The following is a 57671-nucleotide window of genomic DNA, read 5'->3' on the forward strand; positions in this document are numbered from 1 at the left end:
AATGATATACCAACAAACTTTTAATTTTGAAGATGGAAAATTAATAGGTTCAGAAAAACCAAATATTATTCCATGCTCAATATCGTCATCTAAAAACAGAAATAACTACCAACCTACTCTATTGTTAGGTGATGAAGCTGATAGAGTTATGGATAAAATTAAAGAATATAGCAACAACCTGTAATTAATTTTATAATTATAAAAAAGACCTTTAACTGTTTTAGCTAAAGGTCTTTTTTAATTTGAGCTTTTATCTATTCATATAGAAATGACTTAATAATTACTAAACGAATATGTATTCTCTAACCATTGCTTGCCTCCACAAAACAAATCTCATATGATTAATAGTTGAGATAAGTTTTATTCAGTTTTTTACTATTTTACCATCTTATTAGAAATCTTATTTAAAATAAGATTTAGTACTAGTATGAAAACGAATAGCACAGCGCCAGTAGCAAACAGCATTTCTTGATGTACTCCATAAGCATATCCCATCTCTAAAGCTATGTTTGTCGTAAGGGGCCTAACACTATCTAATACTGAAGAAGGTAAAATCGCTAAATTTCCTGCTACAAGAATAATTGCCATAGTTTCACCTAATGCCCTTCCCAAACCAAGTACTACTGCTGATAATAAACCAGATTTTGCAGCGGGCAATATAACTTTAAAAATCGTTTCTATATGTGAAGCCCCTAATGCTAAAGATCCTTCTTTATACTCCTTAGGAACTGCTCTAATTGCAGTTTCCGATACTGAAACAATAGTTGGCAATACCATAATTGATAATACTATTATCACAGCTAATAAAGTCTGCCCTTTTGGTATATTAAATATATTTTGTATGGCCGGAACAATTACAACTATACCAAATATACCGTACAAAACAGATGGAATTCCAGCTAGTAGTTCAATAGCTGAGGAAACAACTTTAGATACCTTTTTAGGTGCTAATTCAGCTATATAAACTGCAGTTAATATTCCAATTGGAACACCAATAAGTAGAGCCCTCATAGTTCCAAAGAGTGATGCTACTATCATCGGCAGTATCCCAAATTTTTCGGCTGAAGGTATCCACTTACTTCCAAAGATAAATTCAATAAACGAATATCCTTCTATAATAAAAGGTTTTAGACCCATAAAAAATACAAAACCTATTATTAAAAATAAACAAGCGACTCCTAGTAAAGCGCTAAACATAAATATATTTTCAGTAATTTTTTCAACTAAATACTTTTGTCTATTATTCTTATTGCTAATATCGGATTTCTGTTCAATTTTTACCTTTCTTGATTTTATTACCATTAATATTCTTCCTTTCTATATATTAAGGAATATTTATTTAAATACCATTTATTACTTAACACTAACAAATCCGTGTTTCTCTACTATTTTTTGTCCATCTTCACTTAGTATATAATCAATAAATGCTTTACCTTTTTCAGATAAACCGTCAGGTTTATTAACTAATAAGAAAGGTCTTAATATTGGATATTTATTATTTTTCACATTATCAATTGTTGCTTCTACTCCTGAAATAGAAACGCTACTTATATCTTTATCTACATATCCAAGCGAAATATATCCTATTGAATCTTTGTTTCCTGCTACTGTCGTTTTTATATTTCCTGATCCATCACTAATAAGTGAATTACTTGTAAGTTCTTCAGCATCATATCCTACTATAGTTTCAAATCCTTCTCTTGTTCCAGAACCATCTTCTCTTGATACAACGACTATAGGTGAATCTTCTCCTCCAACTTCTTTCCAATTCGTTATTTTTCCAGTATATATATCTTTAATTTGTTCCATAGTTAAATCTTTTACTTTATTTTTTTTATTAGTTATAACAGCAATACCATCTATAGCAATTTGAGTTTCTTCTAACTTAGCTTGTTTTTCTCCATCTTTAAGATCTCTAGAAGTCATTCCAATTTCAGAAGTTCCATCAATTGTGTTTTTAATCCCAGAAGAAGATCCTATTTGTTGCACTTCTAAATTTGTTTCTTTACCTTCACTTTTTTTATATTCTTCAACAAGTGGTTCCATTACAGCTCCAACTGATGTAGATCCTGATATTGTAACACTATCAGAGTTAGATTTTTGCTTGTCCGATCCTTTTCCACAGCCTACTGAAACAATACCTATCATTAATGAAAGGGCTAGCACTAGAAATTTCTTATTTTTTAACATAATTATTCCTCCTAAAAATTTAATTTTAAACCTAATTTGATAATAATTAATTTTTGTTAAGCAGATATTATATATGAGTAAATAAAGAGTAAACATTGTTTATAATTCTTTACATCCATTATAATTTTTTACACGATTTACTTAATTTTAAAATACATATATTAGAATTTACAAAGATACCTTTTACCCATGGCCACAAGATAATTCTAGAGCTAAAAGAAAATTAATAACCAAGCAAAAGTTAATCCAGATAAATTTAATATTTATGCTGAAAAATAAAAAAGGATGGTTTAAACCACCCTAAAATTAATTAATTTGCGTTGTAAAGTACGACATGTATTATGTTATATATTTAATTCGATATGTTCTTTCCTTATGATGTAATTTCAAATATTAATACACCGTATACATGGACGTTCTGTATTTTATTTTTACAATGTTATAATAAAGTATCATTTTATACTACCTTTAGTCTTTGTTTTATTTAGTTCACAACAATCCATTCTTTCGCTACCGTATAATTTTTGATTCTCCTTAGCCAATTCTTGAATGAACTTATTAATTGATTTCTTTAGTTTCCTAAACATCATTACCCTCCTTATAAATCAATTGTGATTTTTATACCCTTTCAGTGTATATCTAGAATATATAATAAAAGTATAAATTATTTATGAAGTAATCTATTTGAACTATAAAAAGACCCTCAACTATTTATTAGCTGAAAGTCTTTTTTGCTTAAATATATTAATTTTATGTATTTTGGTTTAAATTTTATATGTGAAATGTATTTAATATAGTATTATTAATCTAAATTGTTAATCTATAATTTATATTTCATTATTTATAATTATTTTTTGACTTTGTAGTAATCATAGTTGCTAACATCTTCGCAATAACCTTTTCTCCGCTTTCATCTATAACTGTTGACTCTGTTATAACTAAAGTTTTTCCAGATTTTAAAACTTCTCCAGTAGCCACGATTTTATTTGATATTGCAGGCCTAATTAAATTTATTTTAAATTCCACAGATAGTACTTCAGAATCTTCGGGCATAGTTGTCAGAGCTGAATATCCGCAAGACACATCAGCTAATGAAGTCACAACACCACCGTGTATTAATCCTTGTTGTTGAGTTAAAAAATCCTTACGTTGGCATGTAATTACAACTTTTCCAGTTTCAACATGCTCAAGTTCTGCGCCAATGAATGATAAATAATTTTGTTTTTTAAAACTATCGTTTATTCTGTTATAAAGTTTCTCGTTAGTATTCATATAAAATATCCCCCTCTGAGATAAATATGTAAATATAATTAGCTAATTTTTTTAAAAACTAAATCTCTATATCAACTTTTTTACCACTCATAGAATAACATTTTGCAATTGCTTCATCAATGTAGAATATTTCAAATTTACCATCTCCTACCGAGTACATTCTTCTTAAGTCTGGCATTATTTCAAGTGCTTTTGTTTGTGTTTCTTCTGATGTAGCAAATACTGCTTTTCCTGAAATACGTAAAGTGTTAAATTTTTGATCAATACAGCAGATTTCTACTTTTGGATTACTATTAAGTTGCTTAAACATTTTCTTTTGGTTTGATGTGCAGAATGCAAGTTTTCCGTTGTATTCCATAACGAAACCAAGTGGGCGTACACGAGCTTGATCACCTTCAGTTGTTGCTAAATAATAAGTTCCTGCTTTGTTTAAAAAATCTAGTGCTTTCATAATCATTACACTCCTTTAAATAACTAGTATTAAGGATAACACTTGAACTAAGGATTATCCTTTGATATAATTTTAATATAAAATACATATAAAGCAAGTATGCAGTTTTTTCTTATAAAGTATCTAAAGTATACTAATATAGTACTTAGAAACATACTAATGGAAGGAATGAATGATCTTGAGTTTAGAGAATGAAAAAATAATTATAAATAGAGAAGAATTGATTTGTCCAATAAAATATGGGTTAGACATTGTTGGTGGTAAGTGGAAATTACCTATTCTTTGCATATTGGCATCAGGCAAACCTACAAGATATAGTAGCTTAAAAAGAAAATTAGAAGGAATTACAAACACAATGTTAGCTCAATCATTAAAAGAATTAGAATCTGATTATATTGTTAATCGTGAACAATATAATGAAGTCCCTCCTAGGGTTGAATACTCTTTAACTGATAAAGGAAATAGCATTATACCTATTTTAGGTAAATTTGCAAAATGGGGCTCCATTAATATGCAAGAAGAAAAAGCATGTAAAGTTAAATGCGAAAAATGCCAAGATATAAAATAATATAAAAAGACAGACCTTCAACTAATAAATAGTTTAAGGTCTGTCTTTTTATATTATAAGCTACTTCCTTTTTTGTCTACAATACTATCTTTTATTTATCTAAGTAAATTGGAGGATATTTTACATTTTTTAGCTCCTCACCTTCTAAACGTTTATTATCATTACTTAAATCATAGATTTGTAGTATAACTTTATTTATATATAAAGCATAAATATCATCACTAGAAAATATTCATATTCATATTGAGGATCATCTTTATAAGATACCTTATAAATGATACCCTTATACAAAAACAATCTATAAATAATTATACTATAAAATGACCCTCAACTATTAACTAGCCGAAGGTCTCATATATTGCTTCTGATTATCTTATTTTATTAATAATTTTAAAATGGCTATAATTGTAATCACTATACCAACTATTGTAGTTATAGTATAGATTTTAACAGATTCTTTATCACCACGGCTTTTAATTAGATAAAAGCCTCCTCCAATACTTACCATTATTCCACTAATTAATAATATAATAGTTGTGATTAGTTCCATAATTCATTTCTCCCCCAATTTAATAAAAAAGCTGAATGTATTATAACTATAACAGATCCTATATTATGAACCAAAGCTCCCAGTATAGGGCTAAGTATACCTGTCATTGCTAAAATTATAGATATGAAATTTAATGCCATTGATAATAAAATATTTATATTGATAGTTTTCATAGTCTTTTTTGATAGTTTTATTAAATGCGGAATATATTTTATCTCATCACTAATTAAAACTATATCAGATGCTTCTACAGCGATGTCACTTCCAATACCACCCATAGCGATTCCCACAAAAGATTTCTTTAATGCGGGAGCATCATTTATACCATCACCTATCATACATATTAAGTTATTATCATTTTGAAAATTTTCAATTGTAGATAGTTTATCTTCAGGTAAACACTCATAATAAACACTATCAATACCAGATATTGATGCTATATTTTTTGATGTTAGTTTATTGTCACCAGTAATTAATATACTTCCAATTCCTAAATCTTTAATTTTTTTTATAATTGATTTGACATTATCTCGTAGGATATCTTCTAATATGATAAATCCTATAATAGTATTATTTATAGCAATAAAGATAACAGTATTTCCTTTTCCTATGTATTCTTCAACTATTTTATTTTGACTATCATTTAAAATAATATTATTTTCTTCAAGTAGCCTTTTATTTCCTGCCATTAATATATCTTCATTTATATTAGCTATAACACCTTTACCTATTTTCATCTTAAAATTAGATGAATCATAAAAATCTAGACCTAGTTTTAGTTTACTATACTCCACTATGGCCTTACCCAGTGGGTGCTCGGAGTGTTTTTCAACACTTGATGCTAATTTTAAAAGTTCTTCATTTGAAATATTGTCATCAAAAGAGTGCACTTTTGTAACCTTTGGTTTTCCATAGGTTAAGGTTCCTGTCTTATCAAAAGCAATCTTATTTATTTTAGCTAGCCTCTCTAATGCGTCTCCTTCTTTAACTAAGATCCCGAATTTTGTCGCATTACCTATACCAGCTACAATAGCAGTAGGTGTTGCTAACACCAAAGAACAAGGGCAAAATACAACTAGTATGGTTACAGCACGAATAATCTCTCCTGTAACTAACCATGTAAGAACAGCTGAGACTAATGCGATTATAACAATCCAAGTTGCCCACCTATCAGCCATGCCCACTATTTTAGCTTTTCCTGCATCTGCTGATTTAACCAATCGTATCATTTTTTGAATAGAACTATCTTCCTCTATTTTAGTTGTTTTCATATCAAATGATCCAAATAAATTAACTGTTCCGCTGTATACCTCATCACCTATTTTTTTATCTACTGGCATTGATTCTCCTGTCATAACGGATTGGTCTATAGATGTTTCACCTCTTATTATAATTCCGTCTACAGGTATCGTCTCTCCCGGCAATACTTTAACAGTATCATCTACTAATACTTCTGTAGCTGATATTATTTTATCTTTACCATTTTTAATCAATCTAGCTGTAGTTGGTGTTAAGTTTACCAATTTCTCAATTCCCTTTTTTGCTTTAATAAGGGTATATTCCTCGAGCATTTCACCTAGAGCCATAATAAAAGCAACTTCTCCTGCTGCAAACGTCTCTCCAATCATTATTGATGCAATTAATGCCATTGATACCAAAACCCCAGCCTTAATATCATGGTCTTTTACCAGTCCTATTGTAGCCCCTTTAAGTATAGGTAAACCACATAATATTATCGCAATCCATGAAAAATCAAAATTGGATGGTATTAAATTAAAAAAACTAATAATAAGTGATATTGCAGAAATTAATATAAATAAGATATCCATATTTTTTTTATTCTTTAATGTATAAATCAAATTATATCTTCTCCTCCTTCTATACCCATAGGGGTATATGTATAGAGTAATTTAATTGATAATATTTGTCAATAAAAAAAACAGTTAAAATTTAACTGTTTTTTAAGTCATTCTTGAAAAATGTTCAATTGCCTTTGTAAACTCTTTAATTGTTTTATCAGGATCTCCATGTTCAAGCCCATCTTTTACACAATGGCTTATATGACCCTCAAGTATAACCTGACCTACTTTATGTAATGCACTTTTCGTAGCATTTACTTGCATTAATATATCCTCACAAGGAATATCTTCATCGAGCATATTATCTATAGCATTTAGCTGCCCCATAATTTTTTTTATTCTTCTATGCAAATTATCAGAATCCATACATTGACGCATTATTTTCCCTCCATAAATTTAAATTCATTATTAATATTTAAAAGAATATCACTCATTTTTAGTAAAGTCAATGAACCTTGTAAACTTATATTTATATAAATATTATAAATTTATATGATTATAATTTGCTTTGATTGAGCAATTTTAGAAATTAGTTTTTATGTATAAAATGTAATTAACTAATGTGATAACAGCTCCTCCTATGACCTTAGTTTAAATTGTGAAGCGGCATTATATATACGATACAAAAACTTATAGATCTTACAGATTCTTATCTAATATTATATTCAATTAAAAATCTCCAAATTAATATACTTAAATACTAATTTGGAGATTTATATAATTAATTCTTTTGGGGACAATTAAAAATATTGATTATTTTCAGTATTAATCTGACTGATTATTTAATACATATTATTATACTTTTTCTTCTACTTCATTTAATACTTTTTTCTTCTTTTTCTTTAATTTAACATTTGGTTCACTAGGTAACCCAAACATAGGAATAAATCTATCGAGTCCAGTTAATGTCATTAAAAGAATCGAACCGACTGTGATATACGCCATTACATTGTATTGTATTATATCTATAGGATTAAATTGATATAGCGGATAGACAGCGGTTAATATTCCAATATAGAACCCTATATAAACGTGCCATGGTATCAACTGAGACCCAAAAACTCCTAGTGAACTTGCAAACGTGGAATTTCTTAGACGCAATTTGTACATATCTTCTTCACTGGCTTCTACATTTTTATCAACTAACTCTTTAGTTATAGGACCTACTGTAACAATTTGAGCCATTTCATCTGCAAGAGCTGCATTACCTGCTAAACATAATAGCCCATTCATAAACATTAATTGTTTGACATTTCTAACAATTTTTAATATTAATATAGACAAAGGTTCAAATGCTCTCATCTTAGACATTATTCCACCAAATGCACCAATCCACATCATCATTACTATAACCCAAGAACCCGCCTCTGCGAATCCAGACATCATCAAATCCAAGAATCCATTTATTGATGGAACTGTACCTGCGAAAAATCCGAAGACACATGATGATATTATACCTATTGATAGACATGCGAGTGTTGGCAATCCTTTAAATGCCACGACTAAAACAAGAATTAGCGGTATAGCCATATAATATGGTACTCCATTTTTAACTTGATTTAAAAGCTCTACTGCTGATGGCCTCTGTACCTCTAAATTCTTCATGACTTCTACTGGAATTTTATCCACTGCTGAGGTAGCGCTGGCAGCATCTGTCGGCAATCCCATCTTTACACCTATTAAATATATGATAATTATTGAAGCTACTAAACATACTAAAGACCAAGGTCCTTGTGACTTTACTCTATCCACTACTTGCACGTCATGGATCCCAGAGCTTACAACTGTTGTATCCGATATAAGACCTATATTGTCTCCAAAACAAGCTCCACCTGCTATGGACGCAGTTGTCAATAATATATTACCGTCAACCATATGATTTAACCATAAGAATATCGGTGCACATGCAGCAAAAGTTCCCCACGAAGTTCCGGTAGCTACTGAAAGTACACATGTAGCTAAAAATGATACGAGCGCTACTGTTCTACCTGTAACACCTAAAGATAGTGCAATATTAACTATAGCTGCTCCAACTCCAGTCGCCATAAATGCTTCAGCCATAGCGTATGCAAGCATCAATATAAAAAAAACTAAATTTAAATGTTTTACGTTATCAACTGCGCAATCAACTAACTCTTCAAACTTTAGTTTATCTGTTATCGATGCTACAATAAATGCATATATAGTAGAAATTGGTGCTGCCATTAAACAATCCATACCTGAAATCATTAAACTCGCCAGTAAAAAAACTGGTGAAAACTTAAATAATCCAATCAAAATTCCCATCAAAACTCCCATAGAGCACGGCCTCCAAATATAATAATTTTTATTATGAAAATACTAAGTTTAATAAATGTTGCAGTATTATGATTTTAAAAAGTTATAAATTAATCTGCACATGCCAATCTTCTATTAACTAATTCGGTTACAAAGAAGCTTCCAACATCTTGTGCAAATTTACCAGCTCCAAACCCTGCATCATAACCTAGTTCCTTTGCAAGTTCATAACTTATTCTTGGACCGCCGCAAAGTAGTATAACTTTATCACGTATACCCTCTGCTTCTAACAATTCTACTAGATTTGTCAGGTTTTCTATGTGAATATTTTTTTGTGTTACAGTCTGAGAAACTAGTAGTACATCAGCCTTGAGTTCAATTGCTTTTTTTATAAACTCTTCATTAGGAACCTGGCTTCCTAAGTTATGCGCTTCTATTCCCTCATATCTTTCTAAGCCGTAATTACCTGCGTAACCCTTCATATTCATTATTGCATCTATTCCAACAGTATGAGCATCAGTTCCAGTGCTTGCTCCTACTACCACTACATCTCTTTTTATATTTTCTTTTATGTAATTTTCTATTTCTTTTTTATCCATAGTATCTTCTTGCGCTACTTCCACATGAATATCTTCGTAATTGATGCCTTTTTCCAAACTTCCATATACAATATAGAAAGTAAATTCCTCGTCGAGAGCTTTATGATGAGCAACATTTATATCACTTAATCCCATATTCTTACCAATAAGTTTAGCAGCTTCTATACCTTTTTCATCGTCTTTAATAGGTAGTGTAAAGCTAACTTGAACTTTGGCATCATTTAATGTATCACCATATGGCTTAATATTTTTTAAATCAAGATTTTTATCGTACTCCTTATTTTCTAAAGAATATGCTCCACTCATTAGCATTTACCTCCTAACATTAAATCTACAAATGGGTTGAAATATACGCTGTCTTTCATAACTACTCCATCGAGTCCTTTTCCACCGTCTATAGGTCTCTTTATTCCTGCAAACTTACCTTTTTCTATAGTTTTAAATAGACCTTCTTTTTCTATTTCTGATATTAAATCATGTGCGTTATTCAAAACCTCATCGACTCTGCTACACATTATACCATCCTTTTTAAACTCTATTTCTTCTCCAATATCTTTCATAGTGCTGAATATATACCTCGCATTATCTATTGAAATTGCTCTATCAGATATAAATGGCGTGTGTATTGCTTCTGTAAGCATACCTAGCAAATGTAGCTTTTGATTTGTCATTATAGTCACCATATTAAATAAAGCGTCTTGTACTTGTCCTTTAAATATATCGCCAGTCATAAACTTAGTAGGAGGCATGTATTTTAAAGGTGCCTTAGGAAATATTTCTCTGGCCATCTGAGCTTGAGCTAATTCGTACAAGAAACTGTTTTCTACATCTGGACTTATTTCAAATGCGTGGCCAAGACCCATCTGTTCTTCTGGAAGCCCTGCAACAAGCGCGAATTGTTCATTAATAAGCTGTGATACAAGAACAGTGTGTGCCTCTTCTATTGCATCCGCTGTCGTCAGGTAGTTATCTTCACCAGTGTTTATTATAACGCCTGCAAATCCATTTATTATTCTAGAGAAAAACTGGTCTATCATAGTTCTCTTCATATTTATATCTCTGAACAATATTCCGTATAAGGCGTCGTTCAGCATAACATCAAGTCTATTTTGAGCTCCAAGAGCAGCGATTTCAGGCATACATAAACCAGAACAGTAGTTGCAAAGCCTAATGTATCTACCAAGTTCAGCTCCAACTTTATCTAACGCTTCTCTCATAAGTCTAAAGTTTTCACCGGTTGCATAAGTTCCCCCAAAACCTTCAGTAGTAGCACCATATGGAACATAGTCTAGTAAACTTTGACCTGTCGTCCTTATAACGGCTATTATATCTGCACCTTGTTTCGCTGCGGCAACTGCTTGTGTTATATCTTCATATATATTTCCAGTTGCAACTATTACATATATATACGGACCTGTCTTATCTCCATATTCATTTAAAAATTCTTCTCTTTTATTTCTATTAGCTTTTATTTGTTCTACACTTTTTTTAGCTATATCATTTATTTTAAGTTTGACATCAAAAACATCGTGTTCTTTATTTTTGCATAAATCTAAATCTCCATTTGATACTTTCTCTGCTATTTCTTGTGGAGTAAGACCTGTATTAATCATCGCATTTCCCATGTAATAGGCAACACCCATTCCTAAAGATCCATCATTTGAATTTTTAATACTATCGACAACGATATTTGGTAGAGGCACTCCAAATTCATCTACTCCGTCCACACCTAGTAATCTAAGAATTGTCCTTTCAACCGATACAGTTGTGTTTTTATCTATAAATTCCTGTACCTCCGATACTATATTGCGCGCTGATTTACGAGCTTTTTCTACTATTTCGAAATCTAAATTTACTTTACTCATATTAATCCTCCTCAAGCTTTATTATCCAGTCTGAAGCTATATTTATAATCTCATTATCCAGTCCTAATAACTTACATACATTTATAGCATCCTTTGGAACTTTAGTTTCTTTACTAACTTTTTCGAGTCTATAATCCATAAATTCTTGAAGTATTTTAATTTCATTTGAATTCTCACTTAGACCCATCCCAACTTTTAAATCTATTTGACGTTTTAATCCAGCAAAATCTACTTTTTTAAGACCGATTACTTGATAATAAGTAGCATCATCTATATCTATATCATCTAGATGTGTTGATATTAGACTTATAGAATTATACCTCTTGAAATATTCACATATTGATTTTAGAAGTATCCTTCCCTCTACAGGGTTAGTTCCCCTAGCAAATTCATCTAAAGCTATAAATCCATCTCTTCTCTTCATAAGTTTAGTTATTTCTTTCAATTTTATAATTTCAGCTCCAAACGTACTTAGGCCTCTATTAATATCCTGCATATCATCACTTATCAAATATATAAAATCTAACACACATAAGTCGGCTTCTTTAGCAAATACATAAAAACCACATTGGAATAAATATAGGTTAAGAGCTATAGTCCTCATACTTACACTTTTTCCACCCATATTAGCACCGCTTATTATTGTAATTTTATTATCGATATCTATACTGATCGGAATGTATCCTTTATTCTGTGAATTTAAAATCTCTTTGAGATTTGGATCTACAAGATTTTCAAAATATATCCTACTTTCACTATTTATAGTAGGTTTTACTGCATTGTGCTCGATTGCTAAGTTAGCTTTGGCAATAAGTAAATCCAGCCCACCTATAGATTTCATATTTTCATCGATATCGACAACATAGTTAAATAGTTTTTCGCTTAGAGATTTTCTTATTTTTAATTCTTCTCTATCTTCATTTAGAACGATCTCTAATCTTTCTTTTTTTAATTTATCTATCTTATCTGAATCTGTTTCCATAAAAATCTTTTTTTCTATATCCATTTTATTTTTTCTAATAAAGGATAATTTTTTACTATAGGAATTATATATTTGGAATGTAACTAAATTAAGTTCATCTGGATCTAATAGCTCGACAACATCATCGAGATATTTGAAATTTATATAATCTACACTTATATTCAATTTTTTGTAATTACTTATTATCTCATTAGTATTTATAGAAAAATTTTTTATTTCAAATAGTTCAAGTTCATCTAATACATTATTATTTTTTAGTCTCTCTAGGGTATTTTTTATATTTTTGATTTTACAGAACGCATGCTCTATATCATCGAAAATTGCCTTATTCTCATTTAAACCATCGATTATCTTTTCTATATAATCAAGTTCCTTAGCTAACTTTTCACTATTTTCTTTTTTAAATATTTTTATATCGGCCTTCTCTTTTCCACCATATGGAGTAACAGTATTTACTTCATTTATAATAAATGATTTAATGTAATCACCTCCTAGTTTATAAAACCTTATTTTACATATCTAAAACATTAAAAACTTTTATATCTATTTTTTTCTGTATGCTCTCTATAAAATACTTGTTATCAAAGTTATATCCCTCTATTGAAGTTGGATTTATACTTAATCCTATTAAATTCACTTTATTTATTACTTTAATATTTCCTTTAAGCTTTATAAACTTATCAAATATTTCATTATCTAAAAATATCTTTGTACTATCACTAACCAATATGGTAATATCTTTATATTTACTGCCGTTTTTTATAAAATCGTTTATAAATTCGTTGCTTACTATTCCATTTACAACTACATATTTAGTATCTTTGTCAATTTCTTTAATAATCTCTTTAGAAGAGTTTAAAGTTGTCTTTATATTTATAGGTTTGAAAGAATAGTTTTTATTTACTAAACATGCCTTATATGTTTTTAAATTTTCATAAACTTCATAAAATGCTTTGTCATTTATTTTATCTAAGCTAAGAATATTAGCATCATAGACTATTTTTTCAACTGCCTTATGTAAATCTTTGTCTATTACAGCTCCACTACAAAATATTGTAGAATCAGTAATAGATGGTGAACCCAACGTTTTTCTAGACAAAGCCCCATCAACCATACTTAAATCCGCCCCATAGTATTTAAGCCTGTCACAAATATACTTTATCTGAGTATTTATAGATGGCCCTGCAAGCTCAATATATCCATCGCTTAAAGACCTAAATATAACTATATTTCCCATGGGTGTCGTTATAGTAGTCATCTCTAAAATTTCTTTTGTTATATCGCTATTTAAAGCTAAATTAGCTGCAGTAGCTATTATAGTACCTTTGTTTACATATATTGTAGGTTTTTGAGTCTTAGTAACGACATCTACTCCCTCGCCATCAACACCTATAGATGTAATTCCCAGCACTATATTTCTATTTATGCTTTCTTTTAAGATATAGTTTAATGTAGTAGTTTTTCCAACATTTTTGTAGTTACCTATGATCGATAGACTATTATATCTTAGTATTTCATCTAATATATTCATAATTATATCCTTAAACTATAATTGATTTTTTTGGAATCTATATACATTCTTTATTCAAAGATATTATAAACTCATATGAGTTTATAATATCTTTGTTAATTTTTTGGCAATAATTTAGAGTTTAATCTAATAATTCACATCAACAACTAGCTAAAAGCTATATTTTCTATAATAATATTAGGTACAATAAAATTATTATTTTAACCTAAATGTGCACAAAGTTCTCTTTTCTTTCTCTCTAATCCAACAGGCTCCATTACACTTTGCTGATTATTTAGAAGCCCTGCTATTCCTACTTTATGAACTTCTCTTTCACCTCTACAGACTTCACATTCACATGTATGACTGTAATTGCTTGGCTCTGTATAAGTAGTGATCACTCCCTCGAAATTTCTTAGTATTACTTTATCATGGCTTTGAGAAATTACGTAATTTGGCATAACCGGAGTTTTACCACCGCCACCTGGCGCATCAACCACGAATGTTGGTATGCAATATCCTGATGTATGTCCTCTTAATCCTTCTATGATTTCTATACCTTTAGATACTGGTGTTCTAAAGTGTTCTATTCCATTAGATAGGTCACATTGGTAGATATAGTATGGTCTAACTCTTATTTTCACTAAGTCGTTTACTAACTTCATCATTACATGCATACAGTCATTTACACCTCTAAGTAGAACACTTTGGTTTCCTAAAGGTATACCTGCATTTATCATCTTAGCACATGCTTCGATTGATTCAGGTGTTATTTCATTAGGATGATTAAAATGTGTATTCAACCATACTGGATGATATTTTTTTAACATGTTTACTAAATCATCAGTTATCCTTTGTGGCATAACTACAGGCACTCTACTTCCAATTCTCACTATTTCAACATGTGGTATTTCTCTTAATTTACTTATAATATATTCAAGTCTATCATCACTCATTAAAAGCGCATCCCCACCTGATAATAATACATCCCTTATAGCAGGTGTATCTCTTATATATTCGATGGCATTGTCTATTCTATCGATTGGCTGCGCGCCATCATTTTGTCCAGCGAATCTTCTTCTAGTGCAATGTCTACAATACATAGAACACTGATCTGTTATTAAAAGTAAAGCTCTGTCTGGGTATCTGTGTGTAAGACCTGGAACCGGTGAGTCTCCATCTTCATGAAGCGGATCATCCAAGTCGGCATCTGACACTTTCAATTCGTCTGATGTCGGTATTGCTTGTTTTCTAATTGGGTCATTTGGATTTTTAGGATCAATTAAGGATAAATAATATGGTGTTATACTCATTCTCAATGTTCTAAGACATTCCTTAACACCTTCTTCTTCTTGCTCTGTAAGAGGAATATATTTTTTTAAATCCTCTACTGTAGTAATTCGGTTCTTTACTTGCCAATTCCAATCATTCCATAGTTCATCATTGACATTTGTAAATATTTTTCTTTCCATAACTTTGTAACCTCCTTAATTATATATATAAGTTTTTAAATATTTTCCTAAGTGTTGCACTTTCTCTTAGTGCAGTTAGAGTTACATCTGCATGACCTTTTGTATATCCGTTTCCAATTATCATATCGACATCTTTACCAACACCTTCAGCGCCTAGAGCTGCTTTTGTAAATACTGTTGCCATAGAGAAGAAGTATACTACTCCCCCATCCCTAACCGGCAATATTGTACTCATTTCTGTATTCTGAACATTTACACAGTTTATGGCTAAATCTACTTCTTTACCTTCATTTACCTCTAATACTTTGTTAAGAACTTCTACAGGATTTTTTGCGTCTACAGCAATTGCCGTGTTTGCAATATCGTTTTCTTCTATAAATTTTGCCTGTTCTTCATCTATAACAAGAGCGATAACTCTTCCGGTTTTACCTGCTTTTTTTCTAGCTTCATAACAACAAAGCATACCAGATTTACCAGCGCCTCCTAGTATTAAAACACTATCTCCCTCTTTAACCAACTTCTGTGTTTGTGCAGGTGCTCCAGCTACATCAAGCGCTGCTAATGCTAAGTTTTCTTCCATATCCTCCGGTAGCTTAGCATATATTCCACTCTCAAATAAAATTGCTTTACCTTTAATCTCAACTCTATCTATTTCTGGTTTTATATCTAAAATTTTCTCTATTTTTAATGGTGTTAGCGATAATGATACTAGTGTTGCTATTTTATCTCCAACTTTTATATCTATTTTGTCTACTAAGTCAGATCCTATTTTTTCTATAGTTCCTATTAACATCCCGCCGGATCCTGTTATAGGGTTTTGCATTTTCCCTTTTTCCTCAACTATCTCTTGTATCTTTGACTTTATTTTTTCTACATCGTGTTCACATTCTTCTTCAATTTGGATAAAGCTTGCAGAGTCTATATTTAATGCTTGAACATCTATCAAAATTTCATTATCGTAAATTTCGTTCATATCGTTATTTAATTTTTTTGCTGGTTGTGGAAGTGCATTTTCACCAATAACTCTATGTGTTCCATATTTGCATCCTTTCATCTTTAATCCCCTCTTTTTATACTAATTGTGCATTTGTGTACACTAAATTTTCAGATATAATTAAATCTGCTTCTGTCATTTCTTTTAACTTATCTATCGTTATATCTTCACTTATTTCAGTTAAAACTAATCCTTCTTTTGTTACGTTTATAACTGCATATTCAGTTATTATCATATCTACTACACCTTTTGCAGTTAATGGGAGAGTACATTCTTTTAGTATTTTAGGGTTGCCTTTTGCAGTATGTAGCATAGCCACTATTACTTTTTTTGCTCCAACCACTAAATCCATAGCACCACCCATTCCCGGAACCATTTTACCTGGCACTATCCAGTTGGCTATGTTTCCATGTTGATCTACCTCTAGTGCACCTAATACAGTTACATCTACATGCCCTCCTCTTATAAGTCCAAAAGACATTGATGTGTCAAAGAAAGCTCCATTTTCATTTATGGTTACATATTGACCGCCTGCATTAGTTATATATGGATCGATTTGATCATCATCAGCAACTTTATCCATCCCCACCATTCCATTTTCAGATTGGAATGTTACATTGATGCCTTCTTCAATATAATTTGCAGTTAATGTTGGAAGACCAATCCCTAAATTTACTAATTGATTGTCTTTTAATTCCATTGCTACCCTTTTAGCTATAATCTCTTTAGGATTCATCAGTTATTCCCCTTTACTATATAATCTACAACTACACCTGGAGTCATTATGAGTTCCATATCTATATCCCCTACGCTCACTAATTCTTCAGCTTGTACTACTACTATGTCACTTGCCATGGCTATCATCGGATTGAAATTTTTAGTCGTTCCTTTATACATTGTATTTCCAAATTCATCTACTAAAGTACCATAAACAAGTGCAATATCAGCTCTTAGCGGAAGTTCTAATAAATATTCTTTTTCACTTATATTAATTTTTTGTTTATTTTCTTCTACGATTGTACCTACTCCTGTGTGAGTTAGTACTCCTCCTAAACCGTATCCACCTGCTCTGATCCTTTCTATGAGAGTTCCCTGTGGGGATAGCTCTACATCAAGTTTTCCTTCATTCATTAATCTCCCTGTTTCTGAATTTGTTCCTATATGAGATGCTATAACCTTTTTAACTTGATTATTGACAATTAGTCTTCCTATTCCTTGATCTACATAAGAAGTGTCATTCCCTATTATTGTTAAATTTTTCACGTTAGATTCTATGAGTGAGTCTATTAGTGCTTCGCCTGTCCCACACCCTAAGAATCCTCCTATCATAATAGTCATCTCGTCTTTAAATACTTCCTTTAGTTTTTCTAAAGATATCACTTTACTCATTTTAGATACCCCCTACATATTTTCTACGCTTCTTGTGCCTCTAACACTTTTGATGTTAGACCAAGTATTTGACGGGCTTCTTTAGGTGTTGCCACTTCTCTTCCAAGTTCCTTTACAATACTAGCTGCTCTTTGAACAAATTCACCATTAGATGAAGCTGGTACTCCTTTTTTCATGTATACATTGTCTTCAAATCCAACTCTCACATGTCCACCCATTAATATGCCTAATGCTATCATATCAAATTGAAATTTACCTATACCGCTTACTGTAAATGTAGAACTCTCAGGTATACTATCTCTCATAAATATCAGATCTCTATAAGTTGCACTTATTCCTCCGTTAACGCCCATAACAAAATTAAAATGCATATTATCACTGATAAATCCCTTTTTATTAAGCCTGATTGCCATGTCGATCATCCCTTTGTCGAACACCTCTATTTCTGGTTTAATATTTAGTTCTATCATTTTCTTTCCAAATTCTTTTATAGTATTTTCAGTATTTACAAATATTTCATCTCCACCAAAATTGCATGTTCCGCAATCCAAAGTCGCCATTTCAGGATAAAGATTTACAGGTTGTATTCTCTCTTCATTGCTCATTCCAACTGCGCCTCCAGTTGAAGGTTGAATAATGGCATCAGGGCACGCAACTTTAATGGCATCTATGCACTCTCTAAATCTATCTATACTTTGAGTAGGTTCTCCATTATCCTCTCTGACATGAAGGTGTATTATGCTCGCTCCCGCATCATACGCATACTTCGCCTCCCTTGCTATTTCCTCTACAGTGTAAGGTACATTTGGATTGTGATCCTTAGTAACCTCAGCACCGCATATCGCAGCAGTAATAATAACTTTTTGCATACTAAAACCCCCCTTTAATAAACTATAATCTTTGCTTATCTTTTGGTACTATACAAGTCCCACTAGCTTTACACACTACTATCGGTTCTTCTAAAACTTCTGCCGCTGAGCCGCTTATATCAGTTCTAGGTATTATAACTTTTCTAGCTTCAAACACCATTTTTCTAGAACTATTTCCTACTTTTACAATTTCTCCAACTGCTTCTATATAATCTCCAGCAAATACTGGAGCAAGAAAATCTACACTATCGTAAGATCTGAATAACCCTTCATCTCCATCATTTTGTATAAGTAGCTCTGTTGCAATATCTCCAAATAATTGAAGCATCTTGGCACCGTCTACTAAATTTCCACCGTAGTGAGCATCCTGACTACTCATTCTCATTCTAATCATTGATTTCATGTAAACATCCCCCTCAATAAATTTTTTTTATATTTAAAATATGAATTATATATTATGCTAATTCTTGTATTAAATTTTTTACTACTTTATTAGCATCTCCCACTATAGATAGATCAGCATTTTCAAATATTGGGGCATCAGAATTTGTATTAATAGCTACTATATACTGAGCACCTTCCATACCAGCTATATGCTGTATAGCTCCTGATATACCACACGCTATATATAAATCAGGCCTTACAGTTTTTCCAGTTTGACCAACTTGACGATTTTTATCAACCCAACCAGCGTCGACTACAGCACGCGATGCACTAACTTCAGCTCCCAATAAATCAGCAAGTTCATATAAGGAATCCAAGTTTTCTTTAGAACCTAAACCTCTACCCGCCGATATAAGTATTTTTGCATCTTCGATTTTAACTTGTTTTACATTCTCTTTTATAAAATCTAGTACCTGTATGTTTTTTCCTTCGTTGGATAGATCAACTGAAAAATCTTTTATTATACCAGTTCTTGATGGATCTTTTTCTAATTTAGTCATAACTCCAGGTCTTACAGTACTCATCTGCGGTCTATTATCTGGACATATTATAGTAGCCATTATATTTCCGCCGAATGCCGGTCTCGTCATAAGTAACCCATTGGTTTCGTCATCTATATCAAGTGATGTACAATCAGCTGTAAGTCCTGTCTCAAGAGCTGAACTAACTCTCGGTGCCAAATCTCTTCCTATTGTTGTTGCTCCTACTAAAACTATATCTGGATCTTTCTTACCTATTACTTCACAAAACGCTTTTGTATAAGTACTAGTTATATATGTATCTAAATTTTTATCATCAACACAAACTACCTCATCTGCACCGTGGTGTATGAGTTCTTCACATAAATTTTTAACATCATATCCTAATAATGCTGCACATACTTTAGTGTTTAATCTATCTGCTAATTCTTTCCCTTTACCCAATAATTCCAGCGATACATTTTGTAATTCACCGCTTCTTTGTTCTACATAAACCATTACACTCATTATTCTACCTCCATAATTAACTACTCTTTATTAGAAAGTCCGTCGAATTATATATTACTAGCCTTTACTTCAGTTATTATATGTTTTTCTTTAAGAGCACTTATTATTATTGATGCTCCCTCTCTTTCATCTACATCATGAACTGTTCCCTTAGCTTTTACTCCCTTAGTAAATGATTTTTTTACCTTTGTAGGAGAACCCTTTAAACCAATTTCTTCTAAATTGACATCAATGTCTTTTAAAGTCCAGTTCTCAATCAAATTATTATTCATACAATCGTATATTCTTGAAACCTTCATATATCTTGGAGAGTTCATTTCATGTAAAGTAGTGATAAGAAGTGGCATTTTTGCCTTTATAACTTGATATCCCTCTTCAAAAGCCCTATTTACAACTACAGAATCTCCATCGACATCTAGCTTATCAACATATGTTATAGATGGTATATCAAGGTGATTTGCTATTTGAGGACCAACTTGTGCTGTATCTCCATCTATTGCTTGCCTACCTGCTATGATTAAATCATAGTCTAATTTTTTAATTGCACCCGCTATAGTTTTTGAAGTAGCTAATGTATCTGCTCCAGCAAATGATCTATCTGTAAGAAGTATCGCTCTATCTACCCCCATAGCTAGCGCTTCATCTAATGCATTTTTCGCTTGAGGAGGTCCCATTGTCAATACAGTAACTTTAGCTCCTATTTTTTCTTTTAGCTTTAAAGCCTCTTCTATTCCAGCCTTATCATCTGGGTTTATTATACTCGGCACACCATCCCTCATTAATGTTCCAGTCTTAGGGTCTAATTTAACTTCTGTTGTATCCGGTACTTGTTTTATACAAACCAAAATATTCATACTTATCCTCCTGATTTCTATTTTAAAAGATCTGCGCTTATAACCATTTTTTGTACTTCGCTTGTACCTTCGTATATTTCAGTTATTTTTGCATCTCTAAACATTCTTTCTATATCGTATTCACGAGTATATCCATATCCACCGTGAAGTTGAATAGCCTTAGTTGTAACTTCCATCGCAACTTGGGCAGCATAAAGTTTAGCCATTGAAGCCTCCACATTGTATGATTTGCCTTCTCCTTTTTTCTTTGCAGCATCATATACTAAATGCCTTGCAGCTTCGATTTTAGTTTTCATATCAGCCAGTTCAAATTGAGTATTTTGGAAAGCGGATATGCTTCTTCCAAATTGCTTTCTATCCTTTACATACTCTACAGTTGTATCTAGAGCACCTTGAGCAATACCTAGGGCTTGAGCTGCTATACCTATACGACCACCATCTAGGGTTTTCATGGCTATTTTAAAACCTTGACTTTCTTTTCCCAATAAGTTTTCTTTTGGTATTTTACAATTTTCAAATATAAGTTCACATGTAGAGGAACCTCTAATTCCAAGTTTTTGTTCTTTCTTGCCAATAGTGAATCCTTCTGTATCCTTTTCAACTATAAACGCTGATATCCCACGTGTACCCTTCGTTTTGTCAGTCATTGCCATAACCACATAAATTTCTGCTGGACCTGCATTAGTTATGAAAATTTTTGTTCCATTTAGTATGTAGTTATCGCCATCTAATACTGCCGTTGTCTGTTGTCCTGATGCATCTGTTCCAGCATTAGGCTCTGTTAAACCAAAAGCTCCTAACTTTTCACCTTTAGCTAGAGGGATTAAAAAATTTTGTTTCTGCTCCTCTGATCCAAATTCATATATTGGACTCCCTGCTAATGAAGTATGAGCTGACACTATAACTCCTGTAGTTCCACATGCTTTTGACAACTCTTCAACCGCCATCGCATATCCTAAATAGTCGCCTCCTTCACCGCCATACTCCTTTGGAAAAGGTATTCCCAGAAATCCACATTTAGCCATTTTTTCAACTGTTTCATATGGAAACATCTCTTCTTCATCTATTTCGTGAGCTATAGGAGCTACCTCGTTTAATGTAAATTCTCTAAGCATTTGTTTTAATAATTTGTAATTTTGCATAAATCTCTCCCCTATTTTAAGTATTTATTTTCTAACATTTTTTTATTATTAAGCTAACACCTTGACCTCCACCTATACAAAGCGTCGCAAGTCCTAGATTAGCTGTTTCTCTCTTTTGCATTTCGTGGATCAAAGAAACCAATATTCTACAACCACTAGCTCCTATTGGATGTCCAAGTGCTATTGCTCCTCCATTTACATTGACTTTTTCCATATCTAATTTTAATCCTTTTTCAACCGATAAAGCTTGAGCTGCAAACGCTTCATTAGCCTCTATTAAATCAATATCATCTAATTTAAGATTAGCTTTTTTTAGAGCCTTTTCTGTTGCTGGAACTGGACCATATCCCATAATAGATGGATCTACTCCTGCTGTTGCATAAGAAACTATACTCGCTAGTGGCTTTAGTCCCAATTCATCACATTTTTCCCTGCTCATTAAAATGACCATTGCTCCCCCATCATTTATTCCAGATGCATTTCCTGCGCTAACTGTTCCATCTTTTTTAAATGCAGGTCTTAGCTTGCCTAACTTTTCTATTGTAGTATTAGGTTTAATGTGTTCATCAGTATCTACCACTAAAGGATCTCCTTTTCTCTGTGGCACGACTACCTCTACTATTTCATCTTTAAATCTGTTGTTTAGCTGTGCTTTTTTGGCTCTTTCTTGACTTAAAAGTGCAAATCCATCCTGTTCTTCTTTGCTTATATCGAATTTTTCTGCCAAGTTCTCAGCCGTTATACCCATATGATAATCATTAAAAGCATCGGTTAATCCATCATTTACCAAAGAATCTACTAATTTATTATCGCCTAAACCGTATCCATACCTACCTTTGTTTATTAAATACGGAGCATTGCTCATACTTTCACAGCCACCGGCTAAAACTACATCGCAATCTCCAAGTGCAATAAACTGTGCAGCCATACTGACTGCCCTAAGTCCAGAACCGCAAACTTTATTTATAGCAAGAGAAGGGACCTCAACAGGTATACCGGAATTTATAGCGACTTGTCTAGCAACATTTTGACCAAGACCAGCACTAAGTACATTTCCTATTAATACTTCATCAATCATATGTGATTCTATATTTGCTCTTTTGATAGCTTCCTTTGCTACTATAGAGCCTAATTCAACAGCACTTACATTTTTGAGCGTGCCACCCAAAGACCCTATAGGGGTTCTAACTGCCGATAGAATAACTACTTCTTTCATAAATAACTCCTCCTTGTAATATCAATATTACTTCATACACATACTGAGCTCTTCAAATGCAGTTATTTAGTTAACTAGAATTTTATTTAATTTTTATATAATCTGGATTTTTGTGTCATAAGTTTATTTGATGTTGTATACAGTAATAAATTCATTTAATTACTTAACTATGTTACATAACTTATGCTAGACTTGAATTGTTAGGTTTTGAATAAACAATTTTTCAAGAAATCTATAATGAATTTCTTTTTTTAAATTATCAATTCTTTTTCTTAATGGTTACTGATATTAAAATTTAGTTCAGTTTATTATTGCAATCGAAGTTTCAAATTGATGTGTAAGTATTTAAACTTTTTATGAAACCTTATATGTCATATTTTAGTTCTATAATTATATATTAATTCAAAAACAACGCCATTGTCTAAGTCGTATTTCTTATATGTCCTATAAGTAAAATCTATATGTAATCTATATTTGTTAAAAAAATAACCAGAACTGAATAAGCGTAAATGTTTCACTACTTAAGTGATATTTTCATTTACGCTTTTATAGTATAAATTTCTTTTAATCAATATAATAAGCGAGCTATACTATTTTTAAAAATCTAATAATTTTATTTAAGTATTTTTATTTTTAAAGAAATCAATTATAAAATTAAATACATATTGATTCACATGGCTATAACTTTCTTTCTTGGGTCTACATAATGATACTTTCCATGTTATCGGGTCATTAAATGGTATTTCTACAATCCGATCATTTTTAAAGAAGTCATTTACTGGTGATGGTAGGATCGTTATAAAATCAGAATTTGCAGTTGTTTGAAGTAGAAAATCCCACGAGCCTGACATGATATATCTTTTTAGTTTCACATCTTCATCCGTAAATTTATGTATTAATTTGTGATGAATCATAAAACTTGTATCAAATATTGCAAGTAATTCTTCATTTAAGTCTTTCCAATCTATTCTATTTTTTTTAGCAAGTGGATGATTTTCATTTAAAAATGCAGTTAGCTCGTCTTCTTGAAGTATATGTTCCGTAATTATACTATCGTCAATTTCAGTTGGTTGTAGGAGCACTACATAATCTAGTTCTCGTAAAATAAGCATACTTTTTAACTCGTGTGCCCCCTTCTCAACTATATCAAATTCAACGCCTGGATTTTTTGCAACAAGCTGCGCAACTACATCTGGAAACACTATTCCTAGAATTAAAGGCGGAATTCCAATCCTTACTTTCCCTCTAATTTTTACAGAATCCTCTCTCAAATCCTCCATCATATTTTCATATTCACTTAGGATATTTTCAGCGTTGACATAAAATCTCTCTCCCGCTGGTGTTAAGTCGTTTAGTCTTCCTTTATACCTATCAAATAGATACACATTTTCATTCTCTTCAAAATTTTTTATTATCTGACTTAGATGTGGTTGTGATATATGTAATTGATTTGATGCTAACGAAAGATTTAAACCACATTTTACCACTTCAACAAAATATTTTAGTTGCTTTATATCCATATAGATCCCCCCCCTCTCCTGTAAATACTTCTTATATGTCTTAACAGTTTCTATTTGCTATTATCATAAAATCCTAGTTTAATTTTTCTATCATCAACTACATATTCACTAAACCTAACTTTTCAGCTTCATCCGCTTTAATATTACGGGAGTCTTTGAGTTCCACCAAATCCTGGAGTTATTACAAGTGATACCTCAGGTTGTCCAAATACAGCTTTAGCAGAAGCAATCCTCATATCACAAGCCAAAGCTATCTCACATCCACCACCTAAAGCATAGCCATTTATAGCCGCTATTACGACTTTCTTACTATCTTATATTTCCTTCAAAGCTTTTAATCCAAGTTTGCTAAACTTTTTAGCTGTTTACTTACTTTCACAGACTTTCTTTTAATCCAGTAATAAACATTAATAATCACTTAGCTGCTCTTATGACTAAAAAAATCTCAATCTATAATTAATAGTTATAAACAAGCCTATAATAATATTTATGCTTATTCCCTATGTTTATGATGATAGCACTAAAATTTAAATTTTCAATAGATTTTTGTTATTTTTTTCACTTATTTATTTATATGGTTAACTTATATAAAAACGTTAAATTCATTAATATATAAAATTTAACTAAAAATATCCTCACATTACAACGAATCTAAAAAGTCTGATATGAAAATCAAAATTCAGCTTGTTTACTACAATTGGAGGTGTTTTTTAAATTCATTTATTATAACTATTCTTGTAATTTAATAAAAAGTTATGTCGTAAGTATGCAGAACTTTTATATCCTATTCTAAAAATATCAGTTAATAATTTTTATTATCTCTAAAATAATGTCAAAATTATATCATAACATTATAATATTGTGATATATTCTACAAACTTATATGGTATGTATCTAATATAAATTGATGACTAATGTCTCAAGCGATATATAGGTACTATTTATAGAACTAATATTCGGTAGGGATATGACATCCGATTACAGAGAATAATAATTCCCCTTAAAATAGTATCTTGGGATAATGAAGATTTATATAGAAGTTCTTTAACTTCATCTAAGATAGGTGACTACTCTCCCCTTATTGCGTATATAAATAGCTTAGATTACCATTAAGGGTGACGATAAAGGTTGGAGAGCTTCATGTTTACAGAATATTCTACTGAAGGTAAACCTATAAGAAAACAGTTTTACGGGTAAACTCACTTTTATTTGAAAATGATGCTCCCCCTAAAACTGTACAAGCTTTAATGCTATAGAAGAATGTTAAGTTTAAAATAGCTTCTGTAAAATAATTTTTAATAAATTTATTTTACAGGTAGCTTTAATTTTTTAATTTTATAAATCAAATAAAGTTATCTCTGGCTCAGGTGCAAAGTCTTCTAATCTTTTCTTAGCTAAATTAATATACCAATACTTATCTAGTTTAGAAGGTATTTTCATATCTACTATATTATCATTTACTATAAATACCCTATCTGGTGTATTACCTATTTTCTCAGGACTTTTAAAATCATCTTTAACCTCCATTATACAAGGATCATTTGCTAATTTACTTGCAAATACCCTTATTACTTTTAAGTTTATCTTCTCTTGTCCGTATAAAGCATATTTATAAGCACCAGTTATTTTAACGCACTTTTGAAAATCTATTAGATTATTACAATTTAATATAGTATCTTCTATGCTTACGTTATTAATTAGATATTCTTTTAATGCTTTATTAACTACAGGCAAATCATTATCCAATAAACTTAACGTTTTAACATAAGCTCCCTTACTTTTTACTTTTTTATCAGCTTGTATAATTATATAATTATTAACATCTTTTTGAATAACTTTTTCTATCATATCATGGTCTAAGTCCATTTTTGTTCTCTCACACCAATCTTCACAAATCTTTAGATATTTATCAACATCTTCTTTACTATTGAATCTAAACATAACACCATCTGTATTGCCCTGTATAAGCTCTGCTTTATCTTTAAACTCAAGTTCGACTTTTTCAATTAAATCAAGTAATAATAATTGACCGTTTACACATATTGCATTTCCAACTTGAGGATCGTATAAATAATTTTTTCTATCCTTCGATGCTCCAAAAACTGAGTTTAATACTATTTTTAATGGATATTCTTTAGGATCTTTATTTTTTTTAAATTCAATTCTAGTATCTTTTATTTGTTTATATTTTTTAGGTTCTGATACATTCCTACTTAGTAAATTGTAGTTAATTATTATTGATGGATAAAATGAGCTTACATCACTATTTATAATAAAACCTTCTTTTATATATTGTTTTCTTGCAGAATGAAGCCCTCCCCATCCGAAGTCTGTTTCTAGATTATATACATTTGTTTTTATACCTTTTTTATAATCTCTGTTATTAAAGTCTTCATACCACTTTTTTACATAGTCATATTTACTAAGCTCTAGTGTATTTATTATATTAAAATCAAATTCATCATTTCTTTCGAAATTTGGTCTTTTAGCTCCCAATATTGAACTACTTAGTTGAGCTTTTGATTTATTAAAAAATCTTTCTTCTAAGTTAAAGTAGTTTATCAACGCTTCTTGAGCTTCATATTCATGTTTTAATTCATTAAAAACCTTTAATGTTATCCTAACATCGTGCAGGCAATAACTTACTAACTCTTCTATTTCTTCTTTATCTGGATAAGTTTCAAGGTCAAAAGATACACTACTTTCTACTATACTTTCTCCCATAAATAACTCTAGCTCTTTAAGACTTTTAGATCCATCTCCTAATTCAAAGAAGAATAACTCCTGGTTATTTAAAGATCTATCTATTTGCCATCCTGAAAGTTTTTCTTTTATAATTTTATCTGATACCATACAAGGGTTTAGATTTGCAAGTAAAGCCTTCATAATCCATTGGTCGTATCCTCTTATATTGTATCCTAGCCATATACTATTTCTATTTTTATTAAACACTCTTAAAAATTCATTTCTATCATTAACTATAGTATGTTCTAATCCACTTTTTACATCTTTCATACAGCACATCCAGAAGTTAGCATTTGATAGAACTTCAAAGTCTATTACAATTAGCCTTTTATTCATAATGCACATCCTTTTATATTTTCTTATTTGCTTATAATATAATAATAACCCATAGTATTAGTTATTAACTAGGGGGTGCTTTTTATATTTTAAGTTTTCGTAATTTAATACATCACTTACAATGTCTTTATAAAAATCACGCTCGTGACACACTAAAATCAAACACTTTATATTCTTTTAATGCTTTTTATCTATATATGTATATCGTTTCTTTTTAAACACTTCAAACAGGTGTATTTCTACCTTATTTTCATTACTAAAAGCTAGTGTTTTATTTTGCATAAAGTTTAGGATTTGGTCCCTATTTTTACCCATGAGAGTAAAATGAAATTCATCTTTATACCACTTATCTTCATATAGCCCTTTCGTCTCATTTGATATTAACACAAGAGTATTAGTGGAATTTTATTTTCTCATACCACCCTGTCCTCTGCATCCAAAAGTCTTCATTATATCATCATTCTGTTAAACATCTCCTTGTGATATACCAAATCTATTTTTCATGGGTTATTCTCCTGTCCACTTTATATTTTTTTATGTAGCTTCTTTACTACTAGTCATATTCAGTTAATTATATTTACAATTTTCAAACACATCAATAACTTTCATTATAACCTTTTTCCCGTTTTTATAATCATCAGAATTCTCATACAAGGGCAGTGTTAAAATTTCGATCAATACAGCTAATTTATACTTTAGGATTGTCATTAAGTTGCTTATACATTTTCTTTTAGTTTGAAGTACAGTATGTTTAAACTATAAAAAAGACCCTCAACTAATTATTAGCTGAAGGTCTTTTTTATTTTATTTTAATGAAGTTCTCGCTGGTTGTGTTATAGTTGTATTTAAAAACACCATACACAACAAACCTCTATATCTCAATATTTATAAACTACTTCTTAGTTATCTCAGTCATTCCACCCATGAATATTAAATAGATTTTATGAAAATCCCAATAGATTTATTTTATTGAAATTCCAATATATATATATCTTTTCATAGTATAATTTTTCAATTTATAAACCAAAACTTATATATAGAGGGGGGATGAAGGGGGGATTATAAATATGATATAATACAACTTTATTTTTCCTGTGTGAGATTAATTTCTAAGTAATCTATTAATAGTGACAATGTTGAATCCATATTTATATAAAATTCTATTAAATTGTTTAACAGATATTCTCCTATTTCTCTTTCTTGACTATAAAACCTATACCTATTTTTCCAATTTTCTGGGTTGCCTTCTTCATCTACATCCCAAATATATGCTAGCATATACTCTATAGGTTTATAATTTACGACATGAGTATTATACCCATAAAATATAAAACTCTGATCTAATAAAAATGAATTATGTACTATTTTATTTCTCGCTAATATTAAATCATTATAAAATTTATGATTAATAATAAAACTAGATTCATATTTATGATAACTGCTTAATTTTTCTTTATACCTTTTGATATTATTAAAATATAAATTTCCACTTTTAAATTTAATTATTTTTGAGAAATCACTTGGAAAATTTACAATTTCGCATGTAAGCTTAGAAACTAAGTCTAATGTTGAACATATTTGAATTATTGTATTCATATACATAGATATTATATATCTTGTTTCATGTGAGTAATACCTATTCTCAAAATAGTTTTCGTTTTTCTGATCCTCAAAAACAAGAATTTCTTTGTTCTTAATTATATTATTTACTAAAAGCTCATTAGTTCTAACATTAGCGTCTATCAAATATATATATGACATATTTACAAACTCTTGCATGCTACTTACTATAGAATTTAAATCACTACAATATAATATCCTATTTATTCCTTCATTAGATATCGTTCCACATTCATTTTCATATAAGTATAATTCCTGAAATTTTTTTTGAGAAATAAAACAATCAGATGAGATTCCTCCTGAATTTAAAAAAATCGGTCTTAAATACCTAAGTGTTTCATAATTATCTGTATATATAATATTCTCTATCCGATCGTACAATGTTATAAATTTACTTTCAATTTTATATAATAAACTTTTAACATCAATTATATCTCTTTTATGTATAATTTGAAATTCATATCCGTTAGAAGCTTTATGCTTACATCCAAGTAATCTAATTTTATATTCAGACTCCAACTTTATTAAATCATTTGCTTTATATTCATAATCCGTCGCTATATCTTGATAAGATGATAGCAAATGAATCTTTCCATTTTTTAATTCACCACAAATTCCCTTTGTAAATAATATATCCATAATTACCTCCCTGTAATTTTTTTGCTTTTATTGTAAATGTAAATATACTCTTATAAATCTAAACCCTAATTTATAGCAGAATTTTTTTATATTAATAATTTAATAAAATAATTAATGCGGTTTTATGAGGTTATTATATAATTAAAAACTCAGTTTATCTCAGGTAAGTTTATATTTATATGTCATAGTTGTCTTGGAGTACTCAAATAATTTTTAATTATTATTTTTTTATTTAACATATCAAGCATTTCATAAACTGTTGTATTGTAAATCAATGTTGAAGTTCTAAATGTTTGTCTATATTAGATATGTATTTATTAATCGTCAGGATCACACTCATTGCAAAATCCATTCACACCATCGTTCTCAAATGTAATTTCTCTTCCACAAATAGGACAAACATTTACACCTTGGTAATCATCTTCATAAGATATCCAGGGTTTAGAATCTATTACATTTAAATGGACTCCAACAATATTTGCTTGATCAAATGAATTATCTTCAGTAATATCTATAAAATTATCAATTTCCCTTATCACCTCTACTTCAATTAGTCCTTCAAATTTATGTATATTTACAGGAGATAGAATTACATCTTTAGTATCTTCATCTCTTCCCAGATACTCCCTTGATTCTCCATCCAGCTTAACATTGTATTTAAAAATATATTCAATTATATTTGAATCTGTGTTTACAAGTTCAGATGAAATAAAATCATATTCTAAACTATCTTCACAGATTTCTATTTCGGTATCGCTAAAGTACTCTGTTTCATCTTCTGAAAAAAATGAGTTACCAGAAAATATTAAATTTTCGAATATATAATCAAATACACTATCACTTATAGCATTTGAATAATCATCAATTGTCCAATTAAGAGCTAATTCTACAGACTCTGTTTTCTTAATTGCATAATGATCGGCAATGCTATTAAACAACTCATTTGACTTAAGACCAATTATATCTTGCTTAGTATTTTTCTTAAACTCCTGTATTAGTTTACTATGAAATGTTAAATCATTATTGCTTGATTTTCTTTCCCACCAATCAACTTTAATATCATCTGTAATAAAAATAATGTTCTTTTTATGTTCTAATGAAAATTTCATAATTTCTTTCCAAATTATCAAATCACTATATTTTCTTATCCCATCTTTATTCTTTGCATCTTTAAATCCTGGTGGAATATCTTTTTTATATCTTTCCTCTCCTTCATCACATATATCATAAATCCATTTTAGGTCTGGTTTATCCATAACTTGTTCATTTTCTATTATTGAATTAATTAATTTATATACCATATCATCTTCTGATAAATATTTATTAATAAATTCCAAATCACTATGTTCATGTAAATAGTCGACAAAGTAACCTCTCATTTCCTCTATTCTATCTGTTATATTCTCTCTTAGATTACTTATATCAGGAAATTGCATTTTTTCTAATTCATTTATTTTGTTCATTATCTTAACTTCAAAACTATCTATTGTTTCAATAGATTTTTTATCATATTCTTTCATTCGATTTTTTCGTCTTTTAAAGCCACCATGATAATTATTGTGGTATTCTACATTAACAGTATATGGAATTTTAACAAATGGTTTAATTTTATCTAAACATTCTAAGCAAAAAGATGAAAATTCAGGTGAATAATCATATAATCTCATAAATATATTCGTATCTAAAACAACTATATAATTGTTATCTTTAGTGAGCTTCTCAATATTTATATTTCTCAATAATTTACCTACTTTCTGTAATTTTATTAATAAAAAAGGAAATGCCACTAGCCATTATTTTATTTTCCTTATTCTCTCGATACTATATCTATCAAATATTTGGTACGTATGAAAACTATTAAAACTCCTTTTTCTCCTTACAATAATCTAATTTGTAATTATATATAATGTTTGACTAAAAACATTATAATCCTTCTTTATTAGACAAATTTATTAATTATCTCTGCTGTTGCTTTTATATTGTTATATTTTCAGGTTTTCTCATGTTATAACAAATCATATAATGTATGAATCGCAATAAAAAAGTACTCCATAGTTGTTTTGAGTACTCCATTGGTTATTTAGTAATACTTAAATGTTTCATTTTATTGTTATAATTTGTTAGTTAATAAAGCTACCTTTAAAATATAACATTGTAATCAAAGGATATAAAGAACCATTTAAAAATAAATCATCATAAGTACATCTATAAGTACATGTGTTACTAATTCTTCTCTGCTTTTATATAAACAATAAATATAGCTCTTTTCTATACCTGAATAATCATAATAGTTTTTCTCTATTTATTAAAAACATATTGACACTTATCTATATGTTTCATATAATAATCACATAGATAGTTATCTATATGTTTTATAATGCTTAATAAATATATTTTTAGGAGGTAATATGTATGAAAAAAATAGAGATTTATGATCCAGCTATGTGCTGTTCAACAGGTGTTTGTGGTCCAAGTGTAGATACTGAACTTTTAAGAGTGGCTACTGTTGTAGATAGCTTAAAAAAACATGGTGCAGATATAACTAGATTTAATTTATCTAGTGAACCTCAAGCTTTTATTTCAAACATAGCTGTAAATAACTTACTTAAAGAAGATAATGATATTCTTCCAATAACTATGGTCGATGGTCAAATAGTTAAAACTAAGTCACATTTAACAAATGAAGAATTCACCAAATATACAGGAATAATTATAGCTGAAGTAAATACAACTGAAAATAATAGTTGTTGTGATGGAGAAAGTGGGTGTCGTTAAGGATCATCTAGATTCATAAAACATGCCCAAAATATTAGTTATGACTACAAATGAAAGGTGATGAACACTTATGCAAAATCAATTCAATGTTGATAAATTAAATTTAACAAAATATCTGTTTTTTACTGGTAAAGGTGGTGTTGGTAAAACTTCAGTTGCATGTGCTACATCAGTAACGCTAGCAGATGCAGGCAATAAAGTGTTGCTTATTAGTACTGATCCAGCATCTAACCTACAAGATGTATTTAAAACCGATTTAAATAATAAAGCCACAAGAATTAAAGAAATAGAAAATTTATCTGTAGTAAACCTAAACCCTGAAGAAGCTGCAAGAGAATACAGAAACTCTGTAATTGGACCATATAAAGGCCAGCTTCCAGATGCAGTAATCGAAAATATGGAAGAACAATTATCAGGTTCTTGTACTGTAGAAATTGCAGCATTTAATGAGTTTACAAATTATTTAGCAGATGAAGATGTAAAAAATAATTATGATTTTATAATATTTGATACAGCTCCAACAGGTCACACTCTTAGAATGCTTCAATTGCCTTCAGCATGGAGTAATTTTATAAGTGAAAGTACTCATGGTGCATCTTGTTTAGGTCAGCTTTCTGGACTAGAAGATAAAAAGGAAGTATACAAAGATGCAGTTAACACTCTAGCAAATGGAGATTTGACTACTCTAGTACTTGTTGCAAGACCAGAAAAAGCTACGCTACTTGAAGCAGAGAGAGCTTCCGAAGAGTTAAAAGATCTAGGTGTAAATAACCAAATCTTAGTTGTAAATGGTATTATGGAAAATATTCAAATGAATGATGAAATATCATTAGAACTATACAATAAGCAACAGGTGGCTTTAAGTAACATACCTAATGGAATTAAGGATATGACTAATTACACTGTTCCACTTCGTTCATATAATGTATCTGGAATTGAGAGCATTCGAATGATGCTAAAAGAAGATAATCCCATCATTGTAAATGATACTTTAGATAATGAAAATTCACCTTTAATAAATGATATTATCGATGATTTCTATAACACTGACAAAAAAGTTATATTTACAATGGGTAAAGGTGGTGTTGGTAAAACAACTATAGCTTCAGCCATAGCTTTAGGATTAGCTAAAAAAGGAGCAAAAGTTCACCTTACTACAACTGATCCAGCGAACCACATCAAATATGTAATGAATGAACATGAAAATATCACTATAAGTGAAATAAATGAAAAGGAAGAGCTGAAGAAATACCAAGATGAAGTAATTTCAAAAGCATCAGAAACTATGAGTGGTGATGATTTAGAATATATAAAAGAAGATTTACGTTCACCATGTACTCAAGAAATAGCTGTGTTTAGAGCATTTGCAGAAGTTGTTGAAAAAGCTGATGATGAAATAGTAGTTATAGATACAGCCCCTACAGGTCACACTCTTCTTCTATTAGATTCTACGCAAAGTTATCATAAAGAAGTTGAGAGAACTCAAGGAGATATACCAGAGTCAGTTAAAAGACTCCTACCAAGACTTAGAGATGAGAAAGAAACAGAAGTAGTTATAGTTACACTTCCAGAGGCAACACCAGTGTTTGAGGCTCAAAGATTAAATGAAGATCTAAAAAGAGCTGATATTCACTCGAAGTGGTGGGTTATAAATCAAAGTATGTTAATGTCAGGAACTAAATCGCCTCTTTTACAAGCAAAGGCTAATAGTGAAATAAAATGGATAAATGAAGTAAATAAAATATCTTCATCTAATTATGCTGTAATAAAATGGCTACCAAAGGAGGTAAATGATAAAACTTTACTAGAGATAATATCTTAAAATTAGAAAAATAAACAATAAATTTATATTTAGTATCATTTATTCATGAAATTAGATATAAATTTCAATTATATTGATAAATATAAATATATTACTTATAATTTAATTAGGAAAAATATAAATTTAAATAATTATGGGGTGACTATATGAACTATTCTTATGCAGAATATGCTTTATTATTTAAAGCTCTATCAGACGAGACAAGACTTAGAATTTTAAATATGTTGTCAGGGAATGAATTATGTGCTTGTAGTATCTTAGAAGAAGTAAATATTACGCAGCCTACACTCTCCTATCATATGAAAATATTAAGTGAGTGTGGTCTTGTAAATGCTCGTAAAGACGGTTCCTGGATGAAGTATACTTTGCAAAATAACAAAATTCTAAATCTAAATGAATTTTTATTAGAAGTAAATGAAGTTAAAGAAAATTCATTTAAAGATGTTGAAAGATGCAATTCAACTGACAATTTAGATAAATAATACTATAATTTGTTCAAAAATATTATTATTAAAATTGTGTATAGAATTATTTATGTGATATCAGGACCTGTTTATTAAACAGTTCTTGGTATTATATAATTTATATCCTATAATATGAATTAAATTTTATCTTATTTCCAAATATTAAATTATGAAATTATTAAAAATAAATAATAAAAATATTTAAATTTGGAGGTAAATATGAATAATGACAATAGATCTAGTGGTATTGGATTTTTTCAAAAGTATTTAACTATTTGGGTTCTTATATGTATGGCCATTGGTATATTAATAGGAAAATTTATTCCATCTATACCGCATTTTCTAAATAAATTTGAATATGCACAAGTCTCTATTCCTATAGCTATTCTAATTTGGCTTATGATCTACCCTATGATGATGAAGGTAGATTTTAAAAGTATAAAAAATGTAGGTAAAAAACCAAAAGGACTTTTTGTAACATGGGTTACAAATTGGTTAATAAAACCTTTTACAATGTATGCAATAGCCTCATTCTTTTTTTATATAGTATTTAAAAATATAATACCAACTGAACTTGCAAAGGATTATCTTGCAGGAGCAGTTTTACTTGGTGCAGCTCCATGTACAGCTATGGTATTTGTATGGAGCCATCTAACTAAAGGTGATCCTGCATACACTGTTGTTCAGGTTGCTACAAATGACTTAATAATACTTATTGCATTTGCACCAATTGTAGCATTCTTACTAGGTGTAAGTGATATTACAGTTCCTATGAATACATTATTACTTTCTGTTGTTTTATTTGTGGTAATACCATTGATTGGTGGTATTTTAACTAGAATTTTAGTAGTAAATTCAAAAGGTGAAGACTATTTTAATAGTGTATTTATTAAGAAATTTGATAATGTTACCACTATCGGGCTTCTTTTAACTTTAATTTTAATATTCTCATTCCAAGGAGATATTATTGTAAATAATCCTGTTCATATTATACTTATTGCTGTACCACTTACAATTCAAACTTTCTTGATATTCGCAATTGCATATACAGCTTGTAAAATATTAAATTTACCTTATAATGTAGCTGCGCCAGCTGGTATGATAGGTGCATCTAACTTTTTTGAACTATCAGTTGCAGTTGCTATATCATTGTTTGGTGCATCATCACCAGTTGCATTAGCTACTATAGTTGGCGTTCTAACTGAAGTACCTGTTATGTTATTCCTTGTTAAAATTGCAAACAGCACTCAAAATTGGTTCATAAAGGAGTCTTAGAAAATGGATAAAAAACCAACAGTGGCATTTATATGCGTTCATAATTCATGTAGAAGCCAAATAGCTGAGGCAATAGCTAAAATTTATGCAAAAGATATTTTTATACCTTATTCAGGCGGAACAGAAATTAAATCAGAAATAAATAAAGATGCAGTTAAAGTAATTAAGGACTTATATGATATTGATATGAATAAGTCACAAAGAAATAAGTTAGTATCAGATTTACCTGATATTGATATTGTAATAACCATGGGTTGTAATGTAAATTGTCCTTGGTTACCTTGTAAATATAGAGAAGATTGGGGATTAGATGATCCCACAGGAAAGCCTATTGAGGAATTTTATAAAACTGCAGATATAATAAAAGATAAAGTACTGGATTTAAATACAAGAATACATGATTTGTTAAAATAAGATAAATTTTCTAAATAAAATAGTGTTGATGTTTAATAAAATAAACATTAACACTATTTTTTAGTTATTATCTAATTAATAGAAACCTTTCTTAATACTAATAATAATTTTTTATCTTTTAATATAAATCAATGAAAATTATATTATTTAACAACTTCATTTGACTCATCAGCAGCCCATTCATAGAAAGATGAATCATAATTTCTTACTTTTTCATATCCTGCATTTTTTAATGCTAGAGCCATATGAGCAGATCTTATACCGCCAGTGCAATAAGTAATTATTTTATCATCTTTCTTTAATCCTGCATTATCCATTATTTTTCCGATTTCATCAGTAGTTTTTAAAGTACCGTCTTCGTTATAAAGTTGATTAAATGTTATATTTATAGCATTTGGCAAGTGGCCACCCCTAGCTTCTCCAAATTTAGTAGCACCTTCATATTCATCTTTTTCTCTAGTATCGATTATTTTTAAACCATCGTATTCTTTCTTTAAATCATCAGTTGTAATATTAATATCTGGAGTTATTTCATCTATCTTAAGTTCAGCTTTTTTAATCTCTGGTACATCTTTATTTGTTTCTTTTTTCTCTGATGACCATAAATCAAATCCACCATTAAGCATTCTTGAATCTATTCCAGCTCTTTTTAAAGACCATACTACTCTACCATCTTCACCCCAAGCATCTTTATTAGCATAAACAACAACTTGACTATCTTTTGATACTCCTAGATCACCAAGAATTTTAGATAAAGCTTCTGCATCTTGAAGTGTTCCCCAATCTTTGTCTCCAGCTTTGCCGTCCATTTTTGCTAGTGCTTGCCAAGTTATATTTATAGCTCCTGGGATATGTCCCTTAGCATAATCTTTGTCACTTCTTGCATCTACAATTATTAAATTTTTATTATCTTTCATATTCTTTTCTAACCAACTTATACTAGTTAAGTATTCATTATTATCGTATGTATAATCATCTTTTGTTGAGGCTATTTTTGTATCAGTTGACTCGGTCTGTTGTACTTTTTCTTCTTTTGTTTTTTCAGTTTCATTATTATTAGAACATCCAACTATTGATATTCCAAGTGCAGCTATAACTAATAATAAGGTAATTTTTTTTCTTGATTTAAGTTTCATGCTAACTCCTCCTAAATAATATAATATAGTAGTAATTATAACAAAATATTACAGAATTTTTATAAAATACTATCATTATATTTTCCTATGCAAAACCTTATATAAATAGCTTTTATCTATGTATTGAAAATATTTATTTTTATATATAATATAAATTGTTTTTACTTCATTATTCCTGATGATTATGATTCTCTAGATATTCTCTCATTAGCTCGTGTTTCAGTATCAGCATGTATAAATTATACCTATAATACCTTTATCAAGTTTCTTTACATTGGCCATAATATTAATTTAAACTATCCCTTTCTATATTTTCACCAAATAAAGCCTGTACAATTATATTTATAACCTCTTTATTTCTATTGTAAGCGGTTCTTATGCTACAACCTATATTCTCACTTGTCAATTGCCAGTCTAAGCCATCTAGGTATCTTAGTTTAATCAATTCCCTTTGAATAGGATTCAACATGCTCATAGCCTTATCTAGTTTATATACTAATCTTTTAGTACCTTCAATATCGTTATAGCTAATATTAAGTACATTCTTTCCTGATGTATTATTAATAAATAACTTTAATTCCCTGTAGTGCTTCAATATATCAATTGCAAACTTCTCATATTCCTTATTTAAATAATCCATATTATCTTTCATCTCCCTCGCGCGCATGATAAAATAAAGATAATATGTTTAACAATGCCCCCTCCCCGTTGCTAGGTTCCCCAAAATAAGTCGCATTTAATTGAGGGAGGGGGTCTATACTACTTCACTATTTCTAATTTTGGTTTGCTAAGTCTTTCTAGATGGTTCATAACATCATTTACAGTCCAACTATTATAATCACAAGCTAGTGTCATAAAGCTTACAGCTATATCAGACATAAAAGAATCCATCTGAACATTAATTATAAAGTCTATCCCACTATCACCAGTAAATTCAGTGTCCAATCCATATTCATTTACATATTCTATGCTACTAAAATAGTCTTTCACTTGCCACTTATAACCTTCATAGTACTTTTGTATAGGAAACACTCTTAAAAGCTCTCTCGGAGTATATCCATCAAGTAAATTTATTATTAAAGATGATAAGCTATAGCTACAAACAAAACTTTCCATCTTGTTATGATCATGCCCTATATCATCAATATTTGAATATAACATGCAAGCGGTTACTAATCTGTTCATGTAATCATAATCACTCTTAAAAGAATATTTACATATTAGTTTTAAGACTAATAAAGCTTTAAGGTTATCACCTTTCAAATTACATACCATTTTAATGCAATGCCATGTAAGATAACTAACCCTACTATCAACAAATATCAAGTCAAGTATTCTTGATATAGTATCCTTCTTATTTCTATATGTAAAGTATTCAATACCGCTCTTATCAGTAATTGATTCTAGCTTCCTTTCAATCCTATCTAAATCCATATATAAAGGTTCTAGTAAGTTCTTTAACTTTACTTTTGATACTTCACTTCCTAAATCTATATATTCTTGCAGCTTCTTACATTTAGCAATTAGTACTACATCAGTATAAAAATTTCCATACCCTTCTCTCATATATATCTCCTTTCTTCGTACGAAATTAGTACGCACAAATTAATATGTCTAGTTTTGTCTAGTTAGTAAATAAATAAGTAAGGTTTTGTAAGGTTTGTTCCAATAATTTTCCATTCAAAACGTAAGTAATTGTAAGGTTTTTATTAAAAAATGTTCCGTAATAGATGTTAAGGTTTGCTAAGGTTATTTTGATTATATATAGCATTATATATCTAAATTTAAGTGAGGTTTTGTGAGGTTTTTCATTTCAACCTCAACTCAATTGAATAAATAATATATAGTTTTTATGTTAGGTTTTGTTAGGTTATTTAAATTATGATAACCTTGTATTATTATGAAAACTCAATCTTGCATTATCTAAAATTTTAATAACTTGTCCTTTAGATTATTAATAATAGACATAGTTTCAGTACTTCCACCTTTATCAGGGTGGTGCTTGTGTGATAATAACTTGAAAGCTTCTTTTAGTAATTTCTTTTCATTATCATTGTAGTTACTTGAATCATTTATCTTGTAACTACTTGAACTATAGTTATAATTATCCTTAAAGTTTTCATATGCATTTTTATAACTGTTTCTTTGATATTCTTTTCTCTTCTCGAATTCCCTTTTTATCCTATCCAATTCATCTTTGTTTCTAAGTTCTCCAAAGATATCATAACAAAGGTCATATTCATCAGAGTTGTATTTTTCTTTAAATTCATTCTCAATTCTATTATGTAATTCAATTGTTTTTCTTTGTTCTAATACTGCTTTGTATTCGTCTGTTTTATGATATTCCGTAGTTATCCTATCAATAAGCGGATCAAGTTTGTTATAGATAATCTCATACAATTCATCTTCTGTTACTCCCATTTCTTCAATCTTTTTATCCATATCGTTTTTATATGTAGGAAGTTCAAAGCCATATTCAATCAACATATAATGCTCTAATGTATCTATATGCCATTGTCTTTTCTTGACAACTCCATTATCCCTATAGCTTTCATGTATAGATATTTTATAAGCTTTTTTAATTGGTCTATCAAAGCATTCTGAACTTTTCCTATAGGTATACTTTTTTATATACTTGCCATTTATTGTCCAGTCCCATGTATAGACTTCTAAACGCTTACTATTTCCTTTACTTACTTTCTTTAGCCCTACTTCTTGAATTACACAGTACATAATCTAACCTTCTTTCTTTATATGTAGTTGATAGATTTATTTTTATTGTAACTACGGTTTAAATATAAAGTGGTTACAGAATTTCATTTTACAGTAACCACTTTAAATATTCTTATCATCCCTTTTTAGGGTGTCTGATTTGTCGAGATAGAATTAAGCATAGATCCTCATACTTAACTGACATACAATCGCTAGATCATGAAAAATATCTTCATCAACACCTAATTTTTCAAGTTTTTCCGATAATTTATTTCGTGCCTCTACATATTTATCAAGAGTATTTCTATCTCCCGAAAATCCATATTCATCTTGTTTTCTTTTACACATGTTTAAATCCCCCATTATAATTTATTTTTCATACACACATTTTCCAACAATTTATATATGTAAATCTTGAATTATTTTCGTTTATAAACTATAATCAACTTGCGAATGTTGGATTATAATTTATAATTCATAACTAGAATTGGTATTTGTTTTTTTCATAATTCAAATACCTTTTTTAGTTCCATGAAAATATCACCTGTATTTTAGCAAAATATATAACTATTGATTTATCCATTTCTTTTATTTCTTTTATATCTTTAATATGTACATCTAACCTTAAACCATTAACCCCTATTAACTCTATATTAGAATTATCACCTATATAAGCATTTTGTAAGGTTTCAGCGGTTGTAAGGTATAAATTATCAAGTCTTATATTTACAACTGTCTTTACCGATTCTAATCGGTATATTTTAGTTATAATCTCATTGATGTTTAATATATTAATCACCCCATTCACTTACTCCGACCTATCAAATTGAATCAACTGGATTTAATATTAAATATAGTTCGTTCGCTTTAACTATCAGTTCTAATAAAGCTTTATATTGTTTTGATTCCTCTACAATTTCTATTGCATCATCGCTAAGGTTGCTAAAGTATTCTTCTGAATTATCAATCCTATATACAACTGCGTTATATTTTTGTCTTATCTGTTCCAAATATTCCAAATCCAAACCTCCTATTATATTTAAAATGGTGAGCTTATTTCTGCTTGTACAAACTTCTTGTTTAGATCATATCCATAGTCTTTTATTAACTCGGAGCCATCTGTATAGAACCTTTTACGATCTATATTAAAATGCATACTGATTCCTTTATTCATTACGCTTCCCCATCTGTTCTTTAACAACAATAACTTTGAAGTATCTCCTTCATCCTTAGCTCTTTCAATTCTTAAAATAGTATCTGCGACGTTAGCTATAGCACTACTTCCTAAAATATCAAACATAGTTGGTTTAGCACCTTCCATTGTTTTCTTTGGATGCCCTACAAGCACAATTGCAATTCCATATTTTTTAGCTAATTCTTTTAAATTTAAAACAAGTTTTCTTTGTTCCTCATATTGGTCACCACTACTGTCAGGATGTATAACCATTAAGTTATCTAAAACAAATAGTCGAACATCTTTTTTCATGTATAAATCCTCTATGACTGTTACAAGATTGCGTTCGCTAGCAACAATGTCATTGCTATATATAAATAGATTGTCTTCAAGCCACTCACTTATTAGCTCATAACCATATTGTGAAACTTCTTTATATTTAGTACCTTGCATGTTCTCTTTATCCGTTAAATGGTAGTCATTTGATACAGTTCTTGCTATCCATTTTATAAGGCTATTTGGCTCTAATTCTCCGCTAAATAAAAAACTTTTATTTCCTTCGCTTAAAGCATTAGAAATAACTTGATTTAACAAAGTACTTTTTCCACTTCCTGGTATTCCAGTTAGTACAGTTAATGAACCATATTTTAGTCCTCCACACAACCAGTCATCTAGTTTATTAAAACCAGTTTGCATATAGCTATTACTATCATCTGTGTATTTTATATCAGATATTTTTACAAGCATATCCTCAATACTTTTTCCGTTTTTTATAACACTTTTTAAGTTTATTAAATCACTAGAAATTTCTAAGTCACCTTTATTCAATTTATCGACTATTTTTTCAATAACATCTACGCCTTTTCTTTGAACACACTTGCTTTTGACTATATCTATGTAAGCTTCAATATTTGCAGTGCGTTGAACTATTGTTGTTAAACTAGTCAAATAGTTTAATCCTCCTATAAACTTAAGTAAATCACTATCTTTTAAACATGCTGATAATGTCAATATATCAATTGGTTTTCTGCTAGAATATAGTTTACACATAGCTTTAAAAATCTCTTGATGTTGCTTGTGAAAAAATTCCTCTTCTTTCAATGTTTTTGTAGCCATACTTACGCAATCATTATTTAAAATCATTGCTCCCAGTACACATTGTTCAGCTTCCGTGTTATACAAATTGTTTCTCTGTTCTGATTTGTTCATTTTTTATTAATCCACCTTTCATTTATTTATTAAACGCCATTTTAAGCGTTCTTAATTGATTAATCGAGCATTTATTCGTAAAAGCTATTCAAACATTTAACAACTATATTTATTTCAATATTTTATATATTTTCTTTTTATAGGTTGTCCGACAATTTTAAAAACTAAAATCTCCATTTTCGTCTAACTTATAAATATCTGTACTTTGAACTTGGGTAATATTAGGCTTAACGGTTTTATCATCATACATTTTAACTATTAGCTGATCATATTGCTTTCTTAGCTTTTGAGGACTAAGTATATTCTTGTACCAAAAACTATCATTCTGTGACCATTTAATTAAATTTTTAATTTCTTGAACCTCTCTTTTGTCCACCCTAATCATAAGGTCAAACTGTTTACTCCAAGTCTGAAAGTTTGGTTCTTTTGCTTTAGGATTATTTTTTCTTATAAGGTCAAAGAGATACTTACTTAGTCGAAACTCGTTAGAAGTTTCTACGAATAGATTATTCTTCTTTTCATTCTTTACATTCTTGTTCTGTTGTCTGCTTATTGTCTTCTTTACGTCTTCCTTATTGTCTATCTTGTTGTCATTTTTTTCTTCTGATTGATATAACGTCCAATTTACAATAGTTATAAGTGTACCCTCTTGTTGTCCTCCTTGTGGTCTTTCTTGTAGGCAAAAATCTACTTTTTCGAAAAAGTACAAAGCCTTATAAACAACGTCTCTTGTTATTCCTTTTCCACATTTTTTTGATAAATTATCAATCGAAGTTAAAAACTGACCTGACTTAATTTTGAGCTTTTTACCACTTTTCAAAATGATTTCTTTATCCTTGTGATTTGCCAATAAAAGCATTGTTATCATAATCACCTTTCTATTAGAATTACATGCTTCCCAAAGAGAATCATTCAATAACTTTCTATAAACTTTTACCCATCCCAAATCCTTCTCTATGTACAACTATCACCACCTACTTAGCTATGTCTATTACTTTTGATTTGACAACTTTCTACTTCTTTCAACACTCTTCTAAATTTATGTAAATCATTAAAATTTAAACTGTATGATCCTTTATCGCATAAAGCTTTAAATATGTAAAAATCTTTCATTTTCATGAAATCACTCCCTAAATTTTTAATCCTGTATTGTTTTCAAAGAACTCATTTAATTTTGACTTTATTATTAAAATTTTTCTCTCCCCTACTCTTACGACAGGAAAGTTTGGATTTCCATTAGCCAACCCTCGTATTCGTTGTTCAGATATACCTGTTAATTGGCTAGCTTCTTTCACAGATATTAATTTTTCAGGATCTGTACTTGTTTCTACAACTCTATAGCCTTGCTTCTTATCAATTTCATCTTGTTGCTTTTGCACAAGTACATTAAGTGCATTTTGTACTGATTTTAATAATTCTAAAGTATCTTTATCGCTCATATTTATTCCTCCTCACTTATTATTAAGTCCTCTGCTTTTAGGTCAAGAGCTTTAGCCATTTTAAAAATTGTTTCTTGCCTATTTGTCGAACCTCTTTTAACAACCCTAGATACAGTAACTTTACCTAGGTCACTCATCTCAGCAAGCTTGTTCATTGAATATCCTTTGTTTAACATTGCTAGCTTTAATACTTTTAAATCTAACTCATAATTCATAACTTCACTCCTTACCGATATTTTAAATATCTATTAATTCGATTATATATATTTATAATATCCTTGTCAATTATTTATATTAAAAAAGGATATTTATAATATCTTTTTTAATGACTTTATAGTACAATTAATGTTAAAGTAGGTGATAATATGGATGTTAAAAATGAAAAAATTTTATCAATAGGAAAGAATATAAAATATTATAGAAAAGAATTAGGCATAACCCAGAAAGAGCTAGCAGAAAGAATAGGTAAATCAACTATAACAGTACGAAAATATGAATCAGATGACATTATTGTTCCAATAGATGTTCTTTATAAAATAGCTAAAGCATTAGAAACTCCTCCTATTTTATTTATGAATAATGAAATAGGAGGTGATGAATCAGAATATAAGAGCGAGAGAAGTTTAGCTGATTATCCAGGATTTAATGAACATATTCAAGAATTACAAAAAAATAAAGATCAATTTATTACTTTCGTAACAGGAAATAAAGCTACCCAGGAAACCATATCTAAGTATATTTTTAATAAAGGTTTAAGTGAGGATTATTTACTAAAAAATGTAGATGATGATGATAAAGAGATAATTTCTGTATTATATGATAGAGATATAATACAGAATATAAACTCACTTATTTTAAACCCTCACATTGAAGTATCTTATATAAGGAATTTAAACGATATAGATAATCTACCTAAGGAAGCTCTAGATGAAATAAATGAATATATAGAGTTTATAAAACATAAATTTCAAGCCAAAGAATAATAGTTCTTTTTAGGGGCTCAGATTACTCAGGTTAATGTCAATGTAGTTACTTATAATAATTATTAAGTATCTACACTATGTAATATTCATAGCAGTTACTAATCTATAATGAACAATTCGTATTTCGTACGAATCGTGTTTAAACTCGTAGTTACTTATTATATTTATATAGTACCTACATAGGAAATATAAAGTGTTTATATTATGAACTAACCTACTCATAGTTGATAAGTTAAACAGGCATTATTGGAGGAAGAATATGAAGGCTAAAAGTTTTGTTATAAAGATTAATAAATACGTTTTAATTACTATTCTTTACTTAATATTCGGATTTAGAAATATAGAAAGTTTTGCTATTCTAACTGTTATAGTTGTCTCTAGTCTTCTTTTTGGAAACGACGATCCAAAGAGCGATGTGTATGGCGGTGATTCAGATTGTGGCCATCACAACTGCGGTCATCATGGAGATGGTTGCGATCATTAAGCTTTGTATAAAGGAGAATAAGATATGAGTAGTAAGGTAAATAATAGAGGATCAATGAGAATATGTTTTAAATAAACGTGGGGTGATTAAATGAATGATAAATTTTTTGATAGATTAATAGAAACAAGAGATTTGAAAAATGCTTTGTACAGCATCTTAAAACACAACTTCCTGTATCATTCAAATAAAATTGAAGGAAGTACATTTTCAACTGAAGCTTTAGCTCTATTAATAGATAAAAATATAGTTGAGGGAAAGCATACACTAGATGATGTTCAAGAGACTGTAAATTCTAGTTATGCCTTTGATACAATTATTGATACTTTAGGACAAGGAATAAGTCATCGCTTCATAAAAAACTTACATTCAAGCCTATTTTTCAATACTACACTACACTCAAGAGGATTTTCTGGGATATATAAAACTATTCCTAATATGATCCTTGGAACAGATATTAAATTAGCTCAACCATTTGAAGTCGAACCGCTACTTGATGAATTATTTGAATGGTACTATAACCTTGATAAAGTGACATTAGAGAATGTATCTGAGTTCCATTATAGATTTGAACGTATACACCCATTTCAGGATGGTAACGGACGTATAGGAAGATTCTTAATGCTTAAACAAATGCTAGAGAATAATCTACCGCTTAAAATAGTATCTTGGGATAATGAGGATTTATATAGAAGTTCTTTAGCTTCATCTAAAATAGGTGACTACTCTCCCCTAATTGCATATATAAATAACTTGGATGATTTTAAAGAAGCGTATAAGGAGTATTGGATATAAAAGCGAGGTGATAACTTATGGCCAAACGTGCAAACGGAGAAGGTTCTATCGGTAAATATAAAAATGGATGGCGCTCAAAAATTAATATTGGGTATGATGAGGATGGAAAAGTAATCCGAAAAGAATTCTATGGTAAGACTCAAAAAGAAGTTAAAGAAAAGTTAGATGAGTTTAGAAAGAATAATCTTTTAGACTACAATATCGATAATGATAAGCTTACTCTAGCTCAATGGTTTTATATATGGTTATGGGAATTTAAGAAAAGAGAAATAAAACCTAACACTTTTGATAGTTATCATAATGTATATAAAAACTATATAGATAATAACGCTATAGGTAATATCGAATTAAAGAAATTTAGAAACACTCACCTACAGAAGTATTATAATAATCTATATGATAATGGTTTAAACGTAAGTACTATAAAGCATATCAATAAAAGACTTAAAACTTGTTTAAATGAAGCTTATAAGCAAGGATATATAGATCGCAACTATTGTTCTATGGTTACACTACCTAAGGATATAAGTAAGGAACAACGCAAGACTGAAGTATTAACACTTGAACAGCAACAAAGGTTTATAGACGCTATAAAAGGTCATAAACTAGAAATGTTATTCTTAGTAGCTATAAGTACAGGGTTAAGACGAGGTGAATTATTAGGACTTAAATGGTCTGATATAGACTTTGATAATTGCTCGTTGACTGTTCATAGAACATTACAGAAAGTTCCCATGTATGAGACAAATGGAAATAAGATTTATACTATAGTAGAACATGAGCCTAAGACAGATAATTCAATTAGAACTATCCCGCTACCTAATGATATTCTAATAAGATTAAGGGAATATAAAAAAGAACAAAATACTAAGATATTAAAAATGGGCGAATTATATCAAAAGAATGATTATGTATTTGCTGATGATCTTGGCCAACCAATTAATCATCAAAGGCCTAAAGATAATTTAAGAGCGGTATTAAAAAAGCTTGATATTGAACCCATTAAATTTCATGGTCTAAGGAAGACTTATGCTACAAGGTTATTTGAAAATGACGTTCCTCCTAAAACTGTACAGGCCCTTATGGGTCATAGCGATATAAGTATTACTATGAATATATATACTGAGGTTATGGAAGAAAAGAAATATGAAGCGGTAAATACATTAAATAACATATTTAGATTATAAATAAGACCCTCAACTTAATTAGCTGAAGGTCTATTTTTTTATATTTTTATATATGTTTTTATTCTAGAGGGGGTATAAAGGGGGTATTTACATCTTAAACAGATATGTTCCCAGCTCCATATCCTCCATATTTCAATAGTCGATCCTACTTCTTAGTAATTTCAGTCATTCCACCCATGTATGGTTGAAGAGCTTTAGGTATCTTTATAGTACCTTCAGCAGTTAAATTATTTTCTAAAAATGCGATAAGCATTCTAGGAGGGGCAACAACTGTATTGTTTAAAGTATGTGCAAAATATTTACCATTTTCACCGTTTACACGTATTTTTAATCTACGAGCTTGAGCATCACCTAAGTTTGAACAGCTTCCGACTTCAAAGTATTTTTGTTGTCTTGGTGACCAAGCTTCGACATCAACAGATTTTACCTTAAGATCTGCTAGGTCTCCTGAGCAACACTCAAGTGTTCTAACAGGTATGTCTAAAGTTCTAAAGAAATCTACTGTATTTTGCCATAATTTATCGTACCACATTGGACTCTCTTTAGGCTCACATACTACTATCATCTCTTGTTTTTCGAATTGATGTATTCTGTAAACTCCTCTTTCTTCAATTCCGTGAGCTCCTTTTTCTTTTCTGAAACATGGAGAATAACTTGTAAGTGTTTGTGGTAAAGTGTCCTCAGGAAGTATTGTGTCAATAAATTTACCTATCATTGAATGTTCACTTGTTCCTATTAGATAAAGGTCTTCTCCTTCTATCTTGTACATCATAGCATCCATCTCTGCAAAACTCATAACCCCTGTAACAACCTCACTTCTTATCATAAATGGTGGAATACAATAAGTAAATCCACGGTTTATCATAAAGTCTCTTGCATAAGAAGTAACAGCTGAGTGTAGTCTAGCGATATCTCCCATTAAATAATAAAATCCGCTACCAGCAACTTTTCTAGCACTGTCTAAGTCAATACCATTAAACATTTCCATTATATCTGTGTGATATGGAACTTCGAACTCTGGAACAATAGGTTCACCAAAACGTTCAACTTCAACATTTTCACTATCATCTTTACCGATTGGAACACTATCGTCTATAATGTTTGGAATAGTCATCATGATAGTTTTGATTTTTTCTTGAAGCTCGCCTTCTTTTGCTTCTAAATCAGCCAATTTTCCTGAAGCTTCTGTAACTTTTTTCTTCATTTCTTCTGCTTCATCTTTTTTACCTTGTGCCATTAAGCCACCGATCTCTTTAGAAATTCTGTTTCTATCAGCTCTTAAGTCATCAGCTTGAGGTTTTATATCTCTTAGCTCTAAATCTAAAGCTATTACCTCATCGACTAAAGCAAGTTTGTTTTCTTGAAATTTTTTCTTAATGTTTTTCTTAACAATGTCAGGATTTTCTCTTACAAATCTTAAATCTAACATATTTTATCCTCCTTAAAAAAATAATTATTATATTATAATATCAAAAAAACCCTCCGCCCCATGTATAAACATGGGACGGAAGGTTCCGCGTTGCCACCCAAATTGTAAACTAAAATAGTTTACCTCTCGAAAAGTAATATAAAGGATACTAACCTTCAGCTTTCACTGACAGCTCCAAAAGTGGATGGATTTATCCTTTCACCGATTCTCACCAACCATCGGCTCTCTGAAGAAATCTATAAATCGTAGCTTTTATCATCACTGGTTCTTCTAATTATATATTATTAACCGCTTGTATTCAAGCATTTTAGGGAAATGTTATCATAATTTTCCAATTTCTAAATATATATAATTTTTTAATATATTATAAAAGATTATGGCCAATTTATTAAAAAATATAACTAATATACATTATTTTTTATCAACGAGTTGAATTTCATAACCATTTGGATCTTTTATAAAGAAGAAACTTACATCTGGATTAGGAGAAATTGGGCCCCTAATTACATCAATATTCTTTTTATTCATAATATCGAGAGCACTTTCTTGTGATTCAACAAAAAATCCAATAGTCGTATCTTCACTAGGCTTTACACTTGTATAATTCCTATTATAAACAAGTTCTATTTTAGGTTCGTCTTTCTCCCCTAACATAGCAAACTCCGTTCCATCAGGTGTATCAAAGCGCTCTGAAATTTTAAGCCCTATTACTTCATTATAAAACTTTAAAGATTCTTCCATATTATTTACATTTATTGTTACCCAACATAAATTCATTATTAATCCCCCTTTTTTGTGTATTTTTTATATTAACTCTTATAATCTAAATATAATTTAGATTATTTAATTTAGTAAAATAATTTTTATCATTAACTGAAGCTAAGTTAGTTTTTTATATTTGTATTTGTATAACGATTTGTATTACCTCTGATCATCACTAAATATAAGACTAAAGCAATAATTATTGAAAACGACAAAAACATATACATTTTACTGTATCCAATGCTTGTTGCAATTATGCCAGCTAAAACGGATCCAACTCCAATTCCTCCATCAAAACCATTAAAAAAAGTTGCATTAGCAGCTCCAATATTTTCTTTAGGCGCATTTAATACAGACATAGTTTGAAGACTCGATTGGGTTGCTCCAAATCCAATTCCATATAGAATACCACTTATAGAAAACAATAACAAACTATTAGCATTAACAAGTACCATTAAACCAACAAACAGAAATATAAGCCCTGGTAGTACCACTATATCAAACCCATGTTTGTCAATCATCTTTCCAAAAAAAGGTCTAGAAATCAAAAGAGATACCGCGTAGACTGCAAAATATATTCCTACATTATCTATACCTAGATTACTTGCATATATAGATATAAATCCTACTATAGATCCATAAGTAATAGTTATAAGAAACATGACTATCGCAGGGGCAAAAGCACTTCTTTCAAAGAAGATCATTTTAGCTTTTTTATTTTTTTGAACATTATTTTTATCTTCTATATACTCTTCCTTTATATGACCTAATTTATCATTACATAAATCTTCATTAAGATAGCTTTCTTTTAAATTAACATTATCTATTTTTTTGTACTTTATTTTGAATGCTAAAATAAATGCTGCGATTGTCAATGCGGATGATACGATTGATACAATCTTAATGTTGTAATCTGAAATTAATTTTAAACCAATTGAGGGAGCTATTGCCATTGCTAAGCTACTTGAAAGACTAAAATATCCCATACCTTCTCCAAACCTATTTTTAGGAATGGTATCAGAAGCTACTGTATTACTAGATGTACTTGAGATTCCCCATCCAAATCCATGTATAAATCTAATAAAAAATATAACAGAAACTAATCTTATCCAACCATATGAAATAGTTGCTAAAATGACAATACACAATCCAGTGAAAAATACACCTTGTCTACCGTATTTATCTAATGCTACTCCAGCAAAAGGTCGTATTATAATTGATGCAATAGTTGAAAGACCAGCTATCCATCCAATAATTGAATCTGCTGCTCCTAGACTTTTAACGTAAACAGGCAATACAGGTAGCAGCATTTGGAAGCTTGAAAATATCAATAGGTTTATAATCAAAATCATAAAAAATTTCTTAGTCCAAATAGTATTCGTTTCTTTATATATTTCCATTTTATCACTTCCATTTAATATATAACATAAAAAACTTCATTTAAATAATATACTATTTAATTTACATATACTATAATGAAGAACTTATATTTAATAATCTGTATTAGAATTAAGCTTTATCTTCTCACTGTGTACATTCTTAAGTATTTTATTTAAAAGTTTAACACTATTATCTACTTCATCTATAGATAAATCCTGCATTGCGACGTTGACAACTTCCATAAAACTTTTCTGTATCATAGGGGCAACTTCCCTACCTTTTTCTGTTAGATATAACATATCTGATCTCTTATCATTTTCATCTTTAACTTTTTTTATGTAACCAATCTCAACTAAACTTTTTATTGCTTTCGCTGTAGTAGATTTTCCGATATATAAATGCTCACTAAGTTCTTTTTGAGTTATACCTTCATTTATAGATACAACATAAAAAAAATCTTGTTGTCCACTTCTTATTGGTAAATCTTTTAACTTTAAATTTACTAAACTATCCATGTTCCTATATATTGCTGCGTTTAATTTTCCTATTGACTCCACTTTAACCCTCCTAACTAGTTTCATTTGCAACTAACCTCAGTTTAACACCATTTAGTTTCATTTGCAACTAATTTCGCTTATATATCTAAAATTAGTTACTAATTTTTTACTTTTTTGATATATTTGTTACTAATTTTACTACTTTTATTTTTATAGATAATATTACAAAACTAGAAAATTTATGGAAATTTTATATTAAAAAATAAGTTATTTCAATATTTTAATTTGTTTTTTATAAATTCCTTGAGTTGTGAATAATCAAAAATAATTGTAATAATAGAGTATTTATTGTATAATAAATTGTAACCAAATTGTAACTTTCTTACAATTAAGGGTAATATGTGAATTTAATGGGAGGTAAAAATGAAGGTGAAACAAAAGTTATTTGCTTTAGGATTATCTTTTTCGATAGTATTAGCTACTGTTCCTAGTATAAATGCACTATCCAGTATAAATACTATACAGGGCGCAGACAGATATGAAACTGCAGCACTTATTGCTGATAAACAAGAGTATACTACTGCTATTTTAGTAAACTCTGACAACAGCTTGGCAGACGGTTTAAGTGCAAGTGGTTTAGCTGGGGTTACAGATGCCCCGATACTGTTGACTAAGAAAGATAGCATACCTACTGTCACACAAGAAAGACTAAATAATGTAGAAAAAATATACATTATAGGTGGTACAAATTCTGTAAGTTCAAAAGTTGAATCTACTTTATCTTCAAGTGGAGTTGATGTCAAAAGAATCAGTGGATCTGACAGGATTAAAACTAGCTACAATGTTGCATCAGAAGTAAAAATAATAAAAGATATAGATAAAGTTGTTTTTACTAATGCCTACAAAGGAGAACCGGATGCTATGAGTATATCTCCAATAGCAGCAAGAGATGGTGCTCCAATAATTCTAACGGACGGTAAAACTACTTCTTTTGATACTAAAGGCTTAGAGAGTTATGTAATCGGTGGATCAAGCTCTATGAGTGATAAATTAGTAAGTAGTACAAATTCGACAAGAATAGGTGGTACTGACAGATTCGATACAAATAAAAAGATAATAAATCAATTCTACAGCACTACAGGTGAATTTTACATAACAAAAGCGGATGTTCTAGTAGATGCATTAACAGGTTCTACAATCGCTAAAGAAACTCCGATAGTATTAGTTAATACAATGTCTGATAAGAGTATCCTTAAAGGTGCAACTAAACTGACTTCACTAGGAAGTCTAGACAAAGTTACTACGAAAAGATGTATTAATGCTACAAACCCTCAAGACTTATACAATGAAGAAGTGTATAATAGTGAATTGCAGTCAATAAATGATTATAATATCAGTATGGCAACTGAAATTGATAAAGGTGAAACTCAGGCTGCTGCTTATGCAAATTCATCAAAACCAACTCTTCAAAATCTTTATGAAGAACACTTAATGGTAAATTCAGATAGTGCTAAATATAATAAAATGACACAACTTATATCACAGATGATAAACTTAAACAACGCTTTGGCAAACAAAGATTCGCAATCTGCAGAAAATTGGTCAAACCAAATTGTTAAGACTCTTGCAGAGCTAGAAAATATGTAATTATAAAATAATTTAACCATTAAATCGTATTTCTCACAAAATCGATTTATTTAATTTTGAAGGATTAGAGTAATAACTCTAATCCTTCTTTTAATGCTCCATACTCTACTTTATAATTTTTACTTCTATAACTCTCTAATAATCTTTAATAAAATATAATTTATTATTAAGAAAATATTAATAAATTATTATTTTATATGATTTACAATGATTTAAAAGGAGGTAATTTTATGATATCAGCTATTTTAAGTCATGTTATAAGCTCGTTAATTTTATTTATGTTTAGCTTAATTCTACTCATTCCTTTTCAGATATTTATAAAATACAAAGCTTTAAAGGAAAATTTTCAAATCAGTAAATTGCATATATTTTATGTTTCTATATTTGTATATCTTTTAATATTAATGTTTGGATTTACTGGTATTCCATCAATTCAAGAATTAATAAAATACAGTGTTACTGCATCGAATGGTTTTTCAATTGAATATAATCAAATCAATAGTATTCCGTTTAAATGGATAAATTATGGTACTCTTACATATATCGAAAATATTATACTTTTTGTACCACTTGGTTTTTTATCACCCTTTATTTGGGATAAATATGAGTCTATTTGGAAAACAACTTTCTTTGGATTTTCTATATCACTGTTAATCGAGTTCAGTCAATTATTCAATTTGAGGGTATCAGATATAGATGATTTGATGATGAATACATTAGGTATACTCTTGGGTTATTATATATTTATAATTTTCAGAAAAATATTTTCATGTTTTAGTATAGAAAATCACGAGATTAATAATAAAAATATGTCTTTAATTCTTAAAGATGAGGCAGTTTTATGTATAATTATAGCATTTTGTACGAGGATATTCTTTAATTTTATCCTATTATAATATTTACGAAATTAGAGCTACACATAGATTAACACCTGTTCTACTACATATATTCTCTTTCATATAAACTCTCCTTTATGTAAGTATCTCTATTTAATGTACGTACTTCACATGTAAGATTAATAGTTATAATATTATAATACGATAATTTATTTATATTTTCATTAGGAGGTCATGAAATGGATACAAAGAAAATTCTTGTTATTACAGGTAGTCCTAGAATAGGTGGCAATAGTGATATGTTGGCAGATGCTTTTATAAAAGGGGCTAAGGCTAAAGGTAATAGTATTAAAAAATTCAATACAGTTGAAAATCCTATTCGTGGATGTATTGCATGTAATACTTGTTAGAGTAAAGGAACTGCCTGTTCATTTAAAGATGGATTTACTAAATTAGAACCATTATTAGAAGAGGCTGACGTGATTGTCCTCGCTTCTCCATTATATTGGTTTGGGATGACAGCTCACATTAAATCTGCCATTGATAAGTTTTATGCATATTTATCTCAAAATCGTAAGACTTCATTAAAGGTTAAAGGATGTGCACTGCTAATGTGTGGTAATGATAAAGGTATTGAGATTTTTGAAGGTGTCCTAGAGACATATAAACATATGCTTCATTATCTTGGCTGGCGTAACTTAGGATCATTAACTATTCCAGAAATCAATAAAAAAGGTGATATTGAAAAGACAGATGCATTAATTTTAGCGGAAAATCTCGGAAAAGCAATCTAGAGTACTCTACGAATGCAAATGTTGTCCATCATACTGTTTATGTAAGAAAAGCTGTAGAGATTAATTTATAAACATTATCAATTTTATATAAAAAAATGGCTAAAGTATAATTTACAATAATATTGGGTAGTAAACAAGCTACCCTTTTATTATGCTTATTTATAAAAGTACATAGGATATAAAGTCAGTTATTTTATAGTATTTCAGTAATTATACTATTCATATACAATAATTTGTTATTGAAAAACAATAAAAAATTATTGACTTATAATTGTATTTATAATATTATAATATTGTAAATACAATTAGTTTTATAAAAAATGAAATAATCTTATTTTTAGGTTTTTTAACCTATTGTTTTGTATTGATAATACACTTAAAACTAAAAGTAAAATTTATTAATTATTAATTAAGGAGTGTTTATAATGAAAAAAAAATATTTGTTTGCTTCTACACCTATATTTCTCGGTGTTCTTTGTTTAATAGCAAGTACAATAATTGGATCTAGAGTAGCATCTGATGGTACATTAATAGAACCATTCTTTTTAATTCCATTAAGCTACATATTTGTGTTAATTGGAATAGTTTCATTAATTTTTACAGCTATTATTACAAAGTTTAAAAGAAATAAAAACTAAACTATCTAATAATAATCCACTAACTTTATAAATAAATAATTTTTAATGTGAGATTTCAGTTAATTTACAATCAACAAGTGATTTTTTAAACCATTAAGTCGCCTATCATCACCCTAGATAGACGACTTAATTCTTTATAACAATTATTTGTGTGTCTATAGTAATAGTCTATGATTTTTTTAAAAATACCTTTTTTATAAAGTAGTATAAAAAAGTCTTATGAATTTTTAAAAAATTCATAAGACTTTTTGCTAGTATTCTTCTACTACCTCTTTTAATGTATGCCATGCCAGTACTGCACATTTTACTCTTGCAGGCATATTGGAAATATTTTTAAAAGCCATGGCATCCTCTAGTTCTTCAAGTTCTTCTTCATCTATGATTTCTCTTTTTATCATTTTAAGAAATGTATCAACAAGATTTAACGCTTCTTGCTTAGATTGTCCTTTTATCAGATCTATCATTATAGATGTAGAGGCTTGTGATATTGCGCATCCACTTCCTGTATAGGATGCATCTTCAATTATCTCACCATCAAAAGCAATTTCTAAGGTAATGTCATCACCGCAGCTCGGACTATGTCCTCTTTTACACGCATCCGCATGTTCTAAACTTCTTTTATTTTCTTTATTGGAATTGTGCTCCATAATAAGCTCTGTATATATATCATTAAGATTCATAACCTAACCACCCTCTCACGCCTTGTAGTTTTTCAATAAAATAGTCAATTTCCACTATTGTATTGTATATATAAAAAGACGCTCTACATACAGCTTTATAACCCATGTGATTTAATAGAGGCTGTGCACAGTGATTGCCAGCTCTGATGCAAATGCCGTCCTGATCTAGAATCGAAGCTACATCATGAGGATGTACATCTGTTACTTCAAAAGATATCACGCCAATTCGCTTTTCATTATCTCTACCTATTATCTTAACATGTCCTAGATTCTTCATTTTCTCCAAAGCATAGGTTGTTAGGTTTTGCTCGTGCTCTTGTACTCGATCTATCCCAACTTTTTGTAAATAGTCAATTGCAGCTCCAAGTCCAACTATTGCTTCCACATTTTGTGTTCCGCCCTCAAATTTAGCTGGTATCTCAGCAAATACAGTGTTTTGTTCTTCCACATAATCAATCATGTCCCCACCATATAGAAAAGGTGGCATTTTGTTAAGGAGTTCTCTTCTTCCATATAAGACTCCTACTCCCATAGGAGCTAATAGCTTATGTCCAGAAAATACATAGAAATCAGGGTTCAAACTGCTTAAATCAACACTCATATGAGGTACTGCCTGTGTTCCATCTACAACAGTAATTGCACCATGATTTTTACTTATTTTTAACACCTGTTCTAGAGGATTGATAAAACCTAAAACATTGGATACATGAGTAATAGCTACTACCTTAGTTTTTTTAGATATCTTTTTAGAAAAATCCTCAATGTCTAAAGTCCCATCTTCCTTTAGGTAAAT

59 protein-coding genes, 3 pseudogenes and 1 other annotated feature (1 of these 63 running past the window's edge) are annotated in these 57671 nt (G+C 29.6%); of the genes and pseudogenes, 16 read left to right on the forward strand and 46 right to left on the reverse strand.

Features of this window, described 5'->3' with window-relative positions; genetic code table 11:
• Positions 1-184, forward strand: a pseudogene (locus KQI18_RS11900) (CapA family protein); the annotation flags it as partial.
• Positions 185-375: 191 nt separating this feature from the next.
• Here KQI18_RS11900 and pstC read toward each other — a convergent pair.
• The 5 genes from pstC to KQI18_RS11920 all read right to left on the reverse strand — a co-directional run bounded on the left by pstC (position 376) and on the right by KQI18_RS11920 (position 3913).
• On the reverse strand, positions 376-1302 hold the full coding sequence (gene pstC / locus KQI18_RS11905; RefSeq protein ID WP_216468162.1) for a phosphate ABC transporter permease subunit PstC: 927 nt from the start codon (positions 1300-1302) through the stop codon (positions 376-378).
• Between the two features lie 51 nt (positions 1303-1353).
• The gene (locus KQI18_RS11910) at positions 1354-2190 is read right to left on the reverse strand and encodes a phosphate ABC transporter substrate-binding protein (RefSeq protein WP_216468168.1); all 837 of its coding nucleotides are present in this window, start codon (positions 2188-2190) and stop codon (positions 1354-1356) included.
• 452 nt (positions 2191-2642) lie between these two features.
• Positions 2643-2777 carry an LDCC motif putative metal-binding protein gene (locus KQI18_RS14380; protein ID WP_257432460.1) on the reverse strand — a complete coding sequence of 45 codons (135 nt, stop codon included), beginning with the start codon at positions 2775-2777 and terminating at the stop codon, positions 2643-2645.
• A gap of 250 nt (positions 2778-3027) precedes the next feature.
• Positions 3028-3462, reverse strand: coding sequence for a PaaI family thioesterase (locus tag KQI18_RS11915; protein WP_216468171.1), 435 nt, complete (start codon positions 3460-3462; stop codon positions 3028-3030).
• Positions 3463-3520: 58 nt separating this feature from the next.
• Complete coding sequence (locus KQI18_RS11920; RefSeq protein WP_216468175.1) at positions 3521-3913, reverse strand: pyridoxamine 5'-phosphate oxidase family protein; 393 nt, start codon at positions 3911-3913, stop codon at positions 3521-3523.
• A gap of 172 nt (positions 3914-4085) precedes the next feature.
• On the opposite strand from KQI18_RS11920, the gene KQI18_RS11925 reads away from it, so the two are divergent.
• Positions 4086-4481 (forward strand): winged helix-turn-helix transcriptional regulator, encoded by a 396-nt coding sequence (locus KQI18_RS11925; protein ID WP_236887760.1) that lies wholly within the window; start codon positions 4086-4088, stop codon positions 4479-4481.
• A gap of 373 nt (positions 4482-4854) precedes the next feature.
• Here the strand turns inward: KQI18_RS11925 and KQI18_RS11930 are convergent, their stop codons facing one another.
• The 23 genes and pseudogenes from KQI18_RS11930 to KQI18_RS12040 form a co-directional block, all read right to left on the reverse strand.
• Positions 4855-5031 (reverse strand): hypothetical protein, encoded by a 177-nt coding sequence (locus KQI18_RS11930; protein ID WP_216468176.1) that lies wholly within the window; start codon positions 5029-5031, stop codon positions 4855-4857.
• The gene (locus KQI18_RS11935) at positions 5022-6890 is read right to left on the reverse strand and encodes a cation-translocating P-type ATPase (RefSeq protein ID WP_330654416.1); all 1869 of its coding nucleotides are present in this window, start codon (positions 6888-6890) and stop codon (positions 5022-5024) included. The genes KQI18_RS11930 and KQI18_RS11935 overlap by 10 nt, the downstream gene beginning before the upstream one ends.
• A 102-nt stretch (positions 6891-6992) precedes the next feature.
• Positions 6993-7268 (reverse strand): metal-sensing transcriptional repressor, encoded by a 276-nt coding sequence (locus KQI18_RS11940; protein WP_216468177.1) that lies wholly within the window; start codon positions 7266-7268, stop codon positions 6993-6995.
• A gap of 417 nt (positions 7269-7685) precedes the next feature.
• On the reverse strand, positions 7686-9188 hold the full coding sequence (locus KQI18_RS11945; RefSeq protein ID WP_236887761.1) for a Na+/H+ antiporter NhaC family protein: 1503 nt from the start codon (positions 9186-9188) through the stop codon (positions 7686-7688).
• An 89-nt stretch (positions 9189-9277) separates the two neighbouring features.
• Positions 9278-10072, reverse strand: coding sequence for a cobalamin B12-binding domain-containing protein (locus KQI18_RS11950; RefSeq protein ID WP_330654417.1), 795 nt, complete (start codon positions 10070-10072; stop codon positions 9278-9280).
• On the reverse strand, positions 10072-11631 hold the full coding sequence (locus tag KQI18_RS11955; protein WP_216468179.1) for a lysine 5,6-aminomutase subunit alpha: 1560 nt from the start codon (positions 11629-11631) through the stop codon (positions 10072-10074). The genes KQI18_RS11950 and KQI18_RS11955 overlap by 1 nt, the downstream gene beginning before the upstream one ends.
• A 1-nt stretch (position 11632) precedes the next feature.
• Positions 11633-12613 carry a MutS-related protein gene (locus tag KQI18_RS11960; protein WP_216468180.1) on the reverse strand — a complete coding sequence of 327 codons (981 nt, stop codon included), beginning with the start codon at positions 12611-12613 and terminating at the stop codon, positions 11633-11635.
• A gap of 511 nt (positions 12614-13124) precedes the next feature.
• Positions 13125-14144: a hypothetical protein gene (locus KQI18_RS11965; protein ID WP_216468181.1), complete on the reverse strand. Its 1020-nt coding sequence runs from the start codon at positions 14142-14144 to the stop codon at positions 13125-13127.
• Positions 14145-14344: 200 nt separating this feature from the next.
• Positions 14345-15595, reverse strand: coding sequence for a lysine 2,3-aminomutase (gene ablA / locus KQI18_RS11970; protein ID WP_216468182.1), 1251 nt, complete (start codon positions 15593-15595; stop codon positions 14345-14347).
• 19 nt (positions 15596-15614) lie between these two features.
• Positions 15615-16649, reverse strand: a complete 1035-nt coding sequence (locus KQI18_RS11975) for an L-erythro-3,5-diaminohexanoate dehydrogenase (RefSeq protein ID WP_216468183.1) — start codon at positions 16647-16649, stop codon at positions 15615-15617.
• Between the two features lie 16 nt (positions 16650-16665).
• Positions 16666-17325: a 3-oxoacid CoA-transferase subunit B gene (locus tag KQI18_RS11980; RefSeq protein ID WP_216468184.1), complete on the reverse strand. Its 660-nt coding sequence runs from the start codon at positions 17323-17325 to the stop codon at positions 16666-16668.
• On the reverse strand, positions 17325-17978 hold the full coding sequence (locus KQI18_RS11985) for a 3-oxoacid CoA-transferase subunit A (RefSeq protein WP_216468185.1): 654 nt from the start codon (positions 17976-17978) through the stop codon (positions 17325-17327). The genes KQI18_RS11980 and KQI18_RS11985 overlap by 1 nt, the downstream gene beginning before the upstream one ends.
• Before the next feature lie 23 nt (positions 17979-18001).
• Positions 18002-18847, reverse strand: a complete 846-nt coding sequence (locus tag KQI18_RS11990) for a 3-keto-5-aminohexanoate cleavage protein (RefSeq protein ID WP_216468186.1) — start codon at positions 18845-18847, stop codon at positions 18002-18004.
• A gap of 22 nt (positions 18848-18869) precedes the next feature.
• Entirely contained in the window at positions 18870-19250 is a 381-nt protein-coding gene (locus KQI18_RS11995) for a hotdog domain-containing protein (protein ID WP_216468187.1), read from the reverse strand.
• A 52-nt stretch (positions 19251-19302) separates the two neighbouring features.
• A complete protein-coding gene (locus tag KQI18_RS12000) occupies positions 19303-20277 on the reverse strand; it encodes an electron transfer flavoprotein subunit alpha/FixB family protein (protein WP_216468188.1) in 975 nt (324 codons plus the stop codon).
• Between the two features lie 47 nt (positions 20278-20324).
• Positions 20325-21131 (reverse strand): electron transfer flavoprotein subunit beta/FixA family protein, encoded by an 807-nt coding sequence (locus tag KQI18_RS12005; RefSeq protein ID WP_216468189.1) that lies wholly within the window; start codon positions 21129-21131, stop codon positions 20325-20327.
• Positions 21132-21148: 17 nt separating this feature from the next.
• Positions 21149-22273 (reverse strand): acyl-CoA dehydrogenase, encoded by a 1125-nt coding sequence (locus tag KQI18_RS12010; protein ID WP_216468190.1) that lies wholly within the window; start codon positions 22271-22273, stop codon positions 21149-21151.
• 31 nt (positions 22274-22304) lie between these two features.
• A complete protein-coding gene (locus tag KQI18_RS12015; RefSeq protein ID WP_216468191.1) occupies positions 22305-23489 on the reverse strand; it encodes an acetyl-CoA C-acetyltransferase in 1185 nt (394 codons plus the stop codon).
• A gap of 617 nt (positions 23490-24106) precedes the next feature.
• Entirely contained in the window at positions 24107-25009 is a 903-nt protein-coding gene (locus KQI18_RS12020) for a LysR family transcriptional regulator (protein WP_216468192.1), read from the reverse strand.
• Positions 25010-25158: 149 nt separating this feature from the next.
• Positions 25159-25317: pseudogene (locus KQI18_RS12025) on the reverse strand (enoyl-CoA hydratase-related protein); the annotation flags it as partial.
• A 1027-nt stretch (positions 25318-26344) separates the two neighbouring features.
• Complete coding sequence (locus KQI18_RS12030) at positions 26345-28090, reverse strand: DNA polymerase domain-containing protein (protein WP_236887762.1); 1746 nt, start codon at positions 28088-28090, stop codon at positions 26345-26347.
• Positions 28091-29173: 1083 nt separating this feature from the next.
• Positions 29174-30349 (reverse strand): hypothetical protein, encoded by a 1176-nt coding sequence (locus tag KQI18_RS12035; protein ID WP_216468193.1) that lies wholly within the window; start codon positions 30347-30349, stop codon positions 29174-29176.
• A 317-nt stretch (positions 30350-30666) separates the two neighbouring features.
• Positions 30667-32088 carry a PIN-like domain-containing protein gene (locus KQI18_RS12040; RefSeq protein ID WP_216468194.1) on the reverse strand — a complete coding sequence of 474 codons (1422 nt, stop codon included), beginning with the start codon at positions 32086-32088 and terminating at the stop codon, positions 30667-30669.
• Positions 32089-32761: 673 nt separating this feature from the next.
• Here KQI18_RS12040 and arsD point away from each other — a divergent pair.
• The 5 genes from arsD to KQI18_RS12065 all read left to right on the forward strand — a co-directional run bounded on the left by arsD (position 32762) and on the right by KQI18_RS12065 (position 37099).
• Positions 32762-33124, forward strand: a complete 363-nt coding sequence (gene arsD / locus KQI18_RS12045; protein WP_216468195.1) for an arsenite efflux transporter metallochaperone ArsD — start codon at positions 32762-32764, stop codon at positions 33122-33124.
• Between the two features lie 70 nt (positions 33125-33194).
• On the forward strand, positions 33195-34946 hold the full coding sequence (arsA, locus tag KQI18_RS12050; RefSeq protein ID WP_216468196.1) for an arsenical pump-driving ATPase: 1752 nt from the start codon (positions 33195-33197) through the stop codon (positions 34944-34946).
• Between the two features lie 146 nt (positions 34947-35092).
• On the forward strand, positions 35093-35428 hold the full coding sequence (locus KQI18_RS12055) for an ArsR/SmtB family transcription factor (protein ID WP_216468197.1): 336 nt from the start codon (positions 35093-35095) through the stop codon (positions 35426-35428).
• Between the two features lie 201 nt (positions 35429-35629).
• Positions 35630-36685, forward strand: a complete 1056-nt coding sequence (gene arsB, locus KQI18_RS12060) for an ACR3 family arsenite efflux transporter (protein WP_216468198.1) — start codon at positions 35630-35632, stop codon at positions 36683-36685.
• Positions 36686-36688: 3 nt separating this feature from the next.
• Positions 36689-37099, forward strand: coding sequence for an arsenate reductase ArsC (locus KQI18_RS12065; protein ID WP_216468199.1), 411 nt, complete (start codon positions 36689-36691; stop codon positions 37097-37099).
• A 143-nt stretch (positions 37100-37242) separates the two neighbouring features.
• Here KQI18_RS12065 and KQI18_RS12070 read toward each other — a convergent pair whose 3' ends face one another.
• From KQI18_RS12070 to KQI18_RS12125, 12 genes are all read right to left on the reverse strand, one after another.
• On the reverse strand, positions 37243-38235 hold the full coding sequence (locus KQI18_RS12070) for a sulfurtransferase (protein ID WP_216468200.1): 993 nt from the start codon (positions 38233-38235) through the stop codon (positions 37243-37245).
• A gap of 286 nt (positions 38236-38521) precedes the next feature.
• On the reverse strand, positions 38522-38875 hold the full coding sequence (locus tag KQI18_RS12075) for an RNA polymerase sigma factor (RefSeq protein WP_216468201.1): 354 nt from the start codon (positions 38873-38875) through the stop codon (positions 38522-38524).
• Positions 38876-38994: 119 nt separating this feature from the next.
• On the reverse strand, positions 38995-39801 hold the full coding sequence (locus KQI18_RS12080; RefSeq protein ID WP_216468202.1) for a hypothetical protein: 807 nt from the start codon (positions 39799-39801) through the stop codon (positions 38995-38997).
• 357 nt (positions 39802-40158) lie between these two features.
• A complete protein-coding gene (locus KQI18_RS12085; protein WP_216468203.1) occupies positions 40159-40968 on the reverse strand; it encodes a hypothetical protein in 810 nt (269 codons plus the stop codon).
• 153 nt (positions 40969-41121) lie between these two features.
• Positions 41122-41295, reverse strand: coding sequence for a hypothetical protein (locus tag KQI18_RS12090; RefSeq protein ID WP_216468204.1), 174 nt, complete (start codon positions 41293-41295; stop codon positions 41122-41124).
• Between the two features lie 175 nt (positions 41296-41470).
• Positions 41471-41746 (reverse strand): hypothetical protein, encoded by a 276-nt coding sequence (locus tag KQI18_RS12095; RefSeq protein WP_216468205.1) that lies wholly within the window; start codon positions 41744-41746, stop codon positions 41471-41473.
• Positions 41747-41768: 22 nt separating this feature from the next.
• Positions 41769-41966, reverse strand: a complete 198-nt coding sequence (locus tag KQI18_RS12100) for a hypothetical protein (RefSeq protein WP_216468206.1) — start codon at positions 41964-41966, stop codon at positions 41769-41771.
• Positions 41967-41986: 20 nt separating this feature from the next.
• Complete coding sequence (locus KQI18_RS12105; protein ID WP_216468207.1) at positions 41987-43330, reverse strand: DnaB-like helicase N-terminal domain-containing protein; 1344 nt, start codon at positions 43328-43330, stop codon at positions 41987-41989.
• A 157-nt stretch (positions 43331-43487) separates the two neighbouring features.
• Entirely contained in the window at positions 43488-44294 is an 807-nt protein-coding gene (locus tag KQI18_RS12110; protein WP_216468208.1) for a hypothetical protein, read from the reverse strand.
• 14 nt (positions 44295-44308) lie between these two features.
• Positions 44309-44449 (reverse strand): hypothetical protein, encoded by a 141-nt coding sequence (locus KQI18_RS12115; protein ID WP_216468209.1) that lies wholly within the window; start codon positions 44447-44449, stop codon positions 44309-44311.
• Positions 44450-44460: 11 nt separating this feature from the next.
• Positions 44461-44769, reverse strand: coding sequence for a helix-turn-helix domain-containing protein (locus tag KQI18_RS12120; RefSeq protein WP_216468210.1), 309 nt, complete (start codon positions 44767-44769; stop codon positions 44461-44463).
• A 2-nt stretch (positions 44770-44771) separates the two neighbouring features.
• The gene (locus KQI18_RS12125) at positions 44772-44984 is read right to left on the reverse strand and encodes a helix-turn-helix domain-containing protein (RefSeq protein ID WP_216468211.1); all 213 of its coding nucleotides are present in this window, start codon (positions 44982-44984) and stop codon (positions 44772-44774) included.
• A 150-nt stretch (positions 44985-45134) separates the two neighbouring features.
• On the opposite strand from KQI18_RS12125, the gene KQI18_RS12130 reads away from it, so the two are divergent.
• The 4 genes from KQI18_RS12130 to KQI18_RS12145 all read left to right on the forward strand — a co-directional run bounded on the left by KQI18_RS12130 (position 45135) and on the right by KQI18_RS12145 (position 48215).
• Positions 45135-45752, forward strand: a complete 618-nt coding sequence (locus tag KQI18_RS12130; RefSeq protein ID WP_216468212.1) for a helix-turn-helix domain-containing protein — start codon at positions 45135-45137, stop codon at positions 45750-45752.
• 259 nt (positions 45753-46011) lie between these two features.
• Entirely contained in the window at positions 46012-46236 is a 225-nt protein-coding gene (locus KQI18_RS12135; RefSeq protein ID WP_216468213.1) for a hypothetical protein, read from the forward strand.
• A 90-nt stretch (positions 46237-46326) separates the two neighbouring features.
• The gene (locus KQI18_RS12140; protein WP_216468214.1) at positions 46327-47028 is read left to right on the forward strand and encodes a Fic family protein; all 702 of its coding nucleotides are present in this window, start codon (positions 46327-46329) and stop codon (positions 47026-47028) included.
• Positions 47029-47045: 17 nt separating this feature from the next.
• Positions 47046-48215, forward strand: coding sequence for a tyrosine-type recombinase/integrase (locus tag KQI18_RS12145; RefSeq protein ID WP_216468215.1), 1170 nt, complete (start codon positions 47046-47048; stop codon positions 48213-48215).
• 145 nt (positions 48216-48360) lie between these two features.
• Here KQI18_RS12145 and serS read toward each other — a convergent pair whose 3' ends face one another.
• The 4 genes from serS to KQI18_RS12165 all read right to left on the reverse strand — a co-directional run bounded on the left by serS (position 48361) and on the right by KQI18_RS12165 (position 52343).
• The gene (gene serS / locus KQI18_RS12150; RefSeq protein ID WP_216468216.1) at positions 48361-49644 is read right to left on the reverse strand and encodes a serine--tRNA ligase; all 1284 of its coding nucleotides are present in this window, start codon (positions 49642-49644) and stop codon (positions 48361-48363) included.
• 68 nt (positions 49645-49712) lie between these two features.
• Positions 49713-49912: a binding site (T-box leader), on the reverse strand.
• 143 nt (positions 49913-50055) lie between these two features.
• A complete protein-coding gene (locus KQI18_RS12155) occupies positions 50056-50421 on the reverse strand; it encodes a VOC family protein (RefSeq protein ID WP_216468217.1) in 366 nt (121 codons plus the stop codon).
• Between the two features lie 107 nt (positions 50422-50528).
• Positions 50529-51806 (reverse strand): MFS transporter, encoded by a 1278-nt coding sequence (locus tag KQI18_RS12160; RefSeq protein ID WP_216468218.1) that lies wholly within the window; start codon positions 51804-51806, stop codon positions 50529-50531.
• Positions 51807-51896: 90 nt separating this feature from the next.
• Positions 51897-52343, reverse strand: coding sequence for a MarR family winged helix-turn-helix transcriptional regulator (locus KQI18_RS12165; protein WP_216468219.1), 447 nt, complete (start codon positions 52341-52343; stop codon positions 51897-51899).
• Between the two features lie 363 nt (positions 52344-52706).
• Here KQI18_RS12165 and KQI18_RS12170 point away from each other — a divergent pair, with 363 nt between their 5' ends.
• The 5 genes and pseudogenes from KQI18_RS12170 (at position 52707) to KQI18_RS12185 (ending at position 56198) form a co-directional block, all read left to right on the forward strand.
• A complete protein-coding gene (locus KQI18_RS12170; protein WP_216468220.1) occupies positions 52707-53930 on the forward strand; it encodes a cell wall-binding repeat-containing protein in 1224 nt (407 codons plus the stop codon).
• Between the two features lie 230 nt (positions 53931-54160).
• Complete coding sequence (locus KQI18_RS12175) at positions 54161-54826, forward strand: VanZ family protein (RefSeq protein WP_216468221.1); 666 nt, start codon at positions 54161-54163, stop codon at positions 54824-54826.
• 179 nt (positions 54827-55005) lie between these two features.
• The gene (locus KQI18_RS14240) at positions 55006-55176 is read left to right on the forward strand and encodes a flavodoxin family protein (RefSeq protein WP_236887763.1); all 171 of its coding nucleotides are present in this window, start codon (positions 55006-55008) and stop codon (positions 55174-55176) included.
• 24 nt (positions 55177-55200) lie between these two features.
• Positions 55201-55560 (forward strand): annotated as a pseudogene (locus KQI18_RS14245) (flavodoxin family protein); the annotation flags it as partial.
• 425 nt (positions 55561-55985) lie between these two features.
• Positions 55986-56198: a DUF3955 domain-containing protein gene (locus tag KQI18_RS12185; protein ID WP_216468222.1), complete on the forward strand. Its 213-nt coding sequence runs from the start codon at positions 55986-55988 to the stop codon at positions 56196-56198.
• A 251-nt stretch (positions 56199-56449) separates the two neighbouring features.
• Here KQI18_RS12185 and sufU read toward each other — a convergent pair whose 3' ends face one another.
• Positions 56450-56878, reverse strand: coding sequence for a Fe-S cluster assembly sulfur transfer protein SufU (gene sufU / locus KQI18_RS12190; RefSeq protein ID WP_216468223.1), 429 nt, complete (start codon positions 56876-56878; stop codon positions 56450-56452).
• Positions 56868-57671, reverse strand: partial view of a cysteine desulfurase gene (locus KQI18_RS12195; RefSeq protein WP_216468224.1) — the 3' portion only. Its footprint extends 420 nt past the window's final position; 804 of the gene's 1224 nt are visible here — the last part of the coding sequence; its start codon lies beyond the right edge, outside the window — the gene reads right to left on this strand; it ends in the stop codon at positions 56868-56870. The genes sufU and KQI18_RS12195 overlap by 11 nt, the downstream gene beginning before the upstream one ends.

The organism is Metaclostridioides mangenotii (genome assembly GCF_018917235.1).
Taxonomy (GTDB): Bacteria; Bacillota; Clostridia; order Peptostreptococcales; family Peptostreptococcaceae; genus Metaclostridioides.

Excerpts from the sequence above, each read along its gene's own strand:
- pstC (WP_216468162.1), bottom strand. The coding sequence starts at position 1,302 with ATGGTAATAAAATCAAGAAAGGTAAAAATTGAACAGAAATCCGATATT.
- KQI18_RS11910 (WP_216468168.1), bottom strand. The coding sequence starts at position 2,190 with ATGTTAAAAAATAAGAAATTTCTAGTGCTAGCCCTTTCATTAATGATA.
- KQI18_RS14380 (WP_257432460.1), bottom strand. The coding sequence starts at position 2,777 with ATGTTTAGGAAACTAAAGAAATCAATTAATAAGTTCATTCAAGAATTG.
- KQI18_RS11915 (WP_216468171.1), bottom strand. The coding sequence starts at position 3,462 with ATGAATACTAACGAGAAACTTTATAACAGAATAAACGATAGTTTTAAA.
- KQI18_RS11920 (WP_216468175.1), bottom strand. The coding sequence starts at position 3,913 with ATGAAAGCACTAGATTTTTTAAACAAAGCAGGAACTTATTATTTAGCA.
- KQI18_RS11925 (WP_236887760.1), top strand. The coding sequence starts at position 4,086 with ATGATCTTGAGTTTAGAGAATGAAAAAATAATTATAAATAGAGAAGAA.
- KQI18_RS11930 (WP_216468176.1), bottom strand. The coding sequence starts at position 5,031 with ATGGAACTAATCACAACTATTATATTATTAATTAGTGGAATAATGGTA.
- KQI18_RS11940 (WP_216468177.1), bottom strand. The coding sequence starts at position 7,268 with ATGCGTCAATGTATGGATTCTGATAATTTGCATAGAAGAATAAAAAAA.
- KQI18_RS11945 (WP_236887761.1), bottom strand. The coding sequence starts at position 9,188 with ATGGGAGTTTTGATGGGAATTTTGATTGGATTATTTAAGTTTTCACCA.
- KQI18_RS11950 (WP_330654417.1), bottom strand. The coding sequence starts at position 10,072 with ATGAGTGGAGCATATTCTTTAGAAAATAAGGAGTACGATAAAAATCTT.
- KQI18_RS11955 (WP_216468179.1), bottom strand. The coding sequence starts at position 11,631 with ATGAGTAAAGTAAATTTAGATTTCGAAATAGTAGAAAAAGCTCGTAAA.
- KQI18_RS11960 (WP_216468180.1), bottom strand. The coding sequence starts at position 12,613 with ATGGAAACAGATTCAGATAAGATAGATAAATTAAAAAAAGAAAGATTA.
- KQI18_RS11965 (WP_216468181.1), bottom strand. The coding sequence starts at position 14,144 with ATGAATATATTAGATGAAATACTAAGATATAATAGTCTATCGATCATA.
- ablA (WP_216468182.1), bottom strand. The coding sequence starts at position 15,595 with ATGGAAAGAAAAATATTTACAAATGTCAATGATGAACTATGGAATGAT.
- KQI18_RS11975 (WP_216468183.1), bottom strand. The coding sequence starts at position 16,649 with ATGAAAGGATGCAAATATGGAACACATAGAGTTATTGGTGAAAATGCA.
- KQI18_RS11980 (WP_216468184.1), bottom strand. The coding sequence starts at position 17,325 with ATGAATCCTAAAGAGATTATAGCTAAAAGGGTAGCAATGGAATTAAAA.
- KQI18_RS11985 (WP_216468185.1), bottom strand. The coding sequence starts at position 17,978 with ATGAGTAAAGTGATATCTTTAGAAAAACTAAAGGAAGTATTTAAAGAC.
- KQI18_RS11990 (WP_216468186.1), bottom strand. The coding sequence starts at position 18,847 with ATGCAAAAAGTTATTATTACTGCTGCGATATGCGGTGCTGAGGTTACT.
- KQI18_RS11995 (WP_216468187.1), bottom strand. The coding sequence starts at position 19,250 with ATGAAATCAATGATTAGAATGAGAATGAGTAGTCAGGATGCTCACTAC.
- KQI18_RS12000 (WP_216468188.1), bottom strand. The coding sequence starts at position 20,277 with ATGAGTGTAATGGTTTATGTAGAACAAAGAAGCGGTGAATTACAAAAT.
- KQI18_RS12005 (WP_216468189.1), bottom strand. The coding sequence starts at position 21,131 with ATGAATATTTTGGTTTGTATAAAACAAGTACCGGATACAACAGAAGTT.
- KQI18_RS12010 (WP_216468190.1), bottom strand. The coding sequence starts at position 22,273 with ATGCAAAATTACAAATTATTAAAACAAATGCTTAGAGAATTTACATTA.
- KQI18_RS12015 (WP_216468191.1), bottom strand. The coding sequence starts at position 23,489 with ATGAAAGAAGTAGTTATTCTATCGGCAGTTAGAACCCCTATAGGGTCT.
- KQI18_RS12020 (WP_216468192.1), bottom strand. The coding sequence starts at position 25,009 with ATGGATATAAAGCAACTAAAATATTTTGTTGAAGTGGTAAAATGTGGT.
- KQI18_RS12030 (WP_236887762.1), bottom strand. The coding sequence starts at position 28,090 with ATGAATAAAAGGCTAATTGTAATAGACTTTGAAGTTCTATCAAATGCT.
- KQI18_RS12035 (WP_216468193.1), bottom strand. The coding sequence starts at position 30,349 with ATGGATATATTATTTACAAAGGGAATTTGTGGTGAATTAAAAAATGGA.
- arsD (WP_216468195.1), top strand. The coding sequence starts at position 32,762 with ATGAAAAAAATAGAGATTTATGATCCAGCTATGTGCTGTTCAACAGGT.
- arsA (WP_216468196.1), top strand. The coding sequence starts at position 33,195 with ATGCAAAATCAATTCAATGTTGATAAATTAAATTTAACAAAATATCTG.
- KQI18_RS12055 (WP_216468197.1), top strand. The coding sequence starts at position 35,093 with ATGAACTATTCTTATGCAGAATATGCTTTATTATTTAAAGCTCTATCA.
- arsB (WP_216468198.1), top strand. The coding sequence starts at position 35,630 with ATGAATAATGACAATAGATCTAGTGGTATTGGATTTTTTCAAAAGTAT.
- KQI18_RS12065 (WP_216468199.1), top strand. The coding sequence starts at position 36,689 with ATGGATAAAAAACCAACAGTGGCATTTATATGCGTTCATAATTCATGT.
- KQI18_RS12070 (WP_216468200.1), bottom strand. The coding sequence starts at position 38,235 with ATGAAACTTAAATCAAGAAAAAAAATTACCTTATTATTAGTTATAGCT.
- KQI18_RS12075 (WP_216468201.1), bottom strand. The coding sequence starts at position 38,875 with ATGGATTATTTAAATAAGGAATATGAGAAGTTTGCAATTGATATATTG.
- KQI18_RS12080 (WP_216468202.1), bottom strand. The coding sequence starts at position 39,801 with ATGAGAGAAGGGTATGGAAATTTTTATACTGATGTAGTACTAATTGCT.
- KQI18_RS12085 (WP_216468203.1), bottom strand. The coding sequence starts at position 40,968 with ATGTACTGTGTAATTCAAGAAGTAGGGCTAAAGAAAGTAAGTAAAGGA.
- KQI18_RS12090 (WP_216468204.1), bottom strand. The coding sequence starts at position 41,295 with ATGTGTAAAAGAAAACAAGATGAATATGGATTTTCGGGAGATAGAAAT.
- KQI18_RS12105 (WP_216468207.1), bottom strand. The coding sequence starts at position 43,330 with ATGAACAAATCAGAACAGAGAAACAATTTGTATAACACGGAAGCTGAA.
- KQI18_RS12115 (WP_216468209.1), bottom strand. The coding sequence starts at position 44,449 with ATGAAAATGAAAGATTTTTACATATTTAAAGCTTTATGCGATAAAGGA.
- KQI18_RS12120 (WP_216468210.1), bottom strand. The coding sequence starts at position 44,769 with ATGAGCGATAAAGATACTTTAGAATTATTAAAATCAGTACAAAATGCA.
- KQI18_RS12125 (WP_216468211.1), bottom strand. The coding sequence starts at position 44,984 with ATGAATTATGAGTTAGATTTAAAAGTATTAAAGCTAGCAATGTTAAAC.
- KQI18_RS12130 (WP_216468212.1), top strand. The coding sequence starts at position 45,135 with ATGGATGTTAAAAATGAAAAAATTTTATCAATAGGAAAGAATATAAAA.
- KQI18_RS12135 (WP_216468213.1), top strand. The coding sequence starts at position 46,012 with ATGAAGGCTAAAAGTTTTGTTATAAAGATTAATAAATACGTTTTAATT.
- KQI18_RS12140 (WP_216468214.1), top strand. The coding sequence starts at position 46,327 with ATGAATGATAAATTTTTTGATAGATTAATAGAAACAAGAGATTTGAAA.
- KQI18_RS12145 (WP_216468215.1), top strand. The coding sequence starts at position 47,046 with ATGGCCAAACGTGCAAACGGAGAAGGTTCTATCGGTAAATATAAAAAT.
- serS (WP_216468216.1), bottom strand. The coding sequence starts at position 49,644 with ATGTTAGATTTAAGATTTGTAAGAGAAAATCCTGACATTGTTAAGAAA.
- KQI18_RS12155 (WP_216468217.1), bottom strand. The coding sequence starts at position 50,421 with ATGAATTTATGTTGGGTAACAATAAATGTAAATAATATGGAAGAATCT.
- KQI18_RS12160 (WP_216468218.1), bottom strand. The coding sequence starts at position 51,806 with ATGGAAATATATAAAGAAACGAATACTATTTGGACTAAGAAATTTTTT.
- KQI18_RS12170 (WP_216468220.1), top strand. The coding sequence starts at position 52,707 with ATGAAGGTGAAACAAAAGTTATTTGCTTTAGGATTATCTTTTTCGATA.
- KQI18_RS12175 (WP_216468221.1), top strand. The coding sequence starts at position 54,161 with ATGATATCAGCTATTTTAAGTCATGTTATAAGCTCGTTAATTTTATTT.
- KQI18_RS14240 (WP_236887763.1), top strand. The coding sequence starts at position 55,006 with ATGGATACAAAGAAAATTCTTGTTATTACAGGTAGTCCTAGAATAGGT.
- KQI18_RS12185 (WP_216468222.1), top strand. The coding sequence starts at position 55,986 with ATGAAAAAAAAATATTTGTTTGCTTCTACACCTATATTTCTCGGTGTT.
- sufU (WP_216468223.1), bottom strand. The coding sequence starts at position 56,878 with ATGAATCTTAATGATATATATACAGAGCTTATTATGGAGCACAATTCC.